Annotated in this window: 41 protein-coding genes and 1 rRNA gene; 12 read left to right on the forward strand and 30 right to left on the reverse strand. The window is 56.0% G+C overall.

Annotated features, from left to right (window positions below):
• Positions 1–6 precede the first annotated feature (6 nt).
• The 3 genes from tyrB to dnaB form a co-directional block, all read right to left on the reverse strand.
• Positions 7–1,200 carry an aromatic amino acid transaminase gene (tyrB, locus tag ACOTX1_RS19690; protein ID WP_023315226.1) on the reverse strand — a complete coding sequence of 398 codons (1,194 nt, stop codon included), beginning with the start codon at positions 1,198–1,200 and terminating at the stop codon, positions 7–9.
• 109 nt (positions 1,201–1,309) lie between these two features.
• Positions 1,310–2,389, reverse strand: coding sequence for an alanine racemase (alr, locus tag ACOTX1_RS19695; RefSeq protein WP_003860296.1), 1,080 nt, complete (start codon positions 2,387–2,389; stop codon positions 1,310–1,312).
• Between the two features lie 16 nt (positions 2,390–2,405).
• Positions 2,406–3,818 carry a replicative DNA helicase gene (dnaB, locus tag ACOTX1_RS19700; protein ID WP_003860298.1) on the reverse strand — a complete coding sequence of 471 codons (1,413 nt, stop codon included), beginning with the start codon at positions 3,816–3,818 and terminating at the stop codon, positions 2,406–2,408.
• Positions 3,819–3,878: 60 nt separating this feature from the next.
• Between dnaB and ACOTX1_RS19705 the strand changes: the two genes are divergently transcribed.
• Positions 3,879–4,862 carry a quinone oxidoreductase gene (locus ACOTX1_RS19705; RefSeq protein WP_023315225.1) on the forward strand — a complete coding sequence of 328 codons (984 nt, stop codon included), beginning with the start codon at positions 3,879–3,881 and terminating at the stop codon, positions 4,860–4,862.
• Between the two features lie 185 nt (positions 4,863–5,047).
• On the opposite strand, the gene pspG is transcribed toward ACOTX1_RS19705, so the two are convergent.
• From pspG to ACOTX1_RS19725, 4 genes are all read right to left on the reverse strand, one after another.
• Entirely contained in the window at positions 5,048–5,290 is a 243-nt protein-coding gene (pspG, locus tag ACOTX1_RS19710; RefSeq protein WP_017382623.1) for an envelope stress response protein PspG, read from the reverse strand.
• Between the two features lie 136 nt (positions 5,291–5,426).
• Positions 5,427–6,422, reverse strand: coding sequence for a tRNA dihydrouridine(20/20a) synthase DusA (dusA, locus tag ACOTX1_RS19715; RefSeq protein WP_023315224.1), 996 nt, complete (start codon positions 6,420–6,422; stop codon positions 5,427–5,429).
• 82 nt (positions 6,423–6,504) lie between these two features.
• A complete protein-coding gene (gene traF, locus ACOTX1_RS19720) occupies positions 6,505–7,791 on the reverse strand; it encodes a conjugal transfer protein TraF (protein ID WP_153647855.1) in 1,287 nt (428 codons plus the stop codon).
• A 192-nt stretch (positions 7,792–7,983) separates the two neighbouring features.
• Positions 7,984–8,472 (reverse strand): cupin domain-containing protein, encoded by a 489-nt coding sequence (locus tag ACOTX1_RS19725; protein WP_017382621.1) that lies wholly within the window; start codon positions 8,470–8,472, stop codon positions 7,984–7,986.
• A 117-nt stretch (positions 8,473–8,589) separates the two neighbouring features.
• Here ACOTX1_RS19725 and zur point away from each other — a divergent pair, with 117 nt between their 5' ends.
• On the forward strand, positions 8,590–9,102 hold the full coding sequence (zur, locus tag ACOTX1_RS19730) for a zinc uptake transcriptional repressor Zur (protein ID WP_023315222.1): 513 nt from the start codon (positions 8,590–8,592) through the stop codon (positions 9,100–9,102).
• Between the two features lie 47 nt (positions 9,103–9,149).
• On the opposite strand, the gene ACOTX1_RS19735 is transcribed toward zur, so the two are convergent.
• From ACOTX1_RS19735 to ACOTX1_RS19750, 4 genes are all read right to left on the reverse strand, one after another.
• Positions 9,150–9,359: a CsbD family protein gene (locus ACOTX1_RS19735; protein WP_003860314.1), complete on the reverse strand. Its 210-nt coding sequence runs from the start codon at positions 9,357–9,359 to the stop codon at positions 9,150–9,152.
• A gap of 119 nt (positions 9,360–9,478) precedes the next feature.
• Positions 9,479–10,816: an MATE family efflux transporter DinF gene (gene dinF / locus ACOTX1_RS19740; protein WP_263522592.1), complete on the reverse strand. Its 1,338-nt coding sequence runs from the start codon at positions 10,814–10,816 to the stop codon at positions 9,479–9,481.
• A 63-nt stretch (positions 10,817–10,879) separates the two neighbouring features.
• Positions 10,880–11,488: a transcriptional repressor LexA gene (gene lexA / locus ACOTX1_RS19745; protein ID WP_003860318.1), complete on the reverse strand. Its 609-nt coding sequence runs from the start codon at positions 11,486–11,488 to the stop codon at positions 10,880–10,882.
• 108 nt (positions 11,489–11,596) lie between these two features.
• Positions 11,597–11,965, reverse strand: a complete 369-nt coding sequence (locus tag ACOTX1_RS19750; protein WP_017382619.1) for a diacylglycerol kinase — start codon at positions 11,963–11,965, stop codon at positions 11,597–11,599.
• A 154-nt stretch (positions 11,966–12,119) separates the two neighbouring features.
• Here ACOTX1_RS19750 and plsB point away from each other — a divergent pair, with 154 nt between their 5' ends.
• Entirely contained in the window at positions 12,120–14,540 is a 2,421-nt protein-coding gene (plsB, locus tag ACOTX1_RS19755) for a glycerol-3-phosphate 1-O-acyltransferase PlsB (RefSeq protein ID WP_023315220.1), read from the forward strand.
• 89 nt (positions 14,541–14,629) lie between these two features.
• Here plsB and ubiA read toward each other — a convergent pair whose 3' ends face one another.
• The 5 genes from ubiA to malK all read right to left on the reverse strand — a co-directional run bounded on the left by ubiA (position 14,630) and on the right by malK (position 19,697).
• A complete protein-coding gene (gene ubiA / locus ACOTX1_RS19760; protein ID WP_023315219.1) occupies positions 14,630–15,499 on the reverse strand; it encodes a 4-hydroxybenzoate octaprenyltransferase in 870 nt (289 codons plus the stop codon).
• Positions 15,500–15,511: 12 nt separating this feature from the next.
• Positions 15,512–16,009 carry a chorismate lyase gene (gene ubiC, locus ACOTX1_RS19765; protein WP_022646736.1) on the reverse strand — a complete coding sequence of 166 codons (498 nt, stop codon included), beginning with the start codon at positions 16,007–16,009 and terminating at the stop codon, positions 15,512–15,514.
• A gap of 172 nt (positions 16,010–16,181) precedes the next feature.
• Complete coding sequence (malM, locus tag ACOTX1_RS19770) at positions 16,182–17,120, reverse strand: maltose operon protein MalM (RefSeq protein WP_003860327.1); 939 nt, start codon at positions 17,118–17,120, stop codon at positions 16,182–16,184.
• Positions 17,121–17,234: 114 nt separating this feature from the next.
• The gene (locus ACOTX1_RS19775) at positions 17,235–18,545 is read right to left on the reverse strand and encodes a maltoporin (protein ID WP_032634642.1); all 1,311 of its coding nucleotides are present in this window, start codon (positions 18,543–18,545) and stop codon (positions 17,235–17,237) included.
• Between the two features lie 42 nt (positions 18,546–18,587).
• Positions 18,588–19,697: a maltose/maltodextrin ABC transporter ATP-binding protein MalK gene (malK, locus tag ACOTX1_RS19780; protein ID WP_023324007.1), complete on the reverse strand. Its 1,110-nt coding sequence runs from the start codon at positions 19,695–19,697 to the stop codon at positions 18,588–18,590.
• A 371-nt stretch (positions 19,698–20,068) separates the two neighbouring features.
• Between malK and malE the strand changes: the two genes are divergently transcribed.
• The 3 genes from malE to malG all read left to right on the forward strand — a co-directional run bounded on the left by malE (position 20,069) and on the right by malG (position 23,830).
• A complete protein-coding gene (gene malE, locus ACOTX1_RS19785; protein WP_003860330.1) occupies positions 20,069–21,259 on the forward strand; it encodes a maltose/maltodextrin ABC transporter substrate-binding protein MalE in 1,191 nt (396 codons plus the stop codon).
• Between the two features lie 121 nt (positions 21,260–21,380).
• Positions 21,381–22,925: a maltose ABC transporter permease MalF gene (gene malF / locus ACOTX1_RS19790; RefSeq protein WP_003860331.1), complete on the forward strand. Its 1,545-nt coding sequence runs from the start codon at positions 21,381–21,383 to the stop codon at positions 22,923–22,925.
• 14 nt (positions 22,926–22,939) lie between these two features.
• A complete protein-coding gene (gene malG, locus ACOTX1_RS19795) occupies positions 22,940–23,830 on the forward strand; it encodes a maltose ABC transporter permease MalG (RefSeq protein ID WP_003860332.1) in 891 nt (296 codons plus the stop codon).
• A 96-nt stretch (positions 23,831–23,926) separates the two neighbouring features.
• On the opposite strand, the gene psiE is transcribed toward malG, so the two are convergent.
• The 6 genes from psiE to pgi all read right to left on the reverse strand — a co-directional run bounded on the left by psiE (position 23,927) and on the right by pgi (position 30,290).
• A complete protein-coding gene (gene psiE, locus ACOTX1_RS19800) occupies positions 23,927–24,337 on the reverse strand; it encodes a phosphate-starvation-inducible protein PsiE (RefSeq protein ID WP_000202963.1) in 411 nt (136 codons plus the stop codon).
• A gap of 162 nt (positions 24,338–24,499) precedes the next feature.
• Positions 24,500–26,596 carry a YjbH domain-containing protein gene (locus ACOTX1_RS19805; RefSeq protein ID WP_023315216.1) on the reverse strand — a complete coding sequence of 699 codons (2,097 nt, stop codon included), beginning with the start codon at positions 26,594–26,596 and terminating at the stop codon, positions 24,500–24,502.
• Complete coding sequence (locus ACOTX1_RS19810) at positions 26,596–27,333, reverse strand: capsule biosynthesis GfcC D2 domain-containing protein (RefSeq protein WP_023315215.1); 738 nt, start codon at positions 27,331–27,333, stop codon at positions 26,596–26,598. Before ACOTX1_RS19810 ends, ACOTX1_RS19805 begins: the two co-directional genes overlap by 1 nt.
• The gene (locus ACOTX1_RS19815; protein WP_003860339.1) at positions 27,330–27,968 is read right to left on the reverse strand and encodes a YjbF family lipoprotein; all 639 of its coding nucleotides are present in this window, start codon (positions 27,966–27,968) and stop codon (positions 27,330–27,332) included. The genes ACOTX1_RS19810 and ACOTX1_RS19815 overlap by 4 nt, the downstream gene beginning before the upstream one ends.
• A 63-nt stretch (positions 27,969–28,031) precedes the next feature.
• Positions 28,032–28,274 (reverse strand): exopolysaccharide production protein YjbE, encoded by a 243-nt coding sequence (gene yjbE, locus ACOTX1_RS19820; protein WP_023315214.1) that lies wholly within the window; start codon positions 28,272–28,274, stop codon positions 28,032–28,034.
• Positions 28,275–28,640: 366 nt separating this feature from the next.
• Complete coding sequence (pgi, locus tag ACOTX1_RS19825) at positions 28,641–30,290, reverse strand: glucose-6-phosphate isomerase (protein WP_003860343.1); 1,650 nt, start codon at positions 30,288–30,290, stop codon at positions 28,641–28,643.
• Positions 30,291–30,664: 374 nt separating this feature from the next.
• Between pgi and lysC the strand changes: the two genes are divergently transcribed.
• The 3 genes from lysC (at position 30,665) to ACOTX1_RS19840 (ending at position 33,375) form a co-directional block, all read left to right on the forward strand.
• A complete protein-coding gene (lysC, locus tag ACOTX1_RS19830; RefSeq protein WP_003860344.1) occupies positions 30,665–32,014 on the forward strand; it encodes a lysine-sensitive aspartokinase 3 in 1,350 nt (449 codons plus the stop codon).
• Between the two features lie 93 nt (positions 32,015–32,107).
• Positions 32,108–33,052: a ketopantoate/pantoate/pantothenate transporter PanS gene (gene panS, locus ACOTX1_RS19835; RefSeq protein WP_022650218.1), complete on the forward strand. Its 945-nt coding sequence runs from the start codon at positions 32,108–32,110 to the stop codon at positions 33,050–33,052.
• Between the two features lie 50 nt (positions 33,053–33,102).
• Positions 33,103–33,375, forward strand: a complete 273-nt coding sequence (locus ACOTX1_RS19840) for a DUF3811 domain-containing protein (RefSeq protein ID WP_003860346.1) — start codon at positions 33,103–33,105, stop codon at positions 33,373–33,375.
• Here the strand turns inward: ACOTX1_RS19840 and rluF are convergent, their stop codons facing one another.
• Positions 33,376–34,248: a 23S rRNA pseudouridine(2604) synthase RluF gene (gene rluF, locus ACOTX1_RS19845; RefSeq protein ID WP_022646725.1), complete on the reverse strand. Its 873-nt coding sequence runs from the start codon at positions 34,246–34,248 to the stop codon at positions 33,376–33,378.
• A 197-nt stretch (positions 34,249–34,445) separates the two neighbouring features.
• Here rluF and ACOTX1_RS19850 point away from each other — a divergent pair, with 197 nt between their 5' ends.
• Together ACOTX1_RS19850 and ACOTX1_RS19855 are read left to right on the forward strand one after the other, a co-directional pair.
• Complete coding sequence (locus ACOTX1_RS19850; protein ID WP_023315213.1) at positions 34,446–34,748, forward strand: type II toxin-antitoxin system RelE/ParE family toxin; 303 nt, start codon at positions 34,446–34,448, stop codon at positions 34,746–34,748.
• Between the two features lie 6 nt (positions 34,749–34,754).
• A complete protein-coding gene (locus ACOTX1_RS19855; protein ID WP_023315212.1) occupies positions 34,755–35,042 on the forward strand; it encodes an addiction module antidote protein in 288 nt (95 codons plus the stop codon).
• On the opposite strand, the gene ACOTX1_RS19860 is transcribed toward ACOTX1_RS19855, so the two are convergent.
• Positions 35,039–36,670: a Na/Pi cotransporter family protein gene (locus ACOTX1_RS19860; RefSeq protein WP_003860350.1), complete on the reverse strand. Its 1,632-nt coding sequence runs from the start codon at positions 36,668–36,670 to the stop codon at positions 35,039–35,041. The two genes, ACOTX1_RS19855 and ACOTX1_RS19860, sit on opposite strands and share 4 nt — an antisense overlap.
• 116 nt (positions 36,671–36,786) lie before the next feature.
• Positions 36,787–40,470, reverse strand: a complete 3,684-nt coding sequence (metH, locus tag ACOTX1_RS19865) for a methionine synthase (RefSeq protein WP_023315211.1) — start codon at positions 40,468–40,470, stop codon at positions 36,787–36,789.
• Between the two features lie 193 nt (positions 40,471–40,663).
• Here metH and iclR point away from each other — a divergent pair, with 193 nt between their 5' ends.
• The gene (gene iclR / locus ACOTX1_RS19870; RefSeq protein ID WP_023315210.1) at positions 40,664–41,491 is read left to right on the forward strand and encodes a glyoxylate bypass operon transcriptional repressor IclR; all 828 of its coding nucleotides are present in this window, start codon (positions 40,664–40,666) and stop codon (positions 41,489–41,491) included.
• Positions 41,492–41,514: 23 nt separating this feature from the next.
• On the opposite strand, the gene aceK is transcribed toward iclR, so the two are convergent.
• The 5 genes from aceK to rrf form a co-directional block, all read right to left on the reverse strand.
• Entirely contained in the window at positions 41,515–43,266 is a 1,752-nt protein-coding gene (aceK, locus tag ACOTX1_RS19875) for a bifunctional isocitrate dehydrogenase kinase/phosphatase (protein WP_023315209.1), read from the reverse strand.
• A gap of 51 nt (positions 43,267–43,317) precedes the next feature.
• The gene (gene aceA, locus ACOTX1_RS19880) at positions 43,318–44,622 is read right to left on the reverse strand and encodes an isocitrate lyase (protein WP_003860356.1); all 1,305 of its coding nucleotides are present in this window, start codon (positions 44,620–44,622) and stop codon (positions 43,318–43,320) included.
• A 31-nt stretch (positions 44,623–44,653) separates the two neighbouring features.
• On the reverse strand, positions 44,654–46,255 hold the full coding sequence (aceB, locus tag ACOTX1_RS19885) for a malate synthase A (RefSeq protein WP_003860359.1): 1,602 nt from the start codon (positions 46,253–46,255) through the stop codon (positions 44,654–44,656).
• A 269-nt stretch (positions 46,256–46,524) separates the two neighbouring features.
• On the reverse strand, positions 46,525–47,454 hold the full coding sequence (gene metA, locus ACOTX1_RS19890; RefSeq protein WP_003860360.1) for a homoserine O-acetyltransferase MetA: 930 nt from the start codon (positions 47,452–47,454) through the stop codon (positions 46,525–46,527).
• Between the two features lie 224 nt (positions 47,455–47,678).
• Positions 47,679–47,773 (reverse strand): 5S ribosomal RNA (rrf, locus tag ACOTX1_RS19895); the annotation flags it as partial.

Here is a 47,773-nt window from a genome sequence, read left to right on the forward strand (position 1 = left end):
GAGTACTTACATCACAGCTGCAAACGCCTGCGCCACGCGCTGGACGTTGCTGGCATTCAGACCCGCCACGCACATACGGCCGCTGGCGATCAGGTAGACACCGAACTCTTCACGCAGGCGATCGACCTGCGCTGCGCTCAGTCCGGTGTAGCTGAACATCCCGCGCTGCTTGAGAAGATAATCAAAGTTATGCCCAGGCACGGCCTCTTTCAGGACGTTAACCAGCTCCTGACGCATCGACAGGATGCGCTTACGCATCGCTTCTACTTCGGCAAGCCAGGACGATTTCAGTGTTTCGTCACCGAGAACTGTCGCCACCACCTGCGCACCAAAGTTCGGCGGGCTGGAGTAGATCCGGCGGACCGTCGCTTTCAGCTGGCCGAGTACGCGTCCCGCGGCTTCAGCGTCTTCACACACCACGGACAGACCGCCAACGCGCTCGCCGTACAGGGAGAAGATTTTTGAGAAGGAGTTGCTGACCAGAGCGGGAAGCCCCGCGCTGGCAATCGCGCGAATGGCGTAGGCGTCTTCCTCCATGCCCGCGCCAAAGCCCTGATAGGCGATGTCGAGGAACGGGATCAGGTTACGCGCCTTCAGTATCTCGATCACCGCATCCCACTGGGCATTGGTGAGGTCCGCACCCGTCGGGTTATGGCAGCACGGATGCAGCAATACGATACTGCGCTCCGGCAGGGTGTTCAGTTTTTCCAGCAGCGCATCAACGCGCACGCCGTTGGTTTCGCTGTCGAACCACGGATAGGTTTCAACCTTAAAGCCCGCGCCCTCGAAGATCGCAACGTGGTTTTCCCACGTCGGGTCGCTGACCCACACGCCGGAATCCGGGAAGTACTTTTTCAGGAAATCTGCGCCTACCTTCAGCGCACCCGAGCCACCCAGCGTCTGGATAGTCGCCACGCGCTTTTGCGCGAGCACCGCGTGGTCGGCACCAAACAGCAGCGGCGCGATAGTGTTGCGGTAGGTGTTTAATCCTTCCATCGGCAGATAAAGCGAAGCACCGTGCGGGGTTGCGTTAAGACGCGCTTCAGCTTCAGCAACGGCTTTCAACTGAGGAATGATGCCGTCTTCGTTGTAGTAAAGACCAATGCTGAGGTTCACTTTGTCGCTGCGAGGATCTTCTTTGAAACGCTCCATCAAGGAGAGGATAGGGTCGCCGGCGTAGGCGTCTACTTTCTGAAACACGCGATGTTCTCCGGATTATTATGAGGCAGGGAATTCAACAATAAACCGGAAGCGGAAGAAGATCGAGGGGATGTTAACAGAAGCGGGATGCACCGCATCCCGCTCATGCTTAGTCGACATATTTCATCGCGACCCTTGAGGTAAGACGCGTGATAAGTTCGTAAGCACTCACTTTTGTTATTTCAGCAATACGTTCTACCGGCAGGCCTTCGCCCCACATCACCGCATCGTCCCCCGCTTTATCCTGCGCGTCGGGCCCCAGATCAACACAAATCATGTCCATCGCCACGCGGCCGACAATCTTCACTTCACGACCGTTGACCAGCACCGGCGTGCCCGTTGGTGCGGCGCGGGGATAGCCGTCACCGTAGCCCATCGCCACCACGCCAAGACGGGTATCGCGCTCGCTGATCCAGGTGCCGCCGTAACCTACCGGCTCTCCCGCTTTGTGCTCACGCACGGCAATCAGCTTTGAAACCAGCGACATCACCGGCTTAAAGCCAAAGTCCGGCCCCCAGGGTTTGTTCTCCAGTGGCGATACGCCGTAAAGAATGATGCCCGGACGCGCCCAGTCGAAGTGCGACTGCGGCCACAGCAGAATACCGCCGGATGCCGCGATCGAGCGCATCCCCGGTTTGCCTTCGCAGAAGGTGTTGAAGATATCAAGCTGCTGTTCCGTTGCGCCGCATTCAGGCTCATCGGCGCGGGCAAAGTGGCTGACGATGTTCACCGGCTGACGCACATTTTTGCACTGACACAGACGCTGATAAAACGCCTCCGCGCTTTCCGGCCGCACGCCCAGACGGTGCATGCCCGTGTCGAGCTTCATCCAGACGGTGACCGGCTCGCTCAGTTCGGCCGTTTCCAGCGCGGCCAGCTGTTCTTCGTTATGCACCGCCGTGTGCAGGTGCTGATCGGCAATGGTCGGCAGGTCCGAGGCTTCAAAAAAGCCTTCGAGGAGCAGAATCGGTTGCGTAATTCCACCTGCGCGCAGGCGGAGAGCTTCTTCGAGACGGGCGACGCCAAAAGCGTCGGCATCGGGGAGCGTTCGCGCGGTCTCAAGAAGACCGTGTCCGTAAGCGTTCGCTTTCACGACTGCAACGAGCTTACTGGCGGGCGCCAGTTCTCGCAGACGTTGCAGGTTGTGTCGCAGAGCGCGGCGGTTAATAACAACAGTTGCCGCTTGCATTTGAATTCCTTAGAAATTACTCATCATCATATTGAGGACCGGCATAGTTGTCGAAACGCGACCACTGGCCGTTAAAGGTCAGACGTACCGTACCGATGGGGCCGTTACGTTGCTTACCAATAATAATTTCGGCGATCCCTTTCAGGTCGCTGTTCTCGTGATAAACCTCATCACGGTAGATGAACATGATTAAGTCGGCATCCTGCTCGATGGAGCCGGATTCACGCAGGTCGGAGTTGACCGGGCGCTTGTCTGCACGTTGTTCCAGAGAGCGGTTAAGCTGCGACAGCGCCACCACCGGCACGTGCAGCTCTTTGGCTAACGCCTTGAGCGAGCGCGAAATCTCGGCAATCTCCAGCGTACGGTTGTCGGAAAGCGACGGAACGCGCATCAGCTGAAGGTAGTCGATCATGATGAGACCGATGCCACCGTGTTCACGGGCGATACGGCGCGCGCGGGAGCGCACTTCCGTCGGCGTCAGGCCGGAGGAGTCATCAATATAGATGTTCCGTTTTTCCAGCAAAATCCCCATGGTGCCGGAGATCCGCGCCCAGTCCTCATCGTCCAGCTGACCGGTACGGATGCGGGTCTGATCCACGCGCGACAGGGACGCCAGAGAACGCATCATGATCTGTTCAGAGGGCATCTCCAGACTGAAGATAAGCACCGGCTTATCCTGCAACATCGCCGCGTTTTCGACGAGGTTCATTGCAAATGTCGTTTTACCCATCGACGGACGTGCGGCCACGATAATCAAATCCGACGGCTGAAGACCTGCCGTTTTCTTGTTGAGATCGTCATAACCAGTGTTCACCCCCGTCACGCCATCGTGCGGCTGCTGGAAAAGCTGCTCAATACGTGCAACGGTGGCGTCGAGCACATCGGCGATGTTTTTCGGGCCTTCGTCTTTATTCGCACGGCTTTCGGCGATTTTAAAGACGCGGGATTCCGCCAGGTCGAGCAGATCTTCGCTGGTGCGCCCCTGGGGATCGAAACCGGCCTCGGCGATCTCATTCGCCACCGAGATCATCTCGCGGACAACGGCACGTTCACGAACGATATCAGCGTAAGCGCTGATGTTCGCGGCACTTGGCGTGTTTTTTGACAGTTCTGCCAGATAGGCAAATCCGCCGACGCTGTCGAGCTGTCCCAGACGCTCCAGCGATTCTGCGAGCGTAATCAGGTCGATCGGGCTGCCCGACTCCTGCAAACGCGCCATTTCCGTAAAGATGTGGCGGTGCGGGCGGGTATAGAAGTCTTCCGCGACAACGCGCTCGGCGACGTCGTCCCAGCGTTCGTTATCCAGCATTAAACCGCCCAACACCGACTGTTCCGCTTCAATCGAGTGCGGCGGGACTTTTAACCCGGCGACCTGATAATCACGCTCACGAGGTTCAGTCTGTTTGTTGAAGGGTTTGTTTCCTGCCATAGTGAATGGAGTTACCGAGATAAAGAGTGGGTCGAAAGATTACCACATTCTGGAGGAAGCATGGCAACACGTATTGAATTTCACAAGCATGGTGGCCCTGACGTACTCAAAGCGGTGGAATTTACCCCCGCTGCGCCTGGCGAGAACGAAATCCAGGTGGAAAACAAAGCTATCGGCATTAACTACATCGATACCTATATTCGCGGCGGCCTCTATCCGCCTCCGTCGATGCCGAGCGGGCTGGGCACCGAGGCGGCCGGCATCGTCAGCAAAGTGGGCAGCGCGGTTAAGCACATTAAGGAAGGCGATCGCGTGGTGTACGCGCAGTCGGCGCTGGGCGCTTACAGCTCCATCCATAACGTTCCGGCCGAGAAAGCGGCGCTTCTGCCAAATGCGATCGGCTTCGAGCAGGCTGCCGCCTCATTCCTGAAAGGGCTGACGGTCTATTATCTGCTGCGTAAAACCTACGAAATTAAGCCTGACGAGCAATTCCTGTTTCACGCAGCCGCAGGTGGCGTGGGGCTGATTGCCTGCCAGTGGGCGAAAGCCCTGGGCGCGAAGCTGATCGGCACCACAGGCAGCGCGCAAAAAGCGCAGCGTGCGCTGGACGCGGGCGCATGGCAGGTGATCAACTACCGGGAAGAGAGCATCGTTGAGCGGCTAAAAGAGATCACTGGCGGCAAAAAGGTCCGCGTGGTGTATGACTCGGTGGGGAAAGACACCTGGGAATCTTCGTTGGACTGCCTGCAACGTCGCGGGCTGATGGTGAGCTTCGGTAACGCCTCCGGGGCTGTCACCGGGGTGAACCTGGGCATTCTGAATCAGAAAGGATCACTGTACGTCACTCGCCCTTCCCTGCAAGGTTACATCACCAACCGGGAAGAACTCGAGGAAGCCAGCAACGAGCTGTTCTCGCTGATCGCCAGCGGGGTGATTAAAGTGGATGTGGCAGAGGCGCAGAAATATCCGCTGACCGATGCGCAACGTGCGCATGAGGTGCTGGAGAGCCGGGCAACGCAGGGGTTGAGTCTGTTAATTCCCTGAGCCATAAAAAGAAATTGGGCTTCCCGTGGGAAGCCCTTTCTTTTTTTTAGTTCGGCTGTATGTAGGGTACAGCTCGATGAATTCTTTAGCGGCAGCCATAGTGACAGATTCGATAAGTAAATCCTATTCTGTTCTAAAGATTGCTGCCGGAAAAGTTGCAGGTATGTGACGTACCCCTCAATACCTTAGTAACGGAAGCGGTTATTACGCTGATAAGTCGGCAGTTTTGGTGATTTAATCGCCCGTATGGCCCATACCACCGCAATCGCCAGAAGTAACCACGGCAAGAGTTTAATCGTCAGGGCAAATAAACCGCCGACAAACATCACCACCGTGGCCACTACGAGCGCGGCCAGGATGCCGAGCAGCGATACGCCCGTGACCATCAGCATGATAAAGAAGCCAATCACAAAAAGTAGTTCCAGCATGGTGCTCTCCCACGAGTTCCCGAATGATGCTGCGATCGTTACAAGAAACATGCCAAAAATAAGTTGTTGTTCTGAAAGCAAAACGCCCCGCAATGTCTTGCAGGGCGTGGCGTATTTGACCATCTTTTAGCGAAATTTAACGTTTATCCGCAACCAGACGCAGCGCGTGTTCCAGGACCTCAATATCCGCACCGGCCTTATGCGCGTTCTCGCTGAGATAACGACGCCACTGGCGCGCACCAGGAATGCCCTGGAACAGGCCAAGCATATGGCGGGTAATGTGGCCCAGATACGTACCATGACTCAGCTCGCGCTCAATGTACGGATACATGGCGCGCACTACGGCCACGGGATCGGTGTCAGCATCCTCAACGCCAAAGATTTCCCGGTCAACCGTCGCCAGAATGCCCGGATTCTGATACGCCTCGCGTCCGACCATCACGCCATCCATATGTTCGAGGTGCGCTTTGGCCTCGTCCAGCGACTTAATACCGCCATTGATCGACATGGTCAGGTGTGGGAAGTCGCGTTTCAGCTGGTACACGCGCGGGTAGTCCAGCGGCGGGATCTCGCGGTTTTCTTTCGGGCTGAGGCCTGAGAGCCAGGCTTTACGGGCGTGGATGATAAACATCTCGCATTCACCCTTCCCTGATACCGTGTTGATGAAATCACACAGAAACTCATAGCTGTCCTGGTCGTCTATGCCGATACGGGTTTTGACCGTGACCGGGATAGAGACGACGTCGCGCATCGCTTTGATGCAGTCCGCCACCAGGTGTGCATTTCCCATCAGACACGCGCCGAACATACCGTTTTGCACACGGTCGGACGGGCAACCGACGTTGAGGTTAATCTCGTCATAGCCGCGTTCTTCAGCCAGCTTCGCGCACTGCGCCAGCGCAGCCGGATCGCTGCCACCCAGTTGCAGCGCAACCGGATGCTCCTCTTCGCTGTACGCCAGATAATCGCCCTTGCCATGAATAATTGCGCCGGTAGTGACCATTTCGGTGTACAGCAGCGTATGGCGGGAGAGCTGGCGCAGGAAATAGCGGCAGTGTCTGTCCGTCCAGTCGAGCATTGGCGCAATGGAGAAACGGTGTGCAGGGAAAGCGGTCTGGAATTCTGACGACATGGCGAAGTTTTAAGCATCTGGTGGAAAAGGGGCGCTACTATAGCATAAAGAAAAGCCGGAGGCGCAGCGCCTCCGGTGGACTTTAGAACGTCATGCTCAACTGTGCCCCTGCGCCCCAGGTCTCGTCTTCGCCATAAAGCCCCATCAGGTCAACGTGGACGGCGTTGAACGGCGCGAAACCGACACCGCCGGTAAAGACGTTGCTGTCGTTCCCTTTCATATCCGCACGATAACCGGCGCGTACTGCCAGCCAGCTCAGCGGCGTGACTTCGGCACCGACGCCAACGTACTGGGAGGTGTCTTCGCTTTTAAAGCCCTTGGTTTCGGTCAGATCGCCGTCTGCGGTAAGCGTGACCAGATCGTTATGCCAGGCGGCCCCGGCAGTGACCAGCGGACGGATCTGATAGGTGTCTTTATAACTCACTACCTCTCCCGTGCGTCCGTTGCGAATGCGGATATCTTTGGTATCGATATCGCGCGACATCAGGTTTTGTCCGCTCACACCGACCGTCCAGTTTTCACCGAAATCAGCCGCAATACCGGCATCGACGTTGAAGCCAGTGTCGTCGGTACGGTAGCGGCTGTCGTTCCACTTATTACTGTCGTAATCGTAGATTGAGGTGGTGTAGTTATAGAGCCAGGTTTTTTGCAACTTCGGCGTGACGCCAACGGAAACCGGAACGCCGCCAAGATCGAACTGACGGGCCACCGCAATACCGTAGTCGGACACAATCGCCGCCCGACCAGACGCCGTAGAGTTAAGGTTTTTGGTGATCTGATCGGTACCGTTTAGCGCGGCATCCAGCGCCACACCGGCAGCCACCGCATCGCTTCGTTGTATACCGCGCAGATAATCAATGTCCTGCTGATCGATTGAAGAGCTGACCCGGCCATGGGCATAGCCTTTTGCCATAAAGGCCACGGAAAGAACATCGTTAGGGATACTGACGGCAATCCCCGCCCCTGCGGTGGCGTGTGCGGTCTTGCCTTTCAGGTAGTCCAGTTCATCAGCGAGATCTTTCGCTGCGCCCTGGAACTGATTGATCGAACCTAATGGATTGGTGATAACTTCAATGGGGGTCAGACTATCAACCACATCCTTGTAATGATTGATTTTGTCGTTAATGGTATCAATCTCGTCCTGAAGATTGTCTTCATCGGTCACCTGCACGCCAACGGACGGCAAAATAACCGTCACATCATCCTCGGGCTTAGATTTTGCCAGCAACGCGGGGTTGATTAACGCCCCGCTGCCATAGCTCCCTGCCGCGACACCCGTTCCGCCCATTGCGTCGCTACGCGCTTCCGTCCAGGTATTGGCTGCTCCCGCCTGATTTGCCATAAAAAAGGAGACAGCGATGCTAACCATCGAAAATTTAAAATGTTTTTTCACAGTGTGCTCGTAAATAGTTTGTTATTAGTTAACCCTGTCTGTTATCACCCAAACAGGAACGAACTATTGCTGTGAATAAGTGCAAAAAGACCCGCTATTTCCTTAAGTTAAATTCCATCCCGGCCTGTTGTAATATGTGACGACCATCAATATTTATAGAAGAGGAAATTATTTTCGCCCAGGTTTTCCATCGTGCGGCCCAAAAAACTGAGGCGGATGATCGACCCAGCGGTCTTCGCGCGTCGCGGCATACACCGGATTGAGCGGATAGTAGATACGGTTATGTTTTTTATTGGCCTCACCCACCACCAGTAAGCGCACCTCTTCATCGGTATTGTTGATAAAGGTGTGACACACGCCCGTCCCGGCTGGAAATCCCACGCTGTCTCCGGGTTCGAGCTTCCATAAATAGCCATTGATCCAGGCCTCAGGGTAACCCTCCAGAACGTAAACAAACTCCTCTTCGTCGCTTTCCGCATGCGGATAAGACGTACGGCGTCCGGGTGGCAGCCGTTCATGGTGAATGCCAATGCGGCCGAGACCCAACCTGCGGGCCAGCGGCGCGCCAACAGAAAAACGTTCGTTGCTGTCAGGATACGTTGCGTCATCAGCGCCTTCCACGTCCCGCCAGTGCCGAATACAGTCAGGTCTTTTCATTTTGCGATCTCCTGATTTACGATGCGTCAGGTATAGCACAGCCTGGCGGATCTCGGTGTTTTTAGCAGAACATGATAAAGTGAGAGTTTTCACCCCTTACCACATCCGAGGTGCCCGATGGACAAGTCCACAAAAGAGCTGTTAGCGCAAGCTGAAAAGCTGTGCGCGCAACGCAATGTGCGCCTGACCCCGCAGCGCCTTGAGGTACTGCGTCTGATGAGCCTGCAACAGGGCGCCATCAGCGCCTACGATCTGCTCGATCTGCTGCGTGAAAGCGAGCCGCAGGCAAAACCGCCGACCGTTTATCGGGCGCTGGATTTTCTGCTGGAGCAAGGATTTGTGCATAAAGTGGAATCAACAAACAGCTATGTGCTGTGCCATCTTTTTGACCAGCCAACTCACACGTCCGCCATGTTTATCTGCGATCGCTGTGGTGGGGTGAAGGAAGAGTGTGCGGAAGGTGTGGAAGATATTATGCATACGCTGGCAGCCAGAATGGGCTTTGCGCTGCGACATAACGTGATTGAAGCCCACGGCTTATGTTCTGCCTGCGTGGAGGTGGAGTCATGCCGTCATCAGGATGACTGTCAGCACGATCACTCTATCCTGGTGAAGAAAAAGCCGCGTTAAAGCCAAAGAAAAAGGCGGCTCAGGGCCGCCCTTGGGGATAGTACCGGTTACCAGCGGTAGTCGTTACGGGTTTCCCAGTCTTTGACTTCGTTTTCCGCCTGATCTTTTTCGTAACCGTAGCGCTCCTGGATTTTACCTACCAGCTGATCGCGCTTACCTTCAATGACGGTCATATCGTCATCTGTCAGCTTACCCCACTGTTCTTTCGCTTTACCTTTGAATTGCTTCCAGTTGCCGCCGATTTCGTCTTTATTCATAATCGTGTCCTCGTGTTAAGCGTCTATGAGTATCGCCCGCTACGTTCTTTTCTGCTGGACGTGATTATTATTGTAGTTAAGGATTCGGTAGTTGTTTTTATATTCGGAATCTTTAACCGTTACGATATATCGTGCGGGGCTGGAAACCAGGTATTGTTTCGCCAGTGACGATGCCAGATAACGGCCAGCGAAAGGCCACGCAGTGAGAGAAACACCGCCAGCGCCAGCCACAGACCATGATTGCCGAGATACGGCAGGGTCAGCAGCGTCAGGCCAAACCCCGCCGCCGCGACGGCCATGCTGTTGCGCATCTCCGCCCCTCGCGTCGCACCAATAAACATGCCGTCCAGCAAATAGCACCACACACCCACCACCGGTAATACTACCTGCCAGAGGATGTAGCGATCGGCCAGCTCACGTAGCGCGGGCAACGAGGTGAGTAGTGCGACAATATGCCCACCAAAACAGGCGTATACCAGAGCAAAGGCCAGCGCCGCCAGACCCGCCTGACGACAGGCAGCACGCCAGACTTCACGTAACTGGCCGCTTTCACGCGCGCCATAGGCCTGCCCTGAATGCGCCTCGACGGCGTAAGCAAAACCATCCAGCGCGTAAGCGGTAAAGGTCAGTAACGTCATGAGCACTGCGTTGACGGCAACGATCTCAGGCCCAAGACGCGCACCAAAAACGGTTAAGGCGCCAAAGCAGAGTTGCAGCAGGAGAGAACGGAGCATGATGTCGCGATTAAGCGCCAGCAGCTTACGAATGTTGCCGCGCCAGGCCGATTTCAGCAGATCCAGGGTGATACCGCGCATCGCCAGCACGCGCCAGACCATCCCCAAACCGATCAGCAGCGTACCGTACTCGGCAATTGCCGTGGCCAGCGCCGCGCCCCGGACGTTCATGTGCAGCCCCATCACCAGCCACAGATCGAGCATAACGTTAAGCAGGTTGCCTACCACCAGCAGGATCACCGGCGCGCGGGCGTACTGCACGCCCAGCAGCCAGCCCAGCAGGACCAGGTTTGCCAGTGAAGCGGGCGCGCTGAGCCAGCGAATTTCGAGGAACCGCCGGGCCTGTTCCAGTACGGCATCGCTGCCGCCCACAATATGGAGCGCAAGATCAATCAGCGGCGTACGCAACAGAACAATTAACGCGCCAGCACCGAATGCCAGAATAAGCGGCTGAACCAGCGCACGCGCCAGACGCAGGGGATCTTTTGCACCATACGCCTGAGCAGTCAGGCCTGTCGTACTCATGCGCAGAAAAAGCAGCAGCATAAAGAGGAAGCTGGTCGCCGTTGCGCCGATCGCGACGCCGCCGAGATAAATCGGCGAATCGAGATGCCCGATAACCGCCGTATCCACCAGCCCAAGCAGAGGAACGGTAATATTGGAAAAAATCATCGGTAGCGCAAGACGCCACAACGCCTTATCGGCAGAAGTTAGCAATGCCATGGAAATTACCGGAATCAGAAAACAGGCCAGGCTGTAGAGGAACTACAGCCTGTCAGGAAGAGATTACAGCCATTCACCGTTGCGGATAACGCCGACCGCCAGCCCTTCAATAGAGAAGCTCTGCTCGCGGAGATCCACCACAATCGGGGAGAATTCATTATTTTCAGGCAGAAGCTGCACAGTATTGCCTTGTTTTTTCAGGCGCTTAACCGTCACTTCATCATCAATGCGCGCCACCACGACTTGCCCGTTACGCACGTCCTGCGTTTTGTGTACCGCCAGCAGATCGCCATCCAGAATACCGATATCTTTCATGGACATTCCGCTAACGCGCAGCAGGAAATCGGCGCTCGGCTTGAACATGCCTGGATCAACCTGATAGTGCCCTTCGATGTGCTGCTGCGCCAGCAGAGGTTCACCTGCCGCTACGCGACCCACCAGCGGAATACCGCTCTCTTCTTCCACCAGCAGACGAATACCGCGTGAGGCGCCGGAAACAATCTCAATCACGCCCTTACGCGCCAGCGCTTTAAGGTGCTCTTCGGCAGCATTAGGAGAACGGAAGCCCAGACGCTGCGCAATTTCTGCACGCGTGGGTGGCATACCCGTCTGGCCGATATGATCCCGAATGAGATCAAACACCTCTTGCTGCCTGGTCGTTAACGCTTTCATACCGCCCCCTGGGTGTATATACAGTTATGCTGTGAGTATATACAGTCAAAGGCGATTTTGGAACCAAAAACTGCACAAAAAACCAGGGACTTAATTATTCCTCGAGGCTCATCGGAAATGCGACCAAAGCAGCGTGACCCAGGTGATCGCCGCAGTGATAATCGCCAGCAGTACGGCAGCGGAACCCATGTCTTTCGCCCGGCCAGACAATTCATGGAATTCCGACCCGATTCGGTCAACAACGGCCTCAATAGCGCTATTAAGAATTTCCACTATCATCACCAGAAGGACAGATCCGATGAGTAGTACGCGGGTGATAGCATCAACATCAAGGAAGCAGGCGATGACAACGGCAACGATTGCAGCAACCGCCTCCTGGCGGAAAGCGGCTTCATTAACCCATGCAGCGCGGAAACCTTTCCATGAATAACCGGCAGCTTTGATGATTCGAGTTAACCCAGTGGTATTATTGGCCATTAAAAGAACCTTTTATGATAAATAGCGTCTGTAACTAAAGCCGCAGCGCGTTTTGCTGCAACCTGAAGTATGACGGGTAACAACAGAAATTTTGCGCGCTTTCTGTTATCCTTGCGCCGCAATTGCATTATTAACCAGAGGCTTTACATCGTTTATGTCCGGCTGGCCACGAATTTACTACAAATTACTTAATTTACCATTAAGCGTCCTGGTAAAAAGTAAGTCTATCCCAGAAGAACCTGCGCTGGAATTAGGGCTCGATACGTCGCGCCCTATTATGTACGTTTTGCCTTATAACTCGAAGGCAGACCTGCTGACGCTTCGCGCTCAATGTCTGGCGCACGATTTACCTGACCCACTTGAACCGCTGGAAGTCGACGGTACGCTGCTGCCACGCTACGTGTTCATCCATGGCGGGCCGCGCGTGTTCACCTATTACACGCCGAAAGAAGAGTCCATTAAGCTGTTCCATGATTACCTCGATCTGCACCGCAGCAACCCCGATCTGGACGTGCAGATGGTGCCGGTGTCGGTGATGTTTGGCCGTCGTCCGGGGCGCGAAAAAGGGGAAGAGAACCCGCCGCTGCGTATGCTCAACGGCATTCAGAAGTTTTTCGCCGTCTCCTGGCTGGGACGCGACAGTTTTGTCCGCTTCTCACCTTCCGTTTCACTGCGCCGCATGGCGGATGAACACGGCACTGACAAAATCATTGCGCAAAAGCTGGCGCGCGTTGCGCGTATGCACTTTGCACGTCAGCGTCTGGCGGCCGTTGGACCACGTCTCCCGGCACGTCAGGATCTGTTCAACAAGCTGCTGGCTTCCAAAGCGATTGCCCGTGCCGTAGAAGACGAAGCGCGCAGCAAGAAAATTTCGCACGAGAAAGCGCAGCAGAACGCAATCGCGCTGATGGAAGAGATCGCCGCGAACTTCTCCTACGAGATGATTCGCCTCTCTGACCGTATCCTCGGCTTCACGTGGAACCGCCTCTATCAGGGGATTAACGTCCACAACGCCGAACGCGTGCGTCAGTTAGCGCACGACGGCCACGAGATTGTCTATGTGCCCTGCCACCGCAGCCACATGGACTACTTGTTGCTCTCTTACGTGCTCTATCACCAGGGGTTGGTGCCACCGCATATTGCTGCCGGTATCAACCTGAACTTCTGGCCAGCAGGCCCGATTTTCCGCCGTCTGGGTGCGTTCTTCATTCGTCGTACCTTTAAAGGTAACAAGCTTTACTCCACCGTCTTCAGGGAGTATCTGGGCGAGCTGTTCAGCCGCGGTTATTCTGTGGAGTACTTTGTTGAAGGCGGTCGCTCGCGTACCGGTCGTCTGCTCGATCCAAAGACCGGCACGCTGTCGATGACCATTCAGGCCATGCTGCGTGGCGGTACCCGTCCTATCACGCTGGTGCCGATTTACATCGGTTATGAACACGTGATGGAAGTGGGCACCTACGCGAAAGAGCTGCGCGGTGCGACTAAAGAGAAAGAGAGTCTGCCGCAGATGCTGCGTGGGCTGAGTAAATTGCGCAACCTCGGCCAGGGATACGTGAACTTTGGCGAGCCCCTGCCGCTGATGACATATCTGAACCATCATGTTCCGGAGTGGCGCGAGTCTATCGATCCTATCGAAGCGGTACGTCCGGCCTGGCTGACGCCAACGGTCAACGGCATTGCATCCGAGCTGATGGTACGCATCAACAATGCTGGTGCGGCAAACGCCATGAACCTGTGTTGTACTGCGCTTCTGGCCTCTCGCCAGCGTTCACTGACCCGCGAACAGCTGACCGAGCAGATTGACTGCTACCTGGATATCATGCGCAACGTGCCGTATTCCGTGGATTCGACCGTGCCGTCTGCCACCGCCAGCGAGCTGATCGATCACGCGTTGCAGATGAACAAGTTCGAAGTCGAGAAAGATACGATTGGTGACATCATCATTCTGCCGCGCGAGCAGGCCGTGCTGATGACCTACTACCGTAATAACATCACGCACATGCTGATGCTGCCGTCGCTGATGGCGGCCATTATTACCCAGCACCGCCGTATTTCGCGTCAGGAGCTGCTGCGCCATATTCAGGCCATCTACCCGATGCTGAAAGCGGAGCTGTTCCTGCGCTGGAGTAAGGATGAACTGGCGGCAGAGCTCGATAAAATGACGGCAGAGATGCATCGTCAGGGGCTGATTACCATCAGTGATGATGAACTGCATATCAATCCGTCACGTTCACGTACCTTGCAGCTCCTGGCTTCCGGTGCGCGTGAGACGTTGCAGCGCTACGCCATTACCTTCTGGTTGCTGAGTGCAAATCCGTCCATCAACCGCGGTACGCTGGAAAAAGAGAGCCGGACGCTGGCCCAGCGCCTCTCCGTTCTGCATGGCATTAACGCCCCGGAATTCTTCGACAAAGCGGTATTCAGCTCCCTGGTGCTGACGCTGCGCGACGAAGGGTACATTAGCGATACGGGCGATGCCGAGCCGGAAGAGACGATGAAGGTTTACCAGATGCTGGCAGAGCTGATTACCGCGGATGTGCGTTTAACGATTGAGAGTTCGACGCAGGGCGAATGATGCTAAAGCCGGGTGACGCTAACGCTTACCCGGTCTACATGTTCCGCTAAATCGTAGGCCGGGTAAGGCGAAGCCGCCACCCGGCTTTTTTATGACCAGTAACTCATCGCCAGGCCCAGAAACAGCACCAGCCCGACGTAGTTATTATTCAGAAACGCTTTAAAGCAGGCTTCACGCTCGCGCTTCGCGATCAGCTTCTGCTGATACGCAAACAGCAGCCCCGCCACCAGTACGGACCAGTAAAACTCCCAGTTCAGCCCGTTCAGGCGACCAATCGCCACCATCAGCGCCAGCACCGCCACCTGTAATATGCCGATGATCAGCTTGTCGTGACGACCAAACAGGATCGCCGTCGATTTGATGCCAATCTTGAGATCGTCATCGCGATCGACCATCGCGTATTGGGTATCGTACGCAACGGCCCAGAGAATATTCGCCAGGAACATCAGCCAGCAGCTGAGCGGAACGGACTCGCTGACCGCGGCAAACGCCATGGGAATCGACCAGCCAAATGCCGCACCCAATACCACCTGCGGCAGATGGGTGTATCGCTTCATGAACGGGTAAACCCAGGCCAGCGCCAGAGCCGCAACGGACAGTAGAATGGTCATGGTGTTAAGGGTTAACACCAGCATGAAAGAGAGAAGCACCAGCACCACAAACAGAATGCGCGCCTCTTTCCCGGTCACCTGACCGCTCGGCAGAGGACGATTCGCGGTGCGCTTAACATGTCCATCAAATTTCCGGTCAGCATAGTCGTTGACCACACAACCCGCAGCGCGCATCAGCCAGACACCCGCCACAAACACCGCCAGGATCCACAGCGGCGGCACGCCCGGCGTGGCAACCCACAGCGCCCATAAGGTCGGCCACAGTAGCAGCAGCGCGCCAATGGGTTTATCAGTACGCATCAGGCGGTGATAGGCCAGCAGCTTATTCTGCGTCAGACTCCACTCCATTTTCTCTCCCTCTTAGTACAACGGCGATGCAGGCAAAAAGAGTTCCGTCAGTATTAACGGCTTGCCACTCAAACGAAGGCGGGAACGGCGCCCCCACAAATCGGCATCGCAACCAATTTCAATAAAATCACGGGTCAGTTCAGACGAGGTGAACAGATAGCGCCCCAGGGGCGTTTTGCCGAGGCGTTGCAATGCCAGCTCCGGCCCGGAAAGTGTAGACTCAGGAACCACCGTCCGCCCGGCAAGCCACGGCTCGCCATCCGCACAGAGTAAAATTTCACGCAGCCAGTAGCGTTCTTCCTGCGGCAGCAGCGGCAGCTCGCTGGCAATCTCCGCAGGCGAGACAAACCCTTCCTGAATCATCGTCACCGTGACCGTTTTACCCTGTTGCTCAAAACGTTTTGTCATGGAATCTTCCAGCAGCAGCCAGTCCAGCTGTTCCGGGTCAAGCGCAGGGATGTGGTCGAAATAGCGTAGCGCACGCAGCTGCGTGAGCGCGGGGTGTGACATGCCAGACTCTCCGATACATAACGTAAAAGCATTGTATCGCAGATTGGCAAAATGAGGACGGACAAACAGAATTTAACGATCACTATCGCAACAATGGTGCAACTTAGCCAAAAAAAGTGCGCCCGCGAAGGCGCACCAAACGACTAACAAAATCAGCACTGTGGGGAGACGGTTACCCCTTGCCTTTTACACTGCTGATAAAGGTGGAACGGGCAGTGGTTGAACCTAAACGCTCGGCTTCATCAAGCAGTTTCAGCGCTTTATCGACATCGCCGTTTTTAACTGCCTGCTTGATGGCGTTGTTAAAGTACGTTTCAGTATCGTTAAGCACCGGCTCGGCTTTTTTCGCCGGGGCCGGAGCCGCGGCCGGTGTTGCGGCTGGCGCGGCATACACAGGCGCGGCAGTATTACCCACCGTTACCGGCCCCGGGCCAGATGAGCCAAACAGCGGGCCTACGAGTACGCTGGAGGCGCTGTTGGTGGAGACTTTCAGCTTGATCAGGCCGTCGGTAGTATGGCGAGCATGCGGATCCGGGATATCCGGGACAGCGTTACCGGTGCCTTTTGCGTAGGCTTTCGCCGGATCAACCAGCTTCGTTGTCTGTTGCAGATCTTTTTCAGTCGTGAACACCAGGACATAAATCTTCTGCTGACCCAGGGCTGGCGTCAGGCGCATAACGCCTTCCAGCCGATCGGCACTCATGACGCCAGGCTCCTGATAGCTGAAATAGTCGCTTGGGAAGAATGCGGATGGCGTCATGCTCTGATCGAGGATCAGCACGTTAGGCGCGAAGACGCTGGTCTGTTTATTGACTTCACTGGTTAACGTCAGGGTCAGCTCGCCGATATTCGCCGGCACGCTGAAAGCCGCAACCGGACCGCTGATACCCGGCACGTTCAGCGACTGACCGCCAGCGGCAAGCTGCGTGGTTTGAGTTTTCGACTGATCAACTGGCGTCCACACCAGTTGCTGAAGAGCCGCAGCCGGAATAGCTGGCGCAGCACTGGTATTTTGAGGAACAAAATTCACATCTGCATAGGTGAGCGCAGGCGCACAGGCCAACAGCCCCGCAGAGAGGCACAGCGCGACGAGACTTTTCTTCATTTTCATTGTTATTACCTCTGATAGCGTGAGCACTGCGGTGGCCAGGCAATAGCGCGCAGCACCCTAAGGAGAGAGGGGCTTACGCCCCTCTTTTCAGGTCATTACGTCAGGCTCGACGAATTACCACCAGATTTCCATCTGGGCGCCGAAGGTCCACTCATCGTTGTCGCCACGGCTGAAGGTTTTCGCGGAGGTGTCGCTATACGCTACGCCAGAGGTGTAACCTGCACCTGAGTCGTTGTTTGCATAGCCCCATTTCTCATCCCACTTCGCGTAGGTTGCGAAGACACGGATAGCCGGACGGGACCAGATGCTGTCGCCTGCCTGCCATTGCTGTGCCAGGGTGATTTTGTACTGGCTGTTTTTGTCGTCAGTTTTCTGAGACTTAACGTTGTCGTAGCCCACTTCCAGCAAGGTGCTCATGATCGGCGTCCATTTGAACATTGGACGAACACCCACGGTCCACCACTCGGTACCGTTGTTGTTGTCACGATCGATGTTCTGGTACATACCGACGTACATCAGGTCCCAACGGTCTGCCAGGGTGATTGCACCGTGGTCCAGCACGCGCCACATAGAGCCGTCGTTATCGATGCTGCCGCCCTGTGGAATACCTTTACCGTTAGAGGTCATGGAATTCGTACCGTATTGCAGTACGAACTTGTTGAATCCTTTCATCATGCTCTGGGTGTGTTCAGCGGTGAACAGCCAGCCATCTTTAGAGGCGCCAGGTTGCAGATAGTAGTCGTCAGGAATGTTGGTATGACCGTAGTCAACGCCCAGCTCCAGCGTACCGCCCGGGTTGGTTTCCAGACCGGCTAAACGGACGTCGAAGACATCGTTTGGTACCACGTTGTCATAAATACGGTCGCCGTTCGCATCACGATCGGCGAAGGTTGCAGAACCGCCGGACTCAGAAGAACGGGTCGCTGCCAGAGAGAGTTTACCAAAGCCCAGATCGATGTTTTCAATACCGGCACCAGGACCAGAGATATCCCAGTAGTAGAAGTCGATCATGTGTACGTCATGACGCTGATAGAAGCGCTTACCGGCCCAGATGGTAGAGCCTGGCAGCCATTCAATCAGGTTTTTACCCTGCACGTTAGCTTCACGGAAGGCCGGGCTGGTGGATTCCCAGTCATTCTGTTGAGAAACGGAGTACGCTACGTTGGTGTCGAAATAGAAGCTCTTGTCGCCTTCTTTCCACACTTCCTGGCCCAGTTTCAGTTCGGCGTAGGTTTCACATTCGTTACCGAGACGGTATTTACTTTGTGCGCCTGTTGCCTGGAAACATTGTTGTTCACCGCCACTTCCGGTCCAGCCAATGCCGGAACGAGCATAACCTTTAAAGTCTACGGCGCCCGCCTGGGCAGACAGGATGCCTGCCGCAATGGCGACAGCCAGAGGGACTTTGCGCAGAGTAATCATTATTCTATCTCCTGAGATCATTGCTTTTCTTTGTAATTGGAATGCTTAAACGCCTGGCTCTTTGTGCAACCGACGACATGCAGTGCCATCCTCACGGAACAGATGGCAACGCTCTGGCGGCAAACCGATAGCGAATGTGGCACCCTCTTCTACCAACACCACGTCATTCTGGCGGTAGACCAGGTTCTGACGGATGGCGGGGATCTGGATATGAATCTGTGTTTCGTGACCAAGCTGTTCGACGACCTGAACTTCACCTTCCAGCGTCACATCCGCAATGTGGCTTGGCAGTAGATGCTCAGGACGGATACCGAGGGACATATTGGCCCCCACCTGTACGTTGGCGCTGTCGACCGGCAGCCAGACTTGCTGACGGTTTGGCAGCTCCACCTGTACCTGTTCGATTGCCGTCGCGGTCACTTTTACGGGCAGGAAGTTCATCTTTGGCGAGCCAATAAAGCCCGCAACAAAGCGGTCTGCCGGGTAGTGATACAGCTCCAGCGGTTTGCCCACCTGCGCCACGCGACCGGCATCCAGCACCACGATTTTGTCGGCCAGCGTCATCGCTTCGACCTGATCGTGGGTGACGTAAATCATCGTGCGTCCAAGGCGTTTGTGCAGACGGGAGATTTCGATACGCATCTGGACGCGCAGGGCGGCATCCAGGTTAGAGAGAGGTTCATCGAGCAGGAACACGCGCGGCTCGGCCACCAGCGTACGGCCGATCGCCACACGCTGACGCTGACCGCCGGAGAGCGCCTTCGGTTTACGCTCCAGCAGATGTGCCAGCTGAAGCACTTCCGCCACCTGGGTGACGCGCTGGTTAATGGTCTCTTTTTTCGCGCCGGCCAGCTTCAGGCCAAAGGACATGTTCTCGGCAACGGAAAGATGCGGATAAAGCGCATAAGACTGGAACACCATGCCCACGCCGCGTTCAGCTGGCGGGATGTCGTTCATTCGGGTATCACCAATAAATAAATCGCCCCTGGTGATGGTTTCAAGACCGGCAATCATACGCAGCAGAGTCGATTTACCACAGCCTGATGGACCCACGAACACCACAAATTCACCTTCGTGGATGTCCAGATTGATGTCTTTTGACACCACTACGTCGCCCCAGGCTTTCGTTACATTACGCAGCTGTACGCTCGCCATGCCCTTCTCCCTTCGTTACAACCTGTCACCGACAGAAACATTCAAGATAAGTTCACTATGCGTGTTCCATTACTTTCGTGAATCCTCCACCCCCCGGCTTTTTTATGGGGGAGGAGGCGGGAGGATGAGAGAGCAGGCTCTGCGACCGCAGCTGAGGGGCCGAGGCGAAAATCGTGAAGCGGCCTGCAAAATTCAGTGGGTTTTTATGTGCGCCAGCACTCATAACTTAAATTTATGTTACAGGGATCACACAAACAGGGGGTGGGGCGTAGGGACTGGGAGGATGGAAAGAGGATGTCAAATAAGGAGACTGAGTCACGTTGAACCACCTTATGTATCCACGAGCACATCACCAATAAAGGATGGCAGATATGAAGATCAAGACTGGCGCACGCGTTTTCGCATTGTCCGCCCTCGCAGCAATGATGATTTCCGCACCGGCTCTCGCCAAAATTGAAGAAGGTAAGCTGGTTATCTGGATTAACGGCGACAAGGGCTATAACGGTCTGGCCGAAGTGGGCAAAAAATTTGAGAAAGACACCGGTATCAAAGTCACCGTAGAGCACCCGGACAAACTGGAAGAGAAGTTCCCGCAGGTTGCGGCAACGGGCGATGGTCCGGACATTATCTTCTGGGCGCATGACCGTTTCGGGGGCTACGCGCAGTCTGGCCTGCTGGCAGAAGTTACGCCAGACAAAGCCTTCCAGGACAAACTGTTCCCGTTCACCTGGGACGCCGTTCGCTATAACGGCAAGCTGATCGCTTACCCAATCGCGGTTGAAGCCCTGTCACTGATTTACAACAAAGACCTGGTGCCAAACCCACCGAAAACCTGGGAAGAGATCCCTGCTCTGGATAAAGAGCTGAAGGCGAAGGGTAAATCCGCTCTGATGTTCAACCTGCAAGAACCGTATTTCACCTGGCCGCTGATTGCTGCCGACGGCGGCTACGCGTTCAAGTTTGAAAACGGCAAATATGACGTGAAAGACGTGGGCGTGGACAGTGCGGGCGCGAAAAAAGGTCTGACCTTTCTGGTTGACCTGATTAAGAACAAACACATGAACGCGGATACGGACTACTCCATCGCGGAAGCGGCTTTCAACAAAGGCGAAACCGCGATGACCATCAACGGTCCGTGGGCCTGGACCAACATCGACAAGAGCAAAATCAACTACGGCGTGACCCTGCTGCCAACCTTCAACGGCAAACCGTCTAAACCGTTCGTGGGCGTGCTGAGCGCAGGCATCAACGCCGCCAGCCCGAACAAAGAGCTGGCGAAAGAGTTCCTCGAAAACTACCTGCTGACCGATCAGGGTCTGGATGAAGTGAACAAGGACAAACCGCTGGGCGCCGTTGCGCTGAAATCCTTCCAGGATCAGCTGGCGAAAGATCCACGTATTGCGGCCACCATGGATAACGCCCAGAAAGGCGAAATCATGCCGAACATCCCTCAGATGGCTGCATTCTGGTACGCCACCCGTACCGCCGTCATCAACGCTGCAAGCGGTCGCCAGACTGTCGATGCCGCGCTGAAAGATGCTCAGGGTCGTATTACTAAGTAAGTCTGAAAAACGGCGGGTGGCGCATGCGCTTACCCGCCCTACGACTACGGCACGATCCGTAGGTCAGGTAAGCGCAGCGCCACCTGACGATAAGTTTCCACCGTTGTAGAGGAAGAACCCCATGGATGTCATTAAAAAGAAACACTGGTGGCAAAGCGACGCACTGAAGTGGTCAGTGATAGGTCTGCTGTGTCTGCTGGTGGGTTACCTTGTTGTTTTAATGTACGTGCAAGGGGAATACCTATTCGCCATCATGACGCTGATTTTAAGCTCGGTTGGCCTGTATATTTTCGCCAACCGTAAAGCGTATGCCTGGCGCTATGTTTACCCGGGCGTTGCCGGGATGGGGCTGTTTGTCCTCTTTCCGCTGATCTGCACCATCGCGATTGCCTTTACCAACTACAGCAGCACCAACCAGCTCGCGCAGGAGCGTGCCACCCAGGTGCTTCTGGACCGTTCTTATCAGGCGGGTAAAACCTTTAACTTCGGCCTGTATCCTGCGGGTGATGAGTGGAAGTTAGCGCTCACTGACGGTGAGAGCGGCAAAACCTATCTTTCCGACGCGTTCAAATTTGGCGGTGAGCAGAAGCTGACCTTAAAAGAGGCTGCGGCCCTGCCGGAAGGTGAACGTGCCAACCTGCGTATCATCACCCAGAATCGCCAGGCACTGACTCAGCTCACCGCCGTACTGCCAGACGAAAGCAAAGTGATCATGAGCTCGCTGCGCCAGTTCTCCGGCACCCAACCGCTCTATACCCTGGCGGATGACGGCACGCTGACCAACAACCAGAGCGGCGTGAAGTACCGCCCGAACAACGATATCGGTTTCTATCAGTCTGTGAATGCCGACGGCAGCTGGGGGGATGACAAACTCAGCCCGGGCTATACCGTCACCATCGGCTGGGACAACTTTACCCGCGTGTTTACCGACGAAGGCATCCAGAAACCGTTCTTCGCCATCTTCGTCTGGACGGTGGTCTTCTCGGTGCTGACCGTGATCCTGACCGTGGCCGTGGGCATGGTGCTGGCCTGCCTCGTGCAGTGGGAGTCCCTGAAGGGCAAAGCGATTTACCGCGTGCTGCTGATTCTGCCGTACGCCGTGCCGTCGTTCATCTCGATTCTGATTTTCAAAGGGCTGTTTAACCAGAGCTTCGGTGAAATCAACATGATGCTGAGCGCGCTGTTCGGTATCAAACCGGCCTGGTTCAGCGACCCGACCACCGCCCGCTCGATGATTATCATCGTGAACACCTGGCTGGGCTATCCGTACATGATGATCCTGTGCATGGGGCTGCTGAAGGCCATCCCGGACGACCTTTACGAAGCCTCGGCGATGGACGGCGCGGGTCCGTTCCAGAACTTCTTCAAAATTACCCTGCCGCTGCTCATTAAGCCGCTGACGCCGCTGATGATCGCCAGCTTCGCCTTTAACTTTAACAACTTCGTGCTGATTCAGCTGTTGACTAACGGTGGCCCGGACCGTCTCGGCACCACCACGCCGGCAGGCTATACCGACCTGCTCGTGAGCTACACCTACCGCATCGCCTTCGAGGGCGGCGGCGGTCAGGACTTCGGCCTGGCGGCGGCGATTGCCACCCTGATCTTCCTGCTGGTGGGCGCCCTGGCGATTGTGAACCTGAAAGCCACACGTATGAAATTTGACTAAGGAGGGCACTGAACATGGCAATGGTACAACCCAAATCTCAGAAACTGCGCCTCCTCGCGACGCACTTAGGCCTGCTGATTTTCATCGCGGCGATCATGTTCCCGCTGCTGATGGTTATCGCCATCTCCCTGCGTTCGGGGAACTTCGCCACCGGGAGCCTGATCCCGGACGAAATCTCCTGGGAGCACTGGAAGCTCGCGCTGGGCTTCAGCGTGGAACACGCGGATGGCCGCGTCACGCCGCCGCCGTTCCCGGTGCTGCTGTGGCTGTGGAACTCGGTGAAGGTGGCAACCATCACAGCCATCGGCATCGTGACGCTCTCCACCACCTGTGCTTACGCCTTCGCCCGTATGCGTTTTCCGGGCAAAGCGACCCTGCTGAAAGGGATGCTGATTTTCCAGATGTTCCCGGCCGTACTGTCGCTGGTGGCGTTATATGCCTTGTTTGACCGTCTGGGCCAGTACGTGCCGTTCATCGGCCTGAACACTCACGGCGGCGTGATCTTCGCCTATCTCGGCGGCATCGCCCTGCATGTGTGGACCATCAAGGGCTATTTCGAAACCATCGACGGCTCGCTGGAAGAAGCGGCAGCGCTGGATGGCGCAACCCCGTGGCAGGCGTTCCGCCTGGTGCTGCTGCCGCTGTCGGTGCCGATTCTGGCGGTGGTGTTTATCCTGTCGTTTATCGCCGCCATCACCGAAGTACCGGTCGCCTCTCTGTTACTGCGCGATGTAAACAGCTACACCCTGGCCGTCGGTATGCAGCAGTATCTCAACCCGCAAAACTACCTGTGGGGCGACTTTGCCGCGGCGGCCGTCCTCTCTGCCATCCCGATTACCGTGGTGTTCCTGCTGGCCCAGCGCTGGCTGGTCAACGGCCTGACGGCGGGCGGTGTGAAAGGTTAAGTTTCATTTGTTATGCCACTGCAACCCTCAACTTTAGACGTATTGTATTGAACCAACTTGTGACTGTTGTTAGGCGCTCTTCGGAGCGCCCTTTTTTTATTCGCGTTTTAGCCGCTTTGAGTTGCACAGCCAGAGGGTGATCACCAGCAGCAGGATCGCCGCCGAGTAGATCAGCACGTCGAGCGGGGATTTATGATCGACGATGATCAGCCGCACAATGGCGGTGATGCCAATGTAGACAAAATAGCGCAGCGGGAAGTGAAAGCCGGACTGAAAGTACTTCACAATCAGGGCGATAAATTCAAAGTAGAGAAAGTAGACCACCAGGCCTTCCACCAGTGCGTATTTGCTGGTTTGCTCAGGAGCGAAGAGCACATCCGCCAGATGCACCGTCTCTTTACCCAGAAAAACGACCAGGATCAGGCCAAGGCTCAGCAGACCGAGGTTCAGTACGGTCTGGAGTATCGTTGAGATAAACTCAACGCGCGGACGAGTCAGGGATGTCATACAGCACCTCATTCTCCAGGGCGAGGTTCCTGTATAACGCAAAAATGTGACGGGGATCTATATTTTTTGTTTATGTTTGGCGCATTCGCCCGGTGGCGCTGCGCTTACCGGGCCTACAAAAACCGTAGGCCGGGCAAACGCAGTGCCGCCCGGCGTGAAGCATCAGCGGAAGTTAATGTTCTTATCGCTGGTCATATCATACAGCTGGAATTTACGTCCAAGCTGCTGACCGCCGTCGCGCGTCAGCGGCGTCCAGCCCACTGCCGCACGGCTGCGGGTTGGGCCTGATGAGAACAGATCCAGCGGAATCGACACGTACACCCCTTTGGTGAAGTCCCCTTCCCCGTACTCGTCTGGCGAAACGTTGGTGATGGTGGCATAGCCGCCCACCACAACGCCGCTGTCAAAGTGTTTGGAGATATCCAGCGTGCCGCCCTTATCGCCCGCCAGATACTGGCCGACGCTGGCTTTTACCAGCACGTCCTGCGCGAATGACGGCGTCCAGTAGGCGGTCAGGTGGCCGGTTTTGACGCTGTAGTCGGTGAACTTCATCATGTCCTGCGCGCTGCGCCAGTCACGCTGTTTCACGTAGTTGGCATCAACCCCAAACGCCCAGTTGCTGTCGACAGGACGATAAAGCACTTCTGCCCCGGCGCCGCCGAACATGGTTTCCAGATAGCCACCGTAAACCTGGCCGTAGAAGCCATTGCCGAAGTACTGGAAGTAGTTGGCCTGGAGGTTATTCACGTAGATATCGTTCTGCACGTATTCACGAACGCGGGTACGCACGCGCGGCAGTTTTGAATCGTTCGGCGGGTTGGTGTAGTTAAATTTGTCGTAGTTGTTGGCAATGTTGCCGAACAGACTACCGGTGGTCAACAGGTGGTCGGTCACCCACAGATCCGCCGTCGCCATCGCGCCCAGCTGATACATATAGAAGTTTTCCGGCCCACCCACGGACTGGTTCAGCACCGGATCGATATGGAAATCGAAGCGCGATTTATCGATATACCAGCCCTGCTCGGTGGTTTCCGGCACCACCGGCTCAACGCGTTTTTGCACCAGCTCGGTTTCATGCCCGAGCGGTTCGCCTTCAAGATGACGCTTAAGGCTGGCAACATCGGTTTCGGTGGTGACCTGCGGCAGATTCAGGCGGTTCTCCGTCACGCGGATCGTGCGGATCCCCTCCGGCAGATCGTTCATGACGATCCGGTTGGCGCGCTCGATCCCTTCGCGGGAGTCGCGGTATTTCACCTGCTCGCCGGTAACATACAGCGTATCGCCTTTGGTCTGGATCTTCGGATCCGCCAGGCCCGCGTTATATTTCAGCAGCGTCAGCTGGTTCGCTACCACGGTGTGCTGAATGATCGCATCCTGCGGCTCCGGCTGATATTTTGGCCGCGGGTTGTCATTATAGTGCGGCCGCATGTCGTTAAAGTTAGTGCGCAGGGTAAAGCCAAACATCAGGGTATTACCGCGCTCATAGCTGAGGTTAACGTCGGCCCAGTCGGTGACGCGGTAAATGGCGCCGACGTTAAACTTGCTCTTCTGCTCAATTTTGCCGGCAAAATCTTCGCTGTAGTTATTACCTTCGTACTCCAGCTTCAGGCGCAGCGGCTGCCATGGCGTTTGATACTCTACACCACCAAACAGCGAGGCCGGGCCGTGGAACATCTGGTCGCCGTTGATGGAGCCCGCTTTCTGGTAGCTGTTATCACGGTAGCAGTATTTATCACTGTAGGAGCAGAACGGATTTTTGACGTTGCCGCTGGTACCCAGATAGCCCCATCCCAGACCGAGTGAGAAATCAAACGGTCCCCAGGCTTTGCTGGCCACGATGTATTCCGCGTCAAACAGGCCGGTCCCGCCAATGTCTTTCGCACCAACGGAGACCTGCGGCATCCAGTAACTCTCTTCCCACAGACGCAGCTTCACGTCGAAGGCTTTGTCTTTGTAGGTCTGATCGCCGGAGAAAGCGTCTACGCTGCTGTACTGTTTTGTACGCACGTCGGTGTAGCGCAGCGTGGTCTCCAGCCAGGGGAACAGCTGTACGGACGCAGAGTAGTAACGGTACTGATCGTTATCGCGATAGTTAAGGCTGATTTCCCCCTCGCGGGCCATACGCGCGGTTGGGGTTTGCAGTAAGCCCACGCCGCCAAAATCGGACTGCGACGGGCCGATGGGTGCCGGATACGTTTCTGCATGACAGGCGGCACTCACGCACAGTGCAAGCATGCTGTAGAGATAGGTTTTTTTCATTATTCCGGTATCCGCTGTATCAGGGAGCGAAGGATATCGGCATTAAGCCCGTCATACGCTTTCGTCCAGAAATGGTCGGCAAAACCGACAAAAATGATGCTGCCCGGCATAGGTTCGATATGGCGTTTATTCCAGTAAGCCACCGGCGCTTTCTGCGTATGCCCGTCCGGATAGACCACCCAGGCATAGCTTTTATCCGCTCCGCTGAGCAGACTTTGCTCGTCGAGATAGCTCGCCACGTCCCGGCCCGGCGTAAACGGCTTTTTGCCAGGGCTGCTGAGAAGCCCCATCACGGTGACGGTGGAAGGCTGAGCCGGAAGCCACAGGGTATAGTCCCCTTCCAGCGACGGATTGCCGTTTTCCGCGACACGCACTTCGTCGGGATCGAGATTCACCTTCTGGCGCCCCGTCACCTTAACCGCCTGAAGCTGCTGACGCAGGCTAGTAATAGCCGCGGCATCGTCGGCATCTTCCTGTTGTGCCAGCCCGCTCAGTCGGGCGAGCAGCGCCTGATGTTTTTGTTCCGCTACAATCGTCGCCTGACGCTCGCTGATAACCGCCCCGGTCCACCAGCTTTTCGCCAGCCTCGGCTGCCCCACCAGATCGAGCAGATGCCCGGCATTGGTTAAGGTTTTAGGTTTTTCGCTGTCCGGGGTGTAGACCTGTACCGTTCCCGCAGACCACGCCAGCGGCGAGGCCAGGCTGGCGAGAAGCGCAATGTGGATGAACATTTTCATGATTTCGCCGCCTTGATCAGGGTGGTCTTCACCGGGAAGAAACCGGCACCGAGATACTGTAAGGACTGGCGGATTTGCCCCTCTTCGTCCACCCAGAAGCGGTTATGCCAGGTGGCCTGATCGGTTGTCACCTCTTCATCCAGCACGCGCACCTGCGTTTCGTCGCTGCCCACTTTGACACTATCCGTACCGTCCCAGCGGAAGGTGGAGCGGGCCGTGGCGTAGCGCACCTGTTTGTGCTCGGTCCAGCCCATCGTGCGCGTCCAGCTTGCGCCATCGACAATCTGATTCGGCTTGATGAGCGGATCTTCAGCCAGGTTGTTCACCTCAAGCAGGTTGTCGCCGCCGAGCAACGTTTTCACGATGCGGGAATGCTGCGTCACGATGGTGGCCTGATCCTGCGTCACCCATTTCTGCTGCCCGTTTTCATCGAAAGCGAGCACCACAAACAGTTGCGGACCATCGTTTAGCTGCATGTACTGGCTGGCATACGGCATGTTCTGAAGTTCGTCATCGGTCAGATGCACGCCCGGCGTGCCGAACATGCTGTCCCACAGTGAGTGGCCCAGCCCTTTGGTGGTAGCTGAGCACGCCTGCAACAGCAGGCAAATCAGGATGATTGCAGGTCGCTTCACGACTCTTCTCCGAAGGGGCGAAATAACCACACCGAAGTGTGGTTATGATTAAAACACCCGGTATTACTGGGTGCTGGTCGTCGTAGTGGTCGTGGTTCCGGTATTGGAGCCATCACCGCCACCGGTTGCCGCCAGCGCGACACCCACGGCTGAACTTACGGCGCTGGTGCTGGCTGCGGTAGAACTCCCCGCAGACGCAGACGTCGCTGCCGCCCCTGCTGCTTCCCCGACCTGGACCGGAGCTGCATAGACAGACGTCGCCGCAAGCGCAGATATGGCAAAAATGCCATACAGTACTTTCTTCATAACAATTTCCCTTCAATGAATGAATGGAGATTTGCCCGAAAAGAAATTCAGGCGGATTCGAGTATACACAACTAAAGCAGTGGGTTTACCGTGGGGGTAAATAGGGATGAGGTTTTCAGACTAATGGTTAAAAATGGAAGGAAAAAAGAATCAAGTAAATATATAATTAATATAAATCAATAAGTTATAATATAAGAACATTAAAGCATCACTCCGTATTTTCTTAAAATAAACCTCAGCAATTAACGGGGTTACCGTCTTTTTCGGATTAAACTCAGATTCAGAATTTGAGATAACTAACAGACATCAGGAATTATCCGATAAAAAAATGCCGGCATATCGCCGGCATTGTTCATGACATATTTATTACGCACGCCAGGCTTTATAACGGTTAATCAGACCATTGGTGGAGCTGTCGTGGCTGTCGATCGCTTTATCGTCACCCAGCTCTGGCAGAATGCGGTTTGCCAGCTGTTTGCCCAGCTCAACGCCCCACTGGTCAAAGGTGAAGATGTTCAGAATAGCGCCCTGAGTGAAGATTTTGTGCTCGTAGAGGGCAATCAGCGCCCCCAGGCTGAACGGCGTGATTTCGCGCAGCAGAATGGAGTTAGTTGGACGGTTGCCTTCGAACACTTTAAACGGCACCACGTGCTCCAGCGTTGCCGGATCTTTACCCTGATCACGGTACTCCTGCTCAACCACCTCGCGGGATTTACCGAACGCCAGCGCTTCGGTCTGGGCGAAGAAGTTAGACAGCAGCTTCGGATGGTGGTCGGACAGTGGGTTGTGCGTAATCGCCGGGGCGATGAAATCGCACGGTACCATTTTGGTGCCCTGGTGGATCAGCTGGTAGAACGCGTGCTGACCGTTGGTGCCCGGCTCGCCCCAGATGATTGGGCCAGTCTGGTAATCCACCGCGTTGCCGTTACGGTCAACGTACTTGCCGTTGGATTCCATGTTGCCCTGCTGGAAGTAGGCCGCAAAGCGGTGCATGTACTGGTCGTACGGCAGAATCGCTTCGGTTTCAGCGCCGAAGAAGTTGTTGTACCAGATCCCGATCAGCGCCAGCAGCACCGGCAGGTTTTTCTCAGGCGCGGTGGTGGAGAAGTGTTTGTCCATCGCGTGCGCACCGGAGAGCAGCTCAACGAAGTTGTCGAAGCCGACGGACAGAATGATGGACAGGCCGATTGCAGACCACAGAGAGTAGCGGCCGCCAACCCAGTCCCAGAACTCGAACATGTTCGCCGTATCAATGCCGAACTCGCCTACCGCTTTACCGTTGGTGGACAGCGCCGCAAAGTGTTTCGCCACGTGCTTTTCGTCGCCCGCGGTTTTCAGGAACCAGTCGCGCGCGCTGTGGGCGTTGGTCATGGTTTCCTGAGTGGTGAAGGTTTTAGACGCCACCAGGAACAGCGTGGTTTCCGGGTTCACCTTTTTCAGCACTTCAGCGATGTGGGTCCCATCGACGTTGGACACGAAGTGCATGTTGAGGTGGTTTTTGTACGGGCGCAGCGCCTCGGTCACCATGAACGGGCCGAGGTCAGAGCCGCCGATACCGATGTTTACGACGTCGGTGATCGCTTTGCCGGTGTAGCCTTTCCAGCTACCTGAGATGATCGCTTCGGAGAAGGTTTTCATCTTTTCCAGCACCGCGTTCACTTCCGGCATCACATCTTTGCCGTCAACGATAATTGGAGTATTGCTACGGTTGCGCAGCGCCACGTGCAGCACGGCACGGTCTTCGGTGCGGTTGATCTTCTCACCGGAGAACATGGATTTGATGGCATCTGCCAGTTCAGTCTCTTTCGCCAGATCTTGCAGCTTCGCCAGCGTCTCTTCGGTGATACGGTTCTTGGAGAAATCCACCAGCATCAGGTCATCGAAGGTGGCGGAAAACTTGCTGAAACGATCGGCATCTTTCGCGAACAGATCCGCGATGGTGACGTCTTTCATTTCATCAAAATGTTTCTGTAGTGCCTGCCATGCAGCGGTCTGCGTTGGGTTGATGTTTTTCATAGCAATACTCTTCTGATTTGAGAATTGTGACTGCGGTCGATTGTAGCGCCTGCAAATAAAAATTGTGATGGTTTTTATGCCATTGCCCTGGTCTGCATCAAACGCAGGTGAAAAGACCCGAAAAGTATAGCTGCTGTCGCGCCCTTCCGGCGTGGCGAAATGTTGGTCAAAAAGGGGTAAAAAGGAGCATAAAATAAGGGCCTGTTATAAGTCCTGTTTCTGAGGGGTACCCCCCCATGAAAAATCCGCATAATCCCAGCATTGACAGGACCTCCCCCGCATTTTATTTATAGGGCCGTATTTTGCGCCTGCACCTGTTCTCGCTTCATTCTTGTGCCAAGGTCGCTCTATTCATTCCCTGACACGAGGTTGTTATGACGAGTTTTGTGGTCGCCAAGTTTGGCGGCACCAGTGTGGCAGACTACGATGCCATGAACCGCAGCGCCGATGTGGTGCTGGCCGATCCGAATACCCGCCTGGTGGTACTTTCCGCCTCAGCCGGCGTGACGAACCTGCTGGTTTCTCTGTCTGAAGGACTGGAAGCGACCGAGCGTTTCGTGAAGCTGGATGCACTGCGCAAAATTCAGTTCGACATTCTCGAGCGTCTGCAAAACCCGAACGTCATTCGTGAGGAAGTGGAACGCCTGCTGGAAAATATCACCACTCTGGCCGAAGCCGCGTCGCTGGCAACCTCTACCGCCCTGACCGATGAGCTGGTCAGCCACGGTGAACTAATGTCTACCCTGCTGTTCGTTGAGATCATGCGCGAGCGCAATATTCAGGCGCAGTGGTTCGACGTGCGTAAAGTCATGCGCACCAGCGACCGCTTTGGCCGCGCCGAGCCGGACGTGGAAGTCCTGGCTGAGCTGACTAACCAGCAGCTTGCCCCGCGCCTGGATGAAGGCATAGTGATCACCCAGGGCTTTATCGGCAGCGAAGCCAAAGGGCGCACAACCACGCTGGGCCGTGGCGGTAGCGACTACACCGCCGCCCTGCTGGGTGAAGCCCTGCACGCCACCCGCGTGGATATCTGGACGGACGTGCCGGGAATCTACACCACCGACCCGCGCGTGGTCTCTGCGGCAAAACGTATTGACGTGATCGCCTTTGAAGAAGCGGCTGAAATGGCCACCTTCGGCGCGAAAGTGCTGCATCCGGCCACGCTGCTGCCCGCCGTGCGCAGCGACATTCCGGTCTTCGTTGGCTCAAGTAAAGATCCAAAGGCGGGCGGGACGCTGGTCTGCAAGAAAACCGAGAACCCGCCGCTGTTCCGCGCGCTGGCCCTGCGTCGTAAGCAGACGCTGGTTACCCTGCACAGCCATAATATGCTGCATTCCCGCGGCTTCCTGGCAGAAGTGTTTGGCATCCTGGCGCGCCACAATATCTCTGTAGATTTGATTACCACTTCTGAAGTGAGTATTGCGCTGACGCTGGACACCACCGGTTCAACCTCAACGGGTGATACCCTGCTGACGCAGTCGCTGCTGATCGAGCTTTCCGAGTTGTGCCGTGTGGAAGTGGAAGAAGACCTGGCGCTGGTGGCCATCATCGGCAACAAGCTGTCGCGCGCCTGTGGCGTGGGTAAAGAGGTGTTCGGCGTGCTCGACCCGTTCAATATCCGCATGATCTGCTACGGTGCATCCAGCTACAACCTCTGCTTCCTGGTCCCTGCCGATCAGGCCGAGCAGGTCGTGCAGAAACTTCATCAGAATTTGTTTGAATAAAATTCGTTAGCACGTTAAACAATATCGATAAGCCGGGCACAGACCCGGCTTTTTTATAACAAAACAACACGACAATACTGCAAGGAATTCACTATGCTCTCCGCTATCACCCGGCTGTTCCCGTTATGGGCGCTGCTGCTCTCTGTACTCGCGTATTACACTCCTGCCACGTTCACGGGCATTGGTCCGTGGGTCACCACGCTGCTGATGCTGATTATGTTCGGCATGGGCGTGCATCTGAAAATTGACGATTTCAAACGCGTGCTGTCTCGCCCGGCGCCGGTTGCCGCAGGGATTTTCCTGCACTACCTGGTGATGCCGCTCGCGGCCTGGCTGCTGGCGATGGCCTTTAAGATGCCGCCCGACCTTTCCGCCGGGATGGTGCTGGTGGGGAGCGTTGCCAGCGGCACGGCATCTAACGTCATGATCTATCTGGCGAAAGGCGACGTGGCGCTTTCCGTCACCATCTCGTCCGTTTCCACGCTGGTGGGCGTGATTGCCACGCCTCTGTTAACCCGCCTGTATGTCGACGCGCATATCCAGGTGGACGTGATGGGCATGCTGCTCAGCATCCTGCAAATCGTGGTGATCCCGATTGCGCTGGGGCTGGTGATCCACCATCTCTTCCCGCGGGTGGTGAAAGCGGTTGAGCCGTATCTGCCCGCGTTTTCGATGATCTGCATACTGGCCATTATCAGCGCCGTGGTAGCCGGTTCCGCATCGCACATTGCTTCGGTGGGCTTTGTGGTGATCGTCGCGGTTGTGCTGCATAACACTATTGGTCTGCTGGGCGGTTACTGGGGCGGGAAGCTGTTTGGCTTTGACGAATCCACCTGCCGCACGCTGGCGATCGAAGTGGGGATGCAGAACTCCGGCCTGGCGGCGGCGCTGGGTAAAATTTACTTCTCACCGCTGGCAGCGCTACCGGGGGCGCTGTTCTCCGTCTGGCATAACCTGTCCGGTTCGCTGTTAGCAGGGTACTGGTCCGGTAAGCCGATTGATGACCAACCGAAAAAAGATGCGGTGAAACAGGGTTAATTGTCCCGGCTTGCTTTACACTGAAGCCTCCCCATCAGGAGGCTTCAGCAATGGCTACACCACGTTTGACCCAGAAAGACATGACCGAAGCCGAGCAGCGCGAACTTAAAACGCTTCTCGACCGCGCCCGCATCGCGCATGGCCGCACGCTGACGAACGCCGAAACCAATCAGGTTAAAAAAGAGTACATCGACAAGCTGATGGCGCAACGTGAGGCTGCGGCGAAAAAAGCCCGCAAGCTGAAAAAAGAGCAGGCTTATAAGCCGGATGCAGAGGCGACCTTTTCCTGGTCCGCCAATACATCAACCCGTGGAAGGCGCTAATCAGCGCCCTTTCTTTTTGCGCCCCGGCTGGGTAAAGCGTTTTCCGTTGCCCGGCTTGCCTCGCCCTTTCTCTTCCGCCTGCGGTGCCTTCACCACCGGACGCTTAATCGCCTGCGTTTTCGGTTTGGCTTTAGCTTTCGGCTTCGCTTCGGACGAGGAGTTCTCGATAAGTTTGAACAGCTCGATCAGCTCGTCGTCCGTTAAGTCACGCCACTCGCCCAGCGGGATCCCGGACAGGCTGACGTTCATGATGCGCGTGCGTTCCAGCTTCGTCACTTCATAACCGAAGTACTCGCACATGCGGCGGATCTGGCGGTTCAGGCCCTGAACCAGCGTGATGCGGAACGCGAACGGCGCTTCTTTTTTGACTTTACACTTCTTCGTCACGGTGCCCAGAATCGGCACGCCTGCGCCCATCCCGCGAATGAACTCGTCCGTCACCGGCTTGTTCACCGTCACGATGTACTCTTTCTCGTGGTCGTTACCGGCACGCAGAATTTTGTTGACCAGATCGCCGTGGTTGGTGAGGAAAATCAGCCCCTGAGAGTCTTTATCCAGACGGCCAATCGGGAAAATGCGGCTGCTGTGGTTCACGAAATCAACAATGTTGTCCCGCTCGCCATCTTCCGTGGTGCTGACAATCCCAACCGGTTTGTTCAACGCGATAAACACCAGGTCTTCGGCATCACGCGGTTCGATGACCTGACCATTCACTTTCACCACATCGCCAGGTACCACCTGATCACCAATGGTGGCGCGTTTGCCGTTAAGAAACACGTTACCCTGTTCAATGTAACGGTCAGCCTCGCGACGTGAGCAGATCCCGCTCTCGCTAATGTATTTGTTTAATCGGGTTGATTGAGTTGGCAGCATAGTTTCTCCTGTGAAGGGCGAAATATACCTTAGGTTTGGGCTGGAAAAAAAGATTAGCCGACGGTTACTGAGACGGGTTTTTTAGTTTGCGAGACGCTTTCAGGATTTAGCGTCAGGCTATTTATCCTTGAGCTAACTCCTTTTAGCTTTACTCTCCAGAGACAATTGCTTGTAGTTTATAAATCACAGGGAGTAATATGAAGGAGATCGTTCAGACAGAATCCTTCCGACGCTGGGAGCAAAATTTAAAGGACAGGCGGGCAAAGACGATTATCGCTTCCCGCCTCTTTAGGCTGGCAAATGGCTTAGCGGGCGACATTAGACCCGTGGGGGAAGGTATCAGTGAACTGAGGATCCACTTTGGCCCGGGCTACAGAGTCTATTTTAAGGACCAGGGCAATTGCATCATCGTGCTGTTATGTGGTGGTGACAAAAGCAGCCAGGCCAGAGACATACTTATGGCAAAAATGCTGAGCAATGTATCCCAATGGCAGGAGTGAATGAGCATGCATAAATTAACACCCTACGATCCAGCCAACGCACTGGTGGATGACGAGGAAATCGCTGTGTTTATGGCTGATGCATTAGAGACGGGTGACTCAGCGTACATTGCTAAAGCGCTGGGCGTCATCGCCCGAGCGAAAGGGATGTCGACCATTTCCCTGCAAACGGGCCTGTCACGAGAACAACTGTATCGATCATTCAGTGATAAGGGGAACCCAACGCTCAAAACCACGCTGGCGGTCATGAAAGCATTGGGCCTTAGGTTAACAATCAAACCCTCTGGGGATTAATACTCATCCCGCTCGTCATCTTCATCCGGTTGCTCCATCACGCTGTACGCCACCGCGCAGAACAACGAGTTGAGACGTTTCATATCGCCCAGCAGCCCCAGATGGAGCGAGCTGGTTTCGATACTCTGCACGTTCTGCTGATGCAGACGCTCAACGTGGGCGTGCGAGTAGCGGCGATTAAGGATGCGGAAACGATGCTTGTTGCGGCGCAGGCGGCGCGCGCTCGGCACGTCGCTGGAGAAGAAGACCGACATCGCCAGCTTCAGGTTGCTGACCAGCTGTTCGTGCAGCGCTTCCAGCTCTTTCAGCCCTTCCACAGAAAACGCCCGACGTGCGGCCAGGGATTTATCCGCGATTTCACTGCCCATACGCTCGACAATATCCGAAGCCTGCTCCAGGTTAAGCGACATCTCAATAATTTCCGCCCAGCGGCGGGATTCCTCTTCCGCCAGCTCGTCCTGGGGGATCCGCGCCAGATAGAGCTTGATGGCGGTATACAGCACGTTGATATCGTCCGCCAGCCTGCGCAGCTCTTTTTCTTCGCGCGGCTCGCCGTGCATCACCTTTTGCAACCCTTCCAGCATGGTTTCCATCGCGTCACCCATGCGCAGCGTTTCGCGGGCGGCATTGGCGATGGCCAGTGCGGGCGTGTCCAGCACAGAGGTGTCCAGATGCTTCGGTTTAAGGCGCGCGTCCAGCTCCGGTTCATCACGAATTAGCCGCTCGCAGAAGCGGGCCATCGGCGCGGCAAACGGCACCATCGCCAGACAGCGCACCAGGTTGTAGAAGACGTGGAAGTAGATCACCAGTTCCGCTTTCGGCAGAGAGAGATTGTCCATCAGGTTCGCCAGCGGGTGTACAAACGGCAGAATGATCAGGCTGCCCACCAGCTTGAAGAGCAAACTCCCCAGCGCCACCCGGCGGGCGGCCGCGTTGGCGGCGCTGTTGTTGAGCATCGCCAGCAGGCCAGAGCCGAGGTTGGCACCGATCACCAGGCACAGCGCCACCGGGAAGGAAATGACCCCTGCGGCGGTTAAGGTCGCCGTCAGCAGGACCGCTGCCAGGCTGGAGTAGCTGACGATGGCGAATACTGCGCCGATCAGCGCATCCAGCATAATATCGCCGGTTAACGAGGCGAAGATGACCTGTACACCGTTGGCCTGGGTGATCGGCGTGACAGCCTGCACAATCAACTCCAGCGCCAGCAGGATCAGCCCGAGGCCAATACCGACGCGGCCAAGCTGCCCGGCACGGCTTTGCTTACGGCCGAGGAAGAAAATGACGCCGATAAAAATCAGCAGCGGCGACAGCCAGGAGAGATCGAACGTCAGGATACGCGCCATCAGCGCGGTACCGACGTCGGCGCCCAGGACAATCACCAGCGCCGGGGCGAGCGCCACCAGATCCTGCGCCACGAACGAGGTGACGAGCATGGTGGTGGCGTTGCTGCTTTGCACCAGCGCCGTGACGCCAATACCCGCGCAGAAGGCGAGCGGCTTCTTCTCAACGCTGCCGCTGAGAACGGTACGTAAACGTGCGCCAAACACACGCATCACGCCGGTACGAACGATATGGGTGCCCCATACCAGCAGTGCGACTGCGGAGAGCAGGTGTAACAACGTCAACACGGTAGGCATTCCTCCTTATCGTTATTCGTTTTCCTGAGGTTCAGTATAAGGGTTTAAACGTAAGAAAGAGACAAGGCACCATAGCGGTGCCCTGTTTGTTGTAAGGAAAAGTGACGTTAGTCTGCGTCGTAGCCTAAATTCGGCGCCAGCCAGCGTTCCACCTCTGACACGCTCATGCCTTTACGCAGAGCGTAATCCTCAATCTGATCGCGCTGAAGCTGTGCCACGGCGAAGTACTTGCTGTCCGGATGGCTGAAGTACCAGCCGGAAACGGACGCGCCCGGCCACATGGCAAATGACTCGGTGAGCTTCATGCCCGTATGCGCTTCTACGTCCAGCAGTTTCCAGATAGTGCCCTTCTCGGTGTGTTCCGGGCAGGCCGGATACCCCGGCGCCGGTCGAATGCCCTGGTAATTTTCGCGGATCAACTCCTCGTTGCTGAGATTCTCATTGGCCGCGTAGCCCCAGTGCACCTTACGTACGCGCTCGTGCAGATACTCGGCAAAGGCTTCCGCCAGGCGATCGGCAATCGCTTTCACCATGATTTTGTTGTAATCATCGTGGTGCGCGTCGTACGCATCCGCCAGCGCGTCTTCTTCCAGACCGCCGGTTACGGCAAAGGCGCCGATATAGTCGGCTTTACCGGAGAGTTTCGGTGCGACGAAATCCGCCAGGCAGTAGTTGGCAAAGCCCACTTTCTCGGTTTGCTGGCGCAGATGGTGGCTGACTGCCAGCACGTGAGTGCGGGTTTCATCGCGGTAAATTTCGATGTCGTCGCCCACGCGGTTGGCCGGGAACAGCCCCACCACGCCGCGTGGGTTGAGGGTTTTCTCCGCGCTTAGCCTGTCGAGCATGTCGTTGGCATCGTTAAACAGGCGTTTCGCCTCCTCGCCCACCACCTCATCTTCCAGGATGCGCGGATATTTGCCCGCGAGCGACCAGGTCATGAAGAACGGCGTCCAGTCGATGTAGTTACGCAGCGTTTCGATGCTGGCCGTCACGTCCTGCACGCCCAGACGGTGTGCGACCGGCGGCGTATAGCTGGACCAGTCGAACGCCAGATCGTTTTCGCGCGCCGCCTGAAGCGAAACCGGCGGCGTGCGCGGTTTCTTACGTCCATGCTGAATGCGGACGGTTTCATACTCTTTGCGGGTGCGGGCGACAAAGTCATCGCGCTGGGTGTCGGACAGCAGCGCGGAGACCACGCCCACGGTGCGCGAGGCGTTTTGGACATACACCGTCGGCCCACTGTAGTTCTGCTCGATTTTCACCGCCGTGTGGGCTTTCGAGGTGGTTGCCCCGCCAATCAGCAGTGGAATGGTGAAGCCCTGGCGCTCCATCTCTTTTGCCACGTTGACCATTTCGTCCAGCGACGGCGTAATCAGCCCGGAAAGACCAATCAGATCCGCATTCACCTCACGCGCGGTCCTGAGGATTTTATCCGCCGGGACCATCACGCCAAGATCGATAATTTCGTAGTTATTACACTGCAACACCACGCCAACGATGTTTTTGCCGATGTCGTGTACGTCGCCCTTCACGGTGGCGATGACCATTTTACCGTTACTGGAGCCCTTCTCTTTGCTGGCTTCGATAAAGGGTTCCAGATACGCCACCGCCTGTTTCATGACGCGGGCGGATTTCACCACCTGCGGCAGGAACATTTTGCCCTCGCCGAACAGATCGCCGACCACGTTCATGCCGTCCATCAGCGGCCCTTCGATCACTTCAATCGGACGGGCGGCCTGCTGACGCGCTTCCTCAGTATCCTCCTCGATAAACTCGGTAATGCCTTTTACAAGCGAGTATTCCAGACGCTTATTCACATCCCAGGAGCGCCATTCGGCCTGTTGAACGTTGGCTGATTCGTCAGATTTACTGCCGCGGTATTTTTCCGCCAGATCCAGCATGCGTTCGGTGGCGTCGTCACGACGATTGAGGATCACGTCTTCTACGGCGTCGCGCAGCTCGGCTGGCAGATCGTCGTAAATTGCCAGCTGGCCGGCGTTGACGATCCCCATGTCCATCCCGTTGCGGATGGCGTAGTAGAGGAATACGGCGTGGATCGCCTCACGCACCGGGTCGTTGCCGCGGAACGAGAACGACACGTTTGACACGCCGCCGGAGATCAGCGCATGCGGTAGCTCGCGTTTAATGTCTTCACACGCGCCGATGAAGTCCTGGGCGTAGTTGTTGTGCTCTTCGATGCCGGTCGCGACGGCGAAGATGTTCGGGTCGAAGATGATGTCTTCCGGCGGGAAGCCCACCTCTTCGGTCAAAATTTTGTACGCGCGGCGGCAAATCTCAATCTTGCGCTCGCGGGTATCGGCCTGGCCCACTTCATCGAAGGCCATCACCACCACGGCGGCCCCGTAGCGACGCACCAGCTTCGCGTGGTGGATAAAGGTATCGACCCCCTCTTTCATCGAGATGGAGTTAACGATGCCTTTGCCCTGAATGCATTTCAGCCCTTTTTCGATGACGTCCCATTTAGAAGAGTCAATCATGATCGGCACGCGGGCGATATCCGGCTCACCGGCAATCAGGTTGAGGAAACGCACCATCGCCGCTTCGGCGTCGAGCATCCCCTCGTCCATGTTGATATCGATAATCTGCGCGCCGCTTTCCACCTGCTGGCGGGCAACGTCCAGCGCTTCGCTGTACTTCTCTTCTTTGATCAGACGCTTGAACTTCGCGGAGCCGGTGACGTTTGTACGCTCACCCACGTTCACAAACAGGCTGTCGTCGCCGATGGTCAACGGCTCCAGGCCGGACAGGCGACAGGCAACCGGAAGCTCGGGTAGCTTGCGCGGTGGAAGCCCGGCGACGGCGTTGCTCATGGCGGCGATATGCTCAGGCGTGGTGCCGCAGCAGCCGCCGACGATGTTGAGGAAACCAGATTCGGCCCACTCGCGGATTTGCGCCGCCATGGTGTCGGCATCCAGATCGTACTCACCGAACGCATTCGGCAGACCGGCGTTCGGGTGGGCGGTGACGTAGCACTCTGCGATGCGCGAAAGCTCCTGCACGTACTGGCGCAGCTCGTCCGGCCCCAGCGCGCAGTTCAGGCCGAAGGAGAGCGCTTCGGCATGGCGCAGAGAGTTATAAAACGCTTCGGTTGTCTGGCCGGAAAGCGTGCGCCCCGAGGCATCGGTGATGGTACCGGAAATCATGATCGGCAGGTCGACGCCCAGCGACTCGAACTCCTCTTTTACCGCGTAAATTGCCGCTTTGGCGTTGAGGGTGTCGAATACGGTTTCAATCAGGATCAGGTCGGAGCCGCCTTCCACCAGCGCTTTAGTGGACTCCCGATACGCGGCCACCAGCTGGTCAAACGTGATGTTCCGAAACGCCGGGTCGTTCACGTCCGGAGAAATCGACGCGGTGCGGTTGGTCGGGCCCAGCACCCCGGCTACGTAGCGCGGCTTGTCCGGCGTACGGGCCGTCCATTCGTCGGCGCAGGCGCGCGCCAGCTTCGCCGCTTCAAAGTTGATCTCCGCCGACAGGGACTCCATCTGGTAATCCGCCATGGCGATGGTTGTCGAGTTGAAGGTGTTGGTTTCTACAATATCCGCACCCGCTTCGAAGTAAGCGTTGTGGATATCTCTGATGACTGACGGTTTACTCAACACCAGCAGGTCATTGTTCCCTTTCAGGTCACAAGGCCAGTCGGCAAAGCGCTCGCCGCGGAAATCGTCTTCACACAGACGATAGCCCTGGATCATGGTGCCCATGCCGCCGTCCAGCACCAGAATTCGTTCATTTAACTGCGCACGCAGTTGCTCTACTTTGCTGCTCACACTTGCTCCCGACAACGCTCAACATGGCCAAAAGGCTGCGTTCCATACTGGCATAATCTCGCAGGGTCGAAAAGTCACACAGCGGTAACATGAGACATGTTCACTATCACTCCTCCGATCAGTCAGGAAAGCGGTTGCAAAACCACCAAATAAAACGAAAATGATTTCCACGATACAGAAAAAGGAGTTCGTCATGGTTACGACCGTTCCCGCTAAACGCGGCAGAAAACCTGCTGCAACCACCGCTGCACAACCTGGCGGACAGGTTCAATCCCTGACGCGCGGCCTGAAGCTGCTGGAATGGATAGCCGAATCGCACGGCAGCGTGGCCCTGACGGAGCTGGCGCAGCAGGCTGGCCTGCCGAACTCCACCACGCACCGTCTGCTGACCACCATGCAGCAGCTGGGATTCGTGCGTCAGGTGGGCGAGCTGGGACACTGGGCGGTGGGGGCGCATGCGTTTATTGTCGGCAGCAGCTTCCTGCAAAGCCGCAACCTGCTGGCGATTGTCCACCCGATTCTGCGCAAGCTGATGGAGGAGTCCGGCGAGACGGTAAACCTGGCCGTACTGGATCAGAGCGATCACCAGGCGATTATCATCGACCAGGTGCAATGCACGCAGCTGATGCGCATGTCCGCGCCGATTGGCGGCAAGCTGCCGATGCATGCCTCAGGGGCGGGTAAAGCGTTCCTCTCGCAGCTGACCGAGGAGCAGGTGACGGGGCTGCTGCACCGTAAAGGACTGCATGCCTATACCCACGCCACGCTGGTTTCGCCGGTGCATCTGAAAGAAGATTTGGCCCTGACCCGCAAGCGCGGCTATTCGTTTGACGACGAGGAGCACGCCCTCGGCCTGCGCTGTATCGCAGCCTGCATTTTTGACGAGCACCGCGAGCCGTTTGCCGCCATCTCTATCTCCGGGCCGATTTCACGTATGACCGACGATCGGGTCACTGAGTTGGGTGCGCTGGTGATTAAGGCGGCGAAAGAGGTGACGCTGGCGTATGGTGGGATTCGTTAAACGTGCATTGCCGCCTGATGCCCTCACCCCGGCCCTCTCCCACAGGGAGAGGGAGAAAAGCGGATGCAAAACCGCTGCTTACGGCGGTAAGCGTACACATCTTCCACGTGCCCGTTTTTGATCCGCGTTTGCAGTCCCCGCCAGTAGCTGGCGCGGAACAGATCAGCATGCATCTCTTCGAATAGCGGCCCGATGCGCGGATCGGCGCACAGCCAGTGTCGAAACTCTTCGGGAAACACATCGCCCGGCGAAACGCTGTACCACGGCTCGCTGGAAAGCTCATCTTCCGGGTAGCGGGGCGGTGGGATATCGCGGAAGTTCACCTCGGTCATGTAGCAAATTTCGTCGTAATCGTAGAACACCACCCGCCCGTGACGGGTGACGCCGAAGTTTTTAAACAGCATATCGCCCGGGAAGATATTGGCGGCGGCGAGCTGGCGAATCGCATTGCCGTACTCTTCAATGGCGTCTCGTAAAGCCTGGCCTTCGGACTGCTCCAGCCAGATATTTAGCGGCACCATCCGGCGTTCGATATAGAGATGGCTAATCGCAATCTTATCGCCAAGATCGGTAATTTTCGTCGGCGCTTCCTGCATTAGCAGCGACATCAGCGACGGATCGATCTGCTGCTTATCCAGCACAAAGTTTTCAAACTCCTGGGTATCGGCCATTCGCCCGACACGATCGTGCTCTTTAACCAGCTGATAGCAGGCGCGAACGTGCGCGGCGCTCATCTCCTTCTGCGGGGCGAATTTATCCTTAATCACCTTAAACACGCGGTCGAAGCCCGGCAGTGTGAAAACCAGCATCACCATGCCGCGGATCCCCGGCGCTTCGATAAACTGCTCATCAGCCGTGGTGACATAACGCAGGTATTCCCGATAACTTTCCGTTTTGGCATGCTTCTGACAGCCAATCGCCATGTACAGCTCGGCGGTGGTTTTGCCCGGCAGGATCTCGCGCAGCCACTCCACCAGGGCGGCAGGCAGTGGGGCATAGACCATGAAATAGGAACGGGCGAAGCCAAATACGATACTGGCCTCAGCGCTGGTAGTCAGGCAGGTATCGACAAACAGTTGGCCGTCGTCGGTACGGTGAATGGGCAGCAGAAACGGCACGATGGCTGTCGGCGTAACCAGTTTGCCCACCAGCCAGGCGGCCTTATTCCGGTAGAAAAGCTCGTTGGCAACCTGCAAATGGCTGCGGCTGAGCACCTCCTCGCCGAAGGTTTCACTGAGATACGCATGGATATAGCCGATATCCCGGGGTTTATTCTCCCACGGCAGGCGCAGCGGCAAATCCGTTAAGACACGGAGCAGGAGCTTTTCCCAGCCGCGATCGGGAAAGAAATCTTTCGCCAGCGGACGCGGAATGGTACGGAAGCGGCGCTCCGGCTGGGAGCTGAAGATAAATAACCGCTCAGGAGATAATGAGCGGTGGTCAAATAACCGGCAATAGACGGAGTTGAAAAAGCTCTCCGCAATCTCGAAGCGCGGGTAGTCGGGTAACAGATGGGTGTAATGCTCTTTCACGCGCAGTAAAAAATCCGCATCCGGGCTTTTACCGTCGGTGATACAGCGCAGTTGCTCCACCACCAGACCTACATGGTGATCATAAAGATGGATACGCTGCTTCATGGCCTGCTGAACCGCATGCCAGTCGGCGTGCTCAAAACGCTGTTGCGCGCCGGAGGTGACTTCCAGAAAGCGGCCATATTGGGCATCGAAGCCCTGCAAAATAGTTTGGGCAATCAGTAATTCCAGACCACGCGACATATATTCCCCCTCACCCCAACCCTCTCCCCGAGGGGGGAGAGGGGGAAAAGATTAGAACTGTGCTTCTTCCGTTGAGCCCGTTAATGCCGTGACGGAGGAGGCCCCGCCCTGAATAATCGTGGTCACATTATCGAAGTAGCCGGTTCCCACTTCCTGCTGGTGCGAAACGAAGGTATATCCCTCTTTGCCTGCCGCAAATTCTGGCTGCTGCACCTTCTCAACATAGTGCTTCATGCCTTCGCCCTGCGCGTAGGCGTGCGCCAGGTCGAACATGTTGAACCACATGCTGTGGATACCCGCCAGGGTGATGAACTGGTACTTGTAGCCCATATCCGACAGCTGCTGCTGGAAGCTGGCGATTGTGGTATCGTCCAGATTCTTTTGCCAGTTGAAGGACGGCGAACAGTTATAGGCCAGCAGCTTGCCCGGATACTTCGCATGAATCGCATCGGCAAAACGCTTCGCCAGCGCCAGATCCGGCGTGGAGGTTTCACACCAGACCAGGTCAGCGTAAGGGGCATAGGCCAGACCGCGGCTGATGGCCTGTTCGATACCGGCATGCGTGCGATAGAACCCCTCGCTGGTGCGCTCGCCGGTAATAAATTCGCTGTCGTACGGATCGCAGTCAGAGGTGATCAGGTCCGCCGCATCAGCATCGGTACGGGCAATCACCAGCGTCGGCACGCCGAGCACGTCAGCAGCCAGACGCGCGGCAACCAGCTTTTGGATCGCTTCCTGGGTTGGTACCAGCACTTTCCCGCCCATATGCCCGCACTTCTTGACCGACGCCAGTTGATCTTCAAAGTGAACGGCCGCTGCACCGGCCTCAATCATGGATTTCATCAGCTCAAAGGCGTTCAGCACGCCGCCGAAACCGGCTTCCGCATCGGCGACGATCGGCAGGAAATAGTCTATAAAACGCGGATCGTGGGGTTCGATACCCGCGGCCCACTGGATCTGATCCGCACGGCGGAAGGTATTGTTGATCCGATCCACCACTGACGGCACCGAGTTCGCCGGATAAAGAGATTGATCCGGATACATGCTGGAGGCAAGGTTAGCATCCGCCGCGACCTGCCAGCCGGAAAGATAGATAGCTTCAATGCCGGCCTTCGCCTGCTGCAATGCCTGACCGCCAGTCAGTGCGCCGAGGCTGTTGATATAGCCTTTTTTAGCTCCCCCATGCAGCAGATCCCACATTTTCGCCGCGCCGTTCTGCGCCAGCGTACATTCCGGATTAACCGAGCCGCGTAACTTCACCACTTCTTCTGCGCTGTACGGACGGCGAATGCCTTCCCAGCGCGGTTGGGTCCACTCTTTTTGTAACTCTTCGATCTGTTGGGTACGGGTTTTCATGTGCAGATGCTCCATATTGTTATGTGGTGAATTACGCCAGGAAGCGGTAGCCCGGCAGGGTCAGGAAGTCGATTAAGTCATCAGAGGTGGTGATTTGCTCCATCAGACGTGCAGCATCGTCAAAACGCCCACTGCTGAAGCGGTGCTCGCCCAGTTCGTCCTGGATGACCCGCATCTCTTCGGCCAGCATCTGACGGAACAGGGCTTTGGTTACCGGTTTGCCGTTGCTGAGCGTTTTTTGATGGTGGATCCACTGCCAGATGGAGGTACGTGAAATTTCCGCCGTGGCGGCATCTTCCATCAGGCCGTAAATCGGCACGCAGCCGTTGCCGGAGATCCATGCCTCGATGTACTGCACGGCGACGCGAATATTGGCGCGCATGCCCTCTTCCGTACGCTCGCCCGCACACGGCGCGAGCAACTGTTCTTCTGCGATGGGCGCATCATCTTCACGGGTGACAAACAGCTGGTTTTTGTTGTCGCCGAGTACGCGGTTAAAGACTTCCATCGCCGTATCGGCCAGACCGGGATGGGCAATCCACGTCCCGTCGTGGCCATTACGGGCTTCCAGCTCTTTATCGGCTTTCACCTTGTTGAGCACATGGTTGTTACGCTCAGCATCTTTGCTCGGGATAAAGGCCGCCATGCCGCCCATCGCAAAGGCGCCGCGTTTGTGACAGGTCTTAATCAGCAGGCGCGAGTAGGCGCTGAGGAACGGTTTATCCATAGTCACAACCTGACGATCCGGCAATACCCGGTCGGCATGGTTTTTCAGCGTTTTGATGTAGCTGAAGATGTAATCCCAGCGGCCGCAGTTCAGGCCCACAATATGGTCACGCAGCGCATGGAGGATCTCATGCATCTGGAATACGGCAGGCAGGGTTTCAATCAGCAGCGTGGCTTTAATGGTGCCGCGCGGCAGGCTGAAGCGGTCTTCTGCGTAGCTGAAAACTTCACTCCACCACGCCGCTTCCTGCCAGGACTGGGTTTTCGGCAGATAGAAATAGGGGCCGCTGCCTTTCGCCAGCAGGTTTTTATGGTTGTGGAAGAAGTACAGCGCAAAGTCGAACAGGCTGCCCGGAATCGCTTCTCCGCGCCAGGTGACGTGCTTTTCTGGCAAATGCAGACCGCGTACGCGACAGATCAGCACCGCCGGATTCGGTTTGAGCTGGTAAATTTTACCGGCTTCGTTGGTATAGCTGATGGTGCCATTGACGGCGTCGCGCAGGTTGATCTGCCCGTCGATAACTTTCTGCCAGTCCGGTGCCAGCGAGTCTTCAAAATCGGCCATAAAGACTTTGACGTTGGCATTCATGGCGTTGATCACCATTTTGCGCTCTACCGGGCCGGTGATCTCCACACGACGATCCTGTAAATCTTCAGGGATTCCGCGGATTTTCCAATCACCATGACGAATGGAAGCAGTTTCCGAAATAAATCCTGGCAACTTGCCGTTATCGATCCCCTGCTGTTGGTGAATGCGCGCCGCCAGCAGTTTATTACGCTGTGGCGTAAAGCGAGTCACCAGTTCAGTCAGAAACTCTACCGCTTCTGCCGTCAAAACTTGCTGTTCTTGCTCACCATTCGGCTGGGTAAAGGTCAGTTCATCGACCGTTGTTGCCTGTTGAGTCATCGTTCTGCTCCTCATCAAAGATCCAAATCACGCCCCCGACGCGAGCGAAAGATCGTTGTGTAGTTTTCGCTCAGCAGAATTAAGACTATCTATAATTTTTCCAAAATCAAAAACAATTTCCATTTTAATTTTAATTGCAACGCAACTTCATGATTACTATAGAGTTAAAGTTTCCTGGTATGTTGAACAGGATTTCGGAAATAAAAAAGGCACCCGAAGGTGCCTGATCTGAATAGCTGAAACGCTTTAGGATCGTTTAATGCAGACGATTACTCCAGCGTCGGATTCATGTGGCGAAGATCGTACGGCGTAATCTGGTAGACGTAATAGTTGAGCCAGTTGGTAAACAGCAAATTTCCATGACTACGCCAGGTTGCCCGAGGCGTGTTTTGTGGATCGTTTTTCGGGAAATAGTTGTACGGGACATCCGGATTCAGACCCGCTTCAACGTCACGAAAATACTCTGCCGCGAGGGTATGCGGATCGTACTCAGGATGGCCGGTAACGAACGCGATGCGTTTGTCTTTACTGGCGAACAGGTAGGCATCGCCGTCTTCCGTTTCGGCCAGGATTTCCAGGTCGGTGTAATCTCGGATCAGCTGTGCCGGAAAATCGGCGTAGCGAGAATGCGGGGCCAGGAAAGTGTCATCGAAACCACGCGTCAGCAGCGCATGCGGGTGAAGGATGTGGTGTTCGTATACGCCAGAAAGTTTGTCGCTGCGGGTTTGCTTGGGAATACCATACAGGATATTCAATGCGGCCTGTACCGCCCAACAGACAAACAAGGTGGACGTGACGTGATCTTTTGCCCACTCCAGCACCTGCCTGATCTGTGGCCAGTAGGCAACGTCATTAAATTCCACCAGACCCAGCGGTGCGCCGGTGACGATCAATCCATCGAAGTTCTCATCGCGAATATCTTCAAAATTACAGTAGAAGTTATTCAGATGCTCAGCAGGCGTGTTGCGTGACTCACGCGCGTCAATGCGCAGCAACTGGATATCAACCTGAAGCGGAGAGTTGGAGAGCAAACGCAAGAACTGGTTCTCTGTTTCGATCTTCTTTGGCATCAAATTAAGGATCAGCACCTTCAGCGGGCGAATTTCCTGACCAGAAGCACGCGAAGTTGTCATTACGAAGACATTCTCTTCACGCAAGAAATTGACGGCTGGTAGCTCGTCCTGCACCCGAATCGGCATAACCTTAAATCCTCACAGCATACGTATAAACGTTTAGACATCCAGACAGCTAACGATACCCAGAAACGGGGTTAATGTCGAGCCTGCAAGCGTAAGGTGAGAAAGTTTCAAGGAGGGGATGGTGCGGTTTGGTGCCCTCACCCCGGCCCTCTCCCACAGGGAGAGGGAGAAAAACAAAAGCAAAAAACCCCGCACCTTACGGTACGGGGTTCTTCTTGTTTGATGCCTGGCAGTTCCCTACTCTCACATGGGGAGACCCCACACTACCATCGGCGCTACGGCGTTTCACTTCTGAGTTCGGCATGGGGTCAGGTGGGAC

Origin of the sequence: Enterobacter cloacae complex sp. IR5401 (assembly GCF_049238425.1) — a bacterium.
Classification (GTDB): domain Bacteria; phylum Pseudomonadota; class Gammaproteobacteria; order Enterobacterales; family Enterobacteriaceae; genus Enterobacter; species Enterobacter hormaechei_C.

Coding starts and splice junctions, on each gene's coding strand:
- metA (WP_003860360.1), bottom strand. CDS start 47,454: ATGCCGATTCGGGTGCAGGACGAGCTACCAGCCGTCAATTTCTTGCGT.
- ACOTX1_RS19810 (WP_023315215.1), bottom strand. CDS start 27,333: ATGAAAATGTTCATCCACATTGCGCTTCTCGCCAGCCTGGCCTCGCCG.
- ACOTX1_RS19735 (WP_003860314.1), bottom strand. CDS start 9,359: ATGAATAAAGACGAAATCGGCGGCAACTGGAAGCAATTCAAAGGTAAA.
- ubiA (WP_023315219.1), bottom strand. CDS start 15,499: ATGGAGTGGAGTCTGACGCAGAATAAGCTGCTGGCCTATCACCGCCTG.
- malM (WP_003860327.1), bottom strand. CDS start 17,120: ATGAAAATGAAGAAAAGTCTCGTCGCGCTGTGCCTCTCTGCGGGGCTG.
- ACOTX1_RS19805 (WP_023315216.1), bottom strand. CDS start 26,596: ATGAAAAAAACCTATCTCTACAGCATGCTTGCACTGTGCGTGAGTGCC.
- plsB (WP_023315220.1), top strand. CDS start 12,120: ATGTCCGGCTGGCCACGAATTTACTACAAATTACTTAATTTACCATTA.
- dnaB (WP_003860298.1), bottom strand. CDS start 3,818: ATGGCAGGAAACAAACCCTTCAACAAACAGACTGAACCTCGTGAGCGT.
- rluF (WP_022646725.1), bottom strand. CDS start 34,248: ATGCTGCCAACTCAATCAACCCGATTAAACAAATACATTAGCGAGAGC.
- malG (WP_003860332.1), top strand. CDS start 22,940: ATGGCAATGGTACAACCCAAATCTCAGAAACTGCGCCTCCTCGCGACG.
- aceA (WP_003860356.1), bottom strand. CDS start 44,622: ATGAAAACCCGTACCCAACAGATCGAAGAGTTACAAAAAGAGTGGACC.
- traF (WP_153647855.1), bottom strand. CDS start 7,791: ATGGTTAGCATCGCTGTCTCCTTTTTTATGGCAAATCAGGCGGGAGCA.
- pgi (WP_003860343.1), bottom strand. CDS start 30,290: ATGAAAAACATCAACCCAACGCAGACCGCTGCATGGCAGGCACTACAG.
- psiE (WP_000202963.1), bottom strand. CDS start 24,337: ATGACATCCCTGACTCGTCCGCGCGTTGAGTTTATCTCAACGATACTC.
- lexA (WP_003860318.1), bottom strand. CDS start 11,488: ATGAAAGCGTTAACGACCAGGCAGCAAGAGGTGTTTGATCTCATTCGG.
- malF (WP_003860331.1), top strand. CDS start 21,381: ATGGATGTCATTAAAAAGAAACACTGGTGGCAAAGCGACGCACTGAAG.
- ubiC (WP_022646736.1), bottom strand. CDS start 16,009: ATGTCACACCCCGCGCTCACGCAGCTGCGTGCGCTACGCTATTTCGAC.
- malK (WP_023324007.1), bottom strand. CDS start 19,697: ATGGCGAGCGTACAGCTGCGTAATGTAACGAAAGCCTGGGGCGACGTA.
- ACOTX1_RS19705 (WP_023315225.1), top strand. CDS start 3,879: ATGGCAACACGTATTGAATTTCACAAGCATGGTGGCCCTGACGTACTC.
- pspG (WP_017382623.1), bottom strand. CDS start 5,290: ATGCTGGAACTACTTTTTGTGATTGGCTTCTTTATCATGCTGATGGTC.
- ACOTX1_RS19750 (WP_017382619.1), bottom strand. CDS start 11,965: ATGGCCAATAATACCACTGGGTTAACTCGAATCATCAAAGCTGCCGGT.
- ACOTX1_RS19840 (WP_003860346.1), top strand. CDS start 33,103: ATGGCTACACCACGTTTGACCCAGAAAGACATGACCGAAGCCGAGCAG.
- aceB (WP_003860359.1), bottom strand. CDS start 46,255: ATGACTCAACAGGCAACAACGGTCGATGAACTGACCTTTACCCAGCCG.
- panS (WP_022650218.1), top strand. CDS start 32,108: ATGCTCTCCGCTATCACCCGGCTGTTCCCGTTATGGGCGCTGCTGCTC.
- yjbE (WP_023315214.1), bottom strand. CDS start 28,274: ATGAAGAAAGTACTGTATGGCATTTTTGCCATATCTGCGCTTGCGGCG.
- lysC (WP_003860344.1), top strand. CDS start 30,665: ATGACGAGTTTTGTGGTCGCCAAGTTTGGCGGCACCAGTGTGGCAGAC.
- zur (WP_023315222.1), top strand. CDS start 8,590: ATGGACAAGTCCACAAAAGAGCTGTTAGCGCAAGCTGAAAAGCTGTGC.
- dinF (WP_263522592.1), bottom strand. CDS start 10,816: ATGGCATTGCTAACTTCTGCCGATAAGGCGTTGTGGCGTCTTGCGCTA.
- aceK (WP_023315209.1), bottom strand. CDS start 43,266: ATGTCGCGTGGTCTGGAATTACTGATTGCCCAAACTATTTTGCAGGGC.
- ACOTX1_RS19855 (WP_023315212.1), top strand. CDS start 34,755: ATGCATAAATTAACACCCTACGATCCAGCCAACGCACTGGTGGATGAC.
- malE (WP_003860330.1), top strand. CDS start 20,069: ATGAAGATCAAGACTGGCGCACGCGTTTTCGCATTGTCCGCCCTCGCA.
- alr (WP_003860296.1), bottom strand. CDS start 2,389: ATGCAAGCGGCAACTGTTGTTATTAACCGCCGCGCTCTGCGACACAAC.
- ACOTX1_RS19850 (WP_023315213.1), top strand. CDS start 34,446: ATGAAGGAGATCGTTCAGACAGAATCCTTCCGACGCTGGGAGCAAAAT.
- dusA (WP_023315224.1), bottom strand. CDS start 6,422: ATGTCGTCAGAATTCCAGACCGCTTTCCCTGCACACCGTTTCTCCATT.
- iclR (WP_023315210.1), top strand. CDS start 40,664: ATGGTTACGACCGTTCCCGCTAAACGCGGCAGAAAACCTGCTGCAACC.
- ACOTX1_RS19725 (WP_017382621.1), bottom strand. CDS start 8,472: ATGAAAAGACCTGACTGTATTCGGCACTGGCGGGACGTGGAAGGCGCT.